Below are 44,624 nucleotides of genomic sequence, written 5' to 3'. Positions count from 1 at the left end.
CTCTTCTTTCAGCTCGTCAATGCGCGATACGAACGGGGTGCCATGATCCTGACGTCAAACCGCGGGTTTGCTGAATGGGGCGATGTCTTCGGCGAACCAATGATGTCATGATGCCTTCTTCCTCGATCGTCTATAGCGTTGAGCGCGAGCGCGCAGAAGGTCGATCTGGTCCTGCGTCAAATCGATTTGCCACGGCTGACCCTTGGCGAGTTGGTGTCCCTTGAGCCATCCGCGGGCGAGATAATCGAAGATGACCTGAGGTGTGATGCCCAGAGCTGCTGCGGCACCTTGAACGGAATAGGTTCCGTCCGGCCACCTGGCGGGATTGGCGTTCGTGCCGTTGATTTTGACGGTTGGAATGCCCCAACGTCTGCGCAAGAGCCAGACATTGTCACCTTTGAAGTCGCAATTCTGTGCAGCAAGGAAGCCTTCCGCGTTCAGTACCGACGCAATTTCCTTGTCCATTTTGCCGGCGGTGTTCAGCTCCGTCACGCGCGCTCGTAGTTTGTCGATATCGATATAGTCACCATAGGTGTGAACGCGCCTTTGGACAGAGTGCTCGCTTGTCGCTCCCGTTTGCCACAGGATCTTGACCCATACCTGGCCCCGCAGGCGCTTTTGGTCGAGAACGACCTCGCAGATGATGAGGCGCAGGATGCTCTTTCGCTCGGCCGCCGTGGTCGATGAGGCACGCCAGATGCGCGGCAGGTCTTCTCCGAGTGCCAGTAGCCCGTCGCGATCTGTCTCACTGAGAACCAGGGGTTCGTCGGACCGCCATCGTTCGTAATCCTGCTCGATGGCCTCGGCTGCACGCAGCTTCTCTTCCCATCCCCGCTCCAGCGATCGGGCCACCAAGCGGTTCTCAGGCTCGACTGCGTCGTATTGGCGTCGTGCCCTTTCCGCCTCATAGCGCGCCCGTTCACGCCGCAATCCCCATTGACGCTCAAGTTGACGTGCTTCCTCTTCGATCTGGCCCAGTGCGGCGATGGCGATCGCGATCCTGTCTGGCGTTAGAGCCTCAAGTAGAATGCCTTCGATGCGTGCGTCGACGGGCAGAGCGCGCACCTCCTGGCATAACGGCCCTCCGTCGTGACCGCGATCGGCCCGGCACGTGTAGACGGGATAGTCCCCTGTGGGGCCGCTATAGCGCAAACTCATCCGCCGGCCGCACCGCCCGCAGACAGCGATGCCCTGCAGTAATGCAGCGCCCTTACGCGGCGCTCCCGTATGGCCGGCTTCGTAGTGGTTGATGTTGTTCTCCAATCGCCGTTGGTTATCCATAAACTCCTCCCAGCCGATGTAACCAGGATGGGCCGCTTGCAAACAGACCTCCCAGTCTTCGATGGGAACCTTGGTTGTGCGTGGCAAATACACGTCCTGACGAATGCGCCCTCCAGTCTGCCGTCGTCGACCGTAAACATAGGCCCCAGCATAGCCGGGATTATGGAGAATGCTGAGCACCCGCGGGTTGGTGGCCTCTTGCCAGACGACTTCGTGCGGCGCCGGACCATGGAGAGGACGCATTGGCAACGGCAAATCCTCCTTGCGTAGATAGCGCATTACCGCCCGCGCGCTTCCCAATTCGCGGAATTTGCTGAAGACGAGGCAGAGCCTCGCCTGCACCTCCTCATCGGGGTTGAGAATGATCTGGCCCGAGAGGGCATGAGACAATCCGGCGGGCAGGCCAAAGCGCAATTCGCCGCGTGCCGCTTTCTGGCGCTCGCCCTGATGAAGGCGTTGCCTGATCTGGTGCAACTCCGCTTCGCTCATGATGCCGGATAAGCCGAGCAAGAGTCGGTCGTGGTAAGCACAAGGATCGTAGAGCCGTTCGCCGTCGGCAATAATAACGCCGAACAATGCGCACAGATCAAGGAGCTGATGCCAATCACGATTGTTGCGGGCGAGCCGAGAGGCATCGAGGCTGATGACTAGCCCCGCGTTGCCCAGTCCGATCTCCGCGATCAACTTCTTGAAGCCTTCTCGCTCGACGCTGCCCGAGCCGGATTTGCCGAGGTCTTCATCAATGACGTGCACGCGTTCATGTGGCCAGCCAAGAGCGACGGCACGATCGATGAGGCGATACTGAAGCTCTGTGCTTTCCTGATGATGCCGCACCTGGTTTACGGAAGACTGGCGGACATAAATATAAGCAAGCTTGCCGCGATGCTCGGCGGTGACTTGGCTGTCGGGGCTACTCGTCGCTCTCAGCATGCCGATCCACCTTTGTCGGCACACGGATTGACCGCATCCGCATCAACAGGGGGACAAGTTTTTGAGCAAGTTGTTTCCGCGTCTCCGTCGGCAGATCGAGCCACGGACGCGGGACTGTCGTGCTCGGGGTCAGAAGCTTTACGAGGGACTGAGACGCTACGCGGTACGGTTTTGATTGCACGTTCATCGCGAATCACCTCCTTAGAACGGGAGGTAACCATGCTGTCCAAATGGCGCATCAATGTGAGCAGAGTTCGAACGCTGATGCGAGGCGCCGATTTCGACTCGCTCCGCGCTTCCAGCGAAACGGTTACAAGATCGGTTATCGACCGGCGAATTGAACGGTGGCGTCCGTCAGGTAATCGAACGACAACGAATGCCGCGCCGCGTCCGGACTGGACCGACACCAGCTCAAGACGCTGACCCGCAAGGCCGTGGCGCGGGTCAATGATAGTCACATGATGCACCACCCCGTCGATAATAGGGGCAGTCTGCGATGCTTGGTGATCCAGTCGTCGCAACCGCGCTGCTCGACAGACTGCTTCACCATGCCGTCGTCGTGCAGATCGAAGGATCAAGCTACCGCCTGCGGCAGCATGCCGAACTGATGCCGGAACATGTCCGCTCCAAAGCCCTCATCGCGCCGCCGGCATTCGCTCCACCACAAAAGCCGCGCGGTCGGCCGCCAAAAAATACCCAATTCTCCCCGGCGTCCACCTCGGCATAAGTGGGGAATTTTACTTCGGCACTTCTGGGGAAAATTCACGCGGCATTGACACCATTGGTGGCGCACACCGATGCAGCTCGCGCTGCTGCTCCTCGGGCTCTGCCTGGCGACCGCATTGTGGTCGGGAGTTCAGGCAATCAATGCCGAGGCGAGGGCGAGCTATGACAGAGCAGCGGCTGTCCTCGGCCAAGACCGATTTGACCAGCTGGTGCCCATCAGTGGGGAGACGGTCGGACAGGATGTTTTCGTTCGCCTGAGCCGCGCCGGCTGGAATGTTTCTCCGGTTTTGGAAGGCGACTGGAGGGTCGGCAATCGCCATATCCATCTTCTTGGCATCGACCCCATAAGCATACCACAAGGCGCGTCCGCTGGCTCGCTAGGCAGCACCTCCGACCTAGCCGCTTTTATCACTCCACCCGGCATGGTTTATGTTTCGCCGGAGACTGCCGACGAGCTGAAGGGGTCTCCAACCCCCAGGCTGGTGATCAGCAGGAACTTGCTACCTGGGACGGCCATTGCTGACATAGGCATCGCTCAAGGGCTCCTCGCGAAGCCATTGCAGATTTCGCGGCTGGTCGTCGCACCGGATCAGCCGATTGGAAGGCAGTCGCTGTCGGTCATCGCAGCGGAGCTCATTCTTAAAAAACCAGATGGTCAGGCCGATATCAGTCGTCTCACGGACAGCTTCCATTTGAACCTCACGGCATTCGGCTTTCTTGCGTTTGCCGTTGGTCTTTTCATCGTCTACTCGACGATAGGATTAGCCTTCGAGCAGCGGCGTCCAACGTTCCGGACGCTTCGATCCCTTGGCGTTCCGGCTAGGACGCTGATCGGTCTCCTCGCTGCCGAGCTATTGGTCTTCGCCACGATTTCGGGTGCTGTAGGCGTCGTTTTGGGATACTTCCTGGCATCATTCCTGCTCCCCGGCGTCGCGGCCACTCTCCGAAGTCTTTATGGAGCGAGCGTCGATGGAAGCCTGGCATTCCGAAGCAGTTGGATGCTGAGCGGGATGGCGATCGCCATATTTGGAACAGCTCTTTCGGCGACACAGAGCCTTTGGCAGATATCGCGTATGCCGCTTCTTGCTCCGGCCCAACCCAGGGCCTGGGCACTTGCGTCGGAACGACTGATCATCGGACAGTCTGCGATTTCGATGGTTCTACTCCTGACCTCGCTCGGCTTGCTGCGATGGGGTTCCGGGCTGGTCGCCGGATTCGGCGTTCTTGCCTGTTTGCTGTTGGGAGCTGCTCTGCTGCTGCCCGGCCTCTTAGCCATTTTCCTTTCGCTGATGTCACATCTATCCAGAAAACCGGTAGCCACGTGGTTCTGGGCCGACACTCGGCAACAGATTCCTGGCCTCGCATTGGCGTTGATGGCCCTGCTGATCGCCCTGTCGGCGAACGTCGGTGTGGGGACGATGGTGGCGAGTTTCCGGACAACCTTCACCGGTTGGCTGGACCAGAGGCTGGCTTCGGAACTCTATCTGACTGCAAGAACGGACCAGGAGGGGGACAAACTTGCGACTTGGCTACGCCCCCGCGTCGAAGCGGTTTTGCCAGTCTGGAATACGGAAGGGAACCTGGATGGCTTACCCGGGCAAGTGTTCGGTGTAGCAGATGACAAGACGTACCGAGACAACTGGCCTTTGCTCGAAGCCCGCCCCGATGCGTGGGACGAGATAGCAAGTGGCAGAGCCGTCTTGGTCAATGAGCAGCTCTATCGGCGTGGACATCACCGACTTGGCGATATCCTCTCACTACCTGGCGGTTGGCTGCTTCCCATCGCAGGCGTCTATTCAGACTACGGCAATCCGACCGGACAGGCTATTGTGGGGATCAACGCGTTGACGCGCCATTACCCCGACGTGCCGCGTCTGAGGTTTGGCGTACGGGTACCTCCGGGAAGGATCGAGCAACTGAGACAGGATCTGATCGGGCAGTTCGGTCTTCCCCCGCAAAACATCATCGATCAAGCCAGTTTGAAGCAGCGATCCATTCAGATATTCGAACAAACTTTCTCTGTCACCGCGGCCTTGAACGTTCTGACGCTGGGAGTTGCTGGCATTGCATTGTTCGCAAGTATGTCGACGCTTGCAAGAATGCGGCTGCCACAGCTCGCACCGGTCTGGGCAATGGGACTGACGAGGAGGCAGCTGGTCGCGCTCGAGTTATGGCGGACTTTGCTGCTTGTGCTCTTGACGCTCATTTTGGCGATCCCTGTCGGTATCGCTCTCGCCTGGGTCTTGCTCGCGGTTGTCAACGTGGAAGCATTCGGATGGCGCTTGCCCTTACGGCTCTTTCCTGGCGACTGGTTGCGCCTGGCCGGGCTTGCGGTCATCGCCGCTCTTGTCTCCGCGGCCGTCCCCTTACGGAGACTGTCGAAGGTTACGCCTTCGACACTGCTGAAGGTGTTTGCAAGTGAACGCTAGCATCCGCTCGATCCTCGTTTTCGGTCTGCTGGTCGCCTCGGCAGTAGGTGGCTATGCACAGGGTTTTGCAGGCCTCGGATCGACAGCACAGGGTTTTGCGGTCCCGAAGCCCGGGCTGCATTTCCAGTTCCCCGCCGACCATGCCCCGCATCCAGACTTCCGGATCGAATGGTGGTATGTAACGGCTAATCTCAAGGGCAATGATGGCCTCGATTACGGGGTTCAATGGACCTTGTTCCGGTCCGCCGCCGCTCCTGGAGAAGAGGCCGGTTGGTCCAGCCCGCAGGTGTGGATGGGCAACGCGGCCATCACCACACCCGATAGGCAATTTTCGGCAGAACGCCTCGCACGCGGCGGGATCGGCCAGGCAGGCGTAACCATCAGTCCGTTCGACGCATGGATCGACGAATGGGTACTCAGGGCGACAAGCGCTCCAGACGGCAGCGACCAGCTTTCCGAGCTAACGATGTCGGCGACGGGAGCTGATTTCGGATATCAGCTAAGCCTTGACGCCAAGGGACCGGTGGTGTCGCAGGGTGACAATGGGTACTCGGTTAAATCTGCGGAGGGCCAAGCCAGCTATTATTACTCCCAGCCGTTCTATTCGATCTCAGGAACCCTCCAACTGCCTGGCAAGACCGTGGAAGTTACCGGGAAGGCTTGGCTCGACCGTGAGTGGTCCAGCCAGCCGCTGGCCGCCAATCAAAAGGGATGGGACTGGTTTTCGCTACATTTCGACGATGGGTCGAAAATGATGGGCTTCCGTCTTCGGGATACTTCCGGAGGTGGCTTCACGTCCGGGACATGGATTTTTCCCGACGGCAGGCCCATGGAAATCGCTACGAATGAACTCAGGATCAACCCTCTCAAGACGGCGTCGGTAAGAGGGAGGGATGTTCCGGTTCAATGGCGATTGCAACTTCCGTCGAAGAACCTGGATATCACGGTGTCTGCCTTGAACAATGAATCCTGGGTCGACAGTCAATTCCCGTATTGGGAAGGACCAATCCGTATTTCCGGAAATCACGCCGGAGTCGGCTACCTCGAGATGACGGGATATTGAAGCGCGATTCGGCTCGAAAAGGGCAATAGTTGTCGTTTTCCATCGCCACATGAACCACGTTCGGACTGTCGCCGCGGAAATGCGGGCTCGGGATGGCTGAAGGTATTTTGCATCGAAGCACTGCCGTTCACGGGAGTTTCTGCAGTGATCGTGGTAGGATCGAAGGCTGAAGCGAGGAAGGGTGCCCTGTGACAGCACTAGACGCGAAACATCCCGTTGCTGCGCCACGATTGGCGTCCAGTGCCCAGAAGCTGCATCCGCAGTCGATCCATCGGAGCGGTGCGGGTCAACGAGCTGTACTTATCGCGCTCGCGGGCGACATAATCGTCGCTGCGATCAAGTTTTTCGCTGGTTTCCTATCGGGAAGCTCGGCGATGATCAGCGAGGGCGTCCACACCCTTATTGACGCGAGCACGGAAGTTATTCTCCTCTATGGCCTGATCGTTTCCCAGCGACGGGGGACACCTGCACACCAACTCGGCTATGGCCGCGAGGTTTTCTTCTGGAATTTCGTGGTCGCTATTCTGATTTTCTCACTGGGCTCGGGCGTCGCCTTCCTGGCAGGCTTACGTCAAATAATCCATCCGGCTCCGATCGAGGGCCATACCCTCAACTTCACCGTGATCGCGTGTTCGGCTGCCGTAGAGATCATCGGCTTGAGGGAAGCCTTTCGCAAATCCAAGCACGGGAGGTCCAAGGAGAGCCTGTACCAATCCCTTGTACGGCGGAGAGACCCAACCTCGATGACGATACTTTTTGGTGGCATCGCCGCGCTCATGGGGCTAGCGGTGACAACCCTCGGCTTGTTGGCGTCGATGGCAACCGGCAATGCTGCGTACGATGGAATGGCCTCCGTGGTTATCGCTGCCATTCTTGCGGTGACGGCTTTCAAACTTGCGACCGAAAGTAAATCGCTTCTGATCGGTGTTCCCGCCGATCCCGAAATCGTCAAAGGAATAATCGGCACGGTCGCAGCAGCCGGATCCGTAAAAGCCGTCAACGGCGTTGTTAGCGTTCACCTTTCGCCGGATCAACTGCTTGTGGCTATAAGTGTCGCATTCAAACCAGATTTGAATACCGAGGAGCTTGAAACGGCAATCGCCCAAATCGAAGCAGGCTTGCGGGTCGGGTTTCCTCAGATCGTTGCCCTGTTCATCAAACCGCAGTCGCCGGAACATTACGCAGAGCTGCATGGGAAAGGCGCGCCCGTGACATGTTTTGCCCGGGTGCAAAATATAGCGACGACGCCTTACACCTCGCTGTGACGCGCGCTCCTTCTTGGTCCAGTAAACTGCGCCGCTTATCCGGTGCCGCTCCGGATCGGCCAACTGGTTTTGATATCAGACAAAGTCGCCACTCCGGATGGGACCGTGATGTGGTGTCCGGAAGGCGAGTTCGATGAGCTCTTGATCTACGAAGCGCCGCCAAGCATGGCCGCTAAGCCCGGCATGTGACCCCGTCGAACGAAGCGCAGTCGACGAAGGCTTGGGTCCGATTGCGGGTGCGCCCTCCTGTGCGAGTGGCGTCAACATAATCTGCCACTGCGTCCCAGACGGGATAGATGATCAACAGGAAGGCCGCGCTCGACGGTAATTGTCGTCCGATGGCGAACGCCGCGGCCACCCACACGGTGGAAAGCTTAGAGGTAGCAGACATGCTCGCTGCCGAAAGAGCAAGGCTCGTCCCCGTTCCCTTCGCCAATTCGCTCGCTCTCTCCCGAAAGGCGCGCCGGACAAGGAAGGTCGATCTTCTGTGCCTTCGATCGATGAGCGACACTTGCTCGGATGCGCGATAAAATCGGCAGCGCCGGGCCACCCGGTTTTCGTTGGCGCCAGCCCTGACGTGATGGCCGATTGACGTCGGGCGAGCCATGCGTTTTGGGGATCGGACGTGATCGATGTGGCATGACAGATACTGATGGCCGATGAAGACGACGCGCCGCGATCGCCCTTACCCGCTCACCCGGTTTCCGCGATCAGGCGTGTCGCGTCGTCGGATGCCGGGACGAGGCGATGCGATAGGCGACCATGCCAAGAAGCATCGCCGCGGTGAACAGGACCGCCTGCCAGCGACCGATCACGACCGATGCGATGGCGGGACCCGGGCAGAGGCCAACCAACCCCCATCCGAGTCCGAAGAGCGCCGCGCCTGAAGCGAGCGAGCCGTCGATATTCCGGCTTGCGGGCACGTTGAACTGCGTCTCGAAGATCGGCCGGCTGTGACGTCGCTTGATCGCATAGGCGATCGATGACGGAACGAGAGCCCCGCCCATCACAAATGCGAGCGACGGATCCCAGGCACCCGTCAAATCCAGAAAGGCCCGCACCCGCGCCGGGTTCACCATGTCAGAGATGACCAGGCCTATGCCAAAAAGGACGCCGCAGACGATGGCGACCAAAACACGTTGGGTCATGACACAGCTCCAATCGCACGGCAAACATAGACGGTCAGTGCATCCTCCTTAAACTCCTAATTGCCTCCTTCGACAGCAAACGGACAGGTTCGATTGACTAGTCCTTGGTGCGTCGCCGCACGAATTGGGCGACCTAAACAAAAGGACCACGATATGAAGCTGAAATTGACCATAATGCTCGCTGCTATTGCCGCCATGCCTTCACTCGCTCTGGCCGGCCCGAGCTGCACCAGCGAACCGAAGTCCAAATGGATGTCGCAAGAAGCGATGAAGGCAAAGATCGACGCTGCCGGCTACAAGGTCAAGACCTTCCAGGTGACCGGAAACTGCTATGAGATTTACGGCAAGAACAAGGATGGAAAACGGGCCGAGGTTTATTTCAATCCCATTTCCGGCGATATCGTCAAATCCGAGATCGATGGTTGATCCGATGACTGAGACCGTCACCACGAGGGAGGGCCACGAGCCCTCCAACCCTCGCCCGGCAAAGGTTAAGGTGTGGGACCCGATCGTCCGTCTCTTTCATTGGACCGTCGTTGCCGCCTGCGTTCTCAATCTCTTCATTCTCGACGAGGGGAAATACTGGCATCGGATGACCGGCTATACCGTTGCCGCCGCTCTTGCCGTTCGCTTCCTCTGGGGCTTCATCGGCACCCGGCATGCCCGCTTTTCCGATTTCTTTCCGACGCCTTCCAAAATCATGTCGCAAATCTTTGACATGATCGACGGCACGGAGGAACGTTCGCTTGGCCACAATCCTCTGGCATCGGTTATGATGCTGTTGCTGATGATACTGCTCGCCGCCACCTGCCTGACGGGTTGGATGATGACGCTTGATGCCTTCTGGGGCGAGAAGTGGCTGGAGCAGTTGCACGGCACAATCGCCAATAGCATCATGGTACTGGCCTTTCTCCATGCTGCCGCGGCGCTGATCGAAAGCTGGCGACACAGGGAGAATCTGGTTTGGGCCATGGTGACGGGACGTAAGCGTGCATGAGGCTTTTGCTGATCGAGGATAGTCCGCGCCTGCGCGAACTCGTATCGGAAACGATACACGAGGAAGGCTGGCGCATAGATGCATTCGAGACCGCTGGTGAGGGACGCGCAGCCCTCGCCGCGGTCGAGTACGACCTTCTCCTTCTTGATCTCGGCCTGCCTGACGAGGATGGCCTCGATGTTCTAAAGACGATCCGGACGGCAAAACATCAGCTGCCCATTCTCGTCCTGACGGCTCGTGGCGCGGTCGATGAGCGAATTGCCGGGCTGGACGCCGGCGCCGACGATTATCTGACCAAGCCGTTCAACAATGGGGAATTGCTCGCGCGCATCCGTGCGCTTCTGCGACGTTCGCCGATGTCAGTCATGCCTGTGCTTGACTTCGCCGGACTGCAATTGGACCTGGCATCCAAGACGGTGCTTTGCGGTGGCACCGATCTGGCTCTCGCGCCAGCCGAGCGGTCTCTGCTCGAACTCCTGCTCCGCGAGGCGGGCAAGGTTGTGCCGAAACGGCGGATCGAACATGCTTTTTCCGAATTCGGTGACGAGAGGACGACCAATGCGGTCGAACTCGCGGTCTCGCGTCTGCGCAAGAAGCTGGATGGCCGGCAGTCCGGCGCGATCATCGAGACAGTGCGCGGTGTCGGATATATGTTGCGCGAGGTCGCTCATTGAAACTCGCAAACAGGTCCCTCGGCGTGATCATCATGGGAAGGATCGTGTTTTTCGCGGTCCTTGCCATGTTGCTTCAGCTCCTCGTGGTATTTTCCGACTATTATTGGAACGACGGCGAGCTTTCGCGCCTGTTCGTCGAGCAGGAGACTGATCGTCTTGCCGACGGGGTATCGGGGACTGCGCCGAACCTCGCCTTTACGCTTCCCGAGAGCCTGGCGGCCCGCTACGCTCGTCAGGACAGCGGCTATGTCGCGCGGGTCCGCACCGATGATGGCCGGATCCTGTTTGCGTCCTGCAGCGACGATTGCGAGCGCCGTTTCCTGCCGCTCGACATGCGCCCGCCGAACTTCTGGCTGCGCACGATCAGGCCCGGCAAGCCGCTGACCCTGGTCGGAGGCAGGGCGTTTGTCGCCGGCAATCAAACGATCCTTGTCGAGGTGGCAACGATTGGGGATCCGCAGGACGTCCTGTCGGATGTTCTCGGAAACGAAGTGCTCGAGCACATGATCGTCCCGATGAGCATCCTGCTGGTCCTCGTCTTAGGGGGAACGCTCCTGTCTGTGCGCAAGGCGTTGCGACCCGTGCGGGCGGCGGCTCTTGCCGCCGATGCGATGGATCCTTTCGATTCCCGTTCACATCTACTCACGGACGGAATGCCGCTCGAGATCGCCCATCTCGCCGAGGCGGTCAATCGCGCCTTTGCCCGGGTTGGCGAGTTGATGAAGTCACAGAAGGTTCTGACTTCAGGCATCGCCCATGAAGTGCGCACACCGCTTGCCGCCATGAAACTTGAACTGAGCCGTATCGACCACCCGCGGGCGCGCAAGGCAGAGGCGGATCTCGACGAGCTTGTCCGGTTTGTCGGGCAGCTCACGGCACTCGCACGCCTCGACAGCTTCGATCGCAGCCTTTTTACGGACGTCGATCTGAGCGAGATTGCCTCCGAGGTGGTCCAGTCGTTGGCACCCTGGGTCTATGGGCATCAGCATTCACTGGCGCTGGAAGGCAGCGCGCGCCGCGTCGTCAAGGCTGTGGACGGCCTGTTGAAGGATGCGATCCGCAACCTCATCGAAAATGCGGTCCGCCACACGCCACCTGGCACCGCCATCGTCGTACGCACGACCGCAAACGGGATAGATGTCGAAGACCTGAGGAAGGTAGGTCGTGATCGCCACGATGGCGATGGCCAGGCACAGGAACGATCGGGCGGAATGGGCATCGGTCTGAAAATTGTCCAGCAAATCGCCGTTCTCCATGGTGCGGTGTTCACACACACACAAACCGGACACGGCCGTATCGCGCAATTGCGGTTCCAGGATAATCCGGGCCCGGCGCTGATACAGCCACAATAGGCAGGGCAGATGAATGCGAGTGCTTCTCGTCGAAGATAATCCCAAGCTTGCGGCGGTGACCGTCGATGCGATGCGGTCCTACGGGTTTACGACAGATCGCGTTGCCACGGCCTACGACGCCGAGGAAGCTGCCGCGAATGTTGACTATGAAGCGATCATTCTTGATCTGGGGCTTCCCGACCGGGACGGCATGTCGTTGATCGAGCCCCTGCGGCGCATGACGCGCTCGACGCCGCTTCTTGTCCTGACCGCTCGCGATTCCCCCGCGTCCATCATGGACGCGCTAGATCGGGGTGCGGACGATTATCTCTGCAAACCCTTCGTGATGGGCGTGCTGGTCTCCCGTCTGCGAGCGCTGATGCGGCGCGGCGCCTTGCGCTATGACGTCATCTTGCGTGAAGGGAACGTCAAGCTGGATCTATCGCTCCACTCGGCACATGTCGATACGGTTGAATTGCAGCTCAGCCGCCGCGAATATGCGGCGCTGGAATTGTTTCTGCGGCGCGCCCACCATGTCCTGTCGAAATCCGATGTCGAGGGCGCCCTTTACGGATTCGGAGAGGAGCTGAGCTCCAACGCCGTCGAAGTGCTCATACATCGTCTGCGCAAGAAGCTGAGAACGGCGGGCGCCCTCGTCGATATTCATAACATGCGCGGCATCGGCTACATGCTTGCCGCCAGGCGGCCGTGATGGTTCGCCGGCTCACCCTTTTCGGGCGGCTCGTCTTTGCAATGTCTGTGGTGGCACTTGTTGCCACATGCGCCAGCGCGGCCTTTCTCTACATTCGCTTCCAGGCGGCCAATGATGAATTTCGCGAGGAGACACTGTCGACGTTCGCCAAGGAGCTGGGTCGGCAAATCGCATCTGATCCGACGTTGAGCGACATTCACGCGATCGCGTTGAAGTCCCGGATTCACGAGCTGCGGGGCGAATTTGCGGTTATCAGGACAGACGGCAGCTTGCTTGAGGGTTCGGGCGAAAAGGGTGAGCCGCTTATTCCAACGTCCGGCGACCAGACCCAGTTTTTCCTCCTGCCGAGCCACGACAAGATCAAGGCTCTGTTTGGCCTTTCTCTGAAGTTGGGCGGCGGCGGTCGGTTCGCCTTCGTCCAAGTGGCTTTTCCGCGTGAGCATGTCATCTTCGATAGCGTTCTAGAGGAGTTCGTCACTGACATTGCGTGGATATGGATCCCTTTCGTACTGGTGTTGCTTCTGACCAACGTGATCGTTCTTAAGCTCGCCCTGAAGCCGCTGACGGTCGCCGCGCAGGAGGCCCGGGCGATTACGCCATCAAGCATTGCCAAGAGGTTGACGGAAACACGGATGCCTGACGACGTTCTTTCGCTCGTCAGGGCCGTCAATGAAGCACTTGAGCGGCTTCAGACCGGTTTTCTGTCTCTGGAACAGTTCTCAGGCCTTGTCGCCCATGAGCTGCGCACGCCGCTTGCAATCGTCAAGACCCGACTGTCGCTCTCCCAAGACCGGATTGCGCGCGAGGTGGAGAGCGATCTTGCAGGGATCGAAAGACTTATCAACCAACTCATCGATCGTGTCAGAATTGGCGCCCTCCACTACGAGCAGGAAGACCTTGTGGATCTCGTGGATGTCGCCCGCCAGGTCGGACGGTTTCTCGCCCCGACGATATTCTCCGCCGGCTGCGACATCGAGGTCGCCGCCATAGCCGAGACGGTGACCGTTTCCGGCGCATTCGATTTCATTTTCAGGGCGCTGCGAAACCTGGTCGAAAACGCACTTCATCACAGTTCGGTCGGTGGAATGATCAGCATCCGCGTCTATCAATCGGGTATTGTCGTCATCGACCAGGGGGCCGGCTTTCCACCGTCGCGATTGAGCCAGCGGCACGACGCAAGGGTGGAAAGCGACCGCGCCGATGGATTGGGGCTCGGATTGTCCATCGTCGCCGAGACTATGGCTGCGCATGGCGGCCGGCTGAAGCTTTCAAACCTGCCGGCCGGCGGTGCTTCGGCGGCGATGGAGTTTCCGTTTCAACAATCCGGCGCAGGCTGAAACTCCCCGCCGGGTGATCCGCGTCATCGACATGGGTGCGATCTACAATCATCATTGACAACGCGCGCCATCGCAAATTGCGGTACGTCAAGGCGGCCGCGAAATCGGTCCAGTATTGTTCATGCTTTCTAACTGGAGTCGCACACATGACGATCCCCGCCAAGTCCGTGATGACAACGAATCTGGTCACGGTGTCGCCTGAGACGACCGTGGCCGAGGCCGCCCGGCGCATGCTAATCCATCACGTCACCGCAGTACCGGTGGTGGATCCCGATAACCGGCCGCTTGGATTGGTCAGCGAGGGCGACGTGATGCGCCACTTCGGCTCGCAGTTTCAAAGTAAGCGAGCGCAATGGCTACGCATGCTGGCTGAAGGCGAAACACTCGCCCCGCAGTTTCTCGCCGAAATTCGCCTAAACCAGCGGCATGTCCGCGACATTATGCACACCGCGATCATCTCCGCTGATGAGGAAGCCTCACTTGCGGAGCTGGCAGATCTGATGCTGAAGCATCAGATCAAGCGCGTCCCTATCCTGCGTGACGGCGTGTTAGTTGGTATTGTAAGCCGCGCGGATGTGGTTCGGGCTGTGGTCGAAAAACTGGACGATTTGCTTGAACCTACGGACTGATCGCAAAGAGCTTAAAGGCCGGGCCACATCTATTCTTTGGCAAAAGATTTGAGACTTTTTGAACGGCTGTCCGGTTAACCCCCGACATGGCGGGAGACAAACAAACTCTGCGTAGAGATACAAACCCGTTCAGCACGCGGCATCGTCGCGAGGTGTCTACAATCGCTTAGTGCTCTTGATAGGTCAAACCTTCGATGACGCCTGTCAGGGTGCTCAGTGAGCGGTTGAGATCGTGCAATCCAACCGTCTGCATCATCGGAACGGAAGCGAGAAATTACGGGTACCTCGCAGAGTTGCGACCGGAGCAGGGTCTTTCTGCGATGTCTTCGGGCCAACCGTTCGGGCTCGACCCTGGCACAGGTTGCGGACCGGAAGCCAATTGGCCCCGGCGATGCGGGGCCAGAAGTCGTCGGCAAACATCGGCCGTTACCGATCGTCAGCATCGCCATCTGGGACTTCGTGGCCGCCGATCATCGGGTCCGGGGAAGTCTCGGCTTCAGCGCCACGCAATGCCATTGCTGCGATCGACGAAGGCACCTTGGCGCCAGAGGTCGAGCCGACGGAGCCGGAGGCCGCAACCGGCGCGGGGGATGCCGGCGGCGCCTGATGCTGGGGCTTTTGCAGGATCAGTGCAGCCGATGCTGCGTTCAAGGAAGAAATCGAAGTCACGCATACTCTCCGCCTTGAAGCCCCCGCATCATGCCTAGGCTCCAATCTACCATGGGAAGTTCATCTTCCCGCCGTTGATGCCCGCTCATCGCCGATGACGGACGAGGCGCCGATACAAGGCGAGACTTACGGGCCGCTTACAGAATAACTAACCGCAGGTCCGGACGTCCCTGGTGAGAGGCCGACCGACCTTGTGCCGATGAAAGAGTCTGAATTTTGCAAGGAGCATCAGCCGCAAGACAAGGCGGGACGATTCGAGCCATGCGCGGTAGGGATAGACCGTGATCCGCTGCCACCAGGCAAGCCGGAAGCGGCAGCGGCCCAACTGAATCGTCGACGGGAAGCCCGCTTCCTGCGAAACAGGCACCGGGTAGACGAACATTCCTCTCAAGCCGTCGAGATATTCGAGATCGAAGGCGATATCGTATGGCAGGCACATGGGCACCAAGGTTCTGCAAAGCCAAGTGGCGGCCCGCCGGTTGATGAGATATGCGCCAGAGCCCTTTTCGCGGGTGAGGGACACAGCAAGCGCTCTTTGTGGCGTCAGCTGCTTTGCGATGAACTTCCGGCCTCGGTTGACCGTCGACAGCCTCAGAATGTCCCATAGGTCGCCTTCGGCTATCGAAGCCGAGATGATGGCGGCAAGATCGCCCGGAAGCAGAAGGTCATCCTCGAGAACAAGGGCGTGATCGTTATTGGAAGCAAGAAGGCGGCGCGCGCAGTCGATATGGCTGAGATAGCAGCCCACCTCTGCCGGGTTGGTGAGCTTTCCATGCCGCCACCTGAACCCTTTTTCGTCATAGAGGGCGTGCGGAAAGATCAGCTCGTCGCCCTCGACCGCGATCACTCGCTCATACATTATGCCGGCCGCATGGAGCTGGCGGTCCATCGTCTGCAGCCGGTCGGGGGCGCGATCAAGGTTGATCAGGTAGACGGGGATAGCGACACCCGGCGTCGCGCAATTTCTGCCTCGGGGCAGGCCAAGGCCGTTGCCCGGATAGGATGCTTCAATATTCATATCAATCTCGACACGCGCTACCCGGCGGCGGCGGCATGAAGAGGCCCGCGCGTCGGAGACGGCGAGATGGAGGATCAGACTTACACGCGCCTTACAGATCTATGACGAAAACGGGAAATCCGAACGGAACCAGCGGCAAGCTTTGAGCATCATCCTAAAAGGGCCGATCTCTTCGGAAAAACGAACAACGCATTTGCCGGTCAAGCGCGACGTGTCGACCGCCGACCCGCCAAGGCCGCGATCACACTGCCGCGGCATGGTCGTAAATGTCCTCTTCCTGCGCATTGTGCATGCGCACCAACGCTTCGATCGACTCGATGACGCGCTGGGCGTCTCGTACCAGGTAGTGATCGGCATCTTCGGGCAGCAGGCCGGCTGCCATGCGGCTGAGGAGCCGTGCCAGATGAAGAATCTCGCGATGCGCGCGGCTCATGGCACTGAGGCCGTGCGCGTCGTTCAGGAATTTTAACAGCCGGGGGTAAACCAGGCGCTCGTCCTTGCGCTCGTGCGTCACGATCCGCTCGGCAACGAGGCCGTCGGCTTCGGCAATCAGTGGTACGGCCACCGAAGGCTCGGCGTCATCAAGAGTATCGGCGATTTCCCGCAGACGCCGGAGCGTTTCGTCGAGCCTTTCATGATCCTCACGCAATTCTGTCACCGCAACACTCGGCATCCGTGGATGACCGAATGTGTAAGCGGGGCTGAGGGCGCGCAACGCGTTCAGGATCACGGCGACGTCAATGGCCTCCTGGGTCAAAGCCCCGGCAACCGGCGTCAGCCAGCCGAGCGCTGCTGCCGCCATTGCCAGTCCCGATAGTCCCATGCCGGCAACAATGCTTTGCAGGGCGATCGCGCGAGCGCGCCGTGCGATGGTGACGGCGTCGGAAACGCGGTCGAGGCGATCGACCAAGATCACGACATCGGCCGCTTCCGAGGATGCGCTTGCGCCGCGCGCGCCCATCGCTATGCCGACATCGGCTTTGGCAAGGGCCGGGGCGTCGTTGATGCCATCCCCGACCATCAGCGTCGGGTGCTGCCGCTGTTCTGCGGCGACGGCGTCGACCTTGTCTGAGGGTACACGTTCGGCAAGCACGGCATCGAGGTCAAGCGCTGCCCCGATGGTTTCGGCAGCGTCGACCCTGTCGCCGGTGACCATAACGATGCGCGCCACGCCAGCAGCGCGCAGCGCCTGCACGGCCCGCGGCGCCTCGCGCCTGAGCTCGTCGCCAAGGAGCAGTGCGCCGATCATGCGCCCGTCGACGGACACAAAGACGCTCAGGGCCGAGCGCCAAGCGGCGCGCCGAAGCGCCCGCATCGCCCAGTCCTGTGGTTTTCCGGCACCATGCACAAGCTGATGCGAGCCAGCGCGGACCCGCCGTCCGGCGACGTTCCCTTCAAGACCGGAGCCCATGGTCTCGCGGACATTCACCGGAAGATCAAGATCAAACCCTTTCGCGATTGCCGCTTCGACGATCGCGCTCGCCACGACGTGATGGGAGGCCTGCTCGAGGGAGGCTGCGAGTTGCAGCACCTGATCGGCGCTTTCGCCGGGCGCCGTTTCGATTGCGACGAGACGCGCGCCGCCGACGGTGAGCGTCCCTGTCTTGTCGAACATGACGGTGTGGGTCCGCGCGAGCGCTTCGAGGGGGCCGCCGCCTTTGATAAGAATGCTCCGGCGAGCGGCCTGGGAGACGCCAGAAATGAAGGCGACCGGCGCTGCGAGGATCAGGGGACACGGGGTCGCCGCAACCAGCACCGCCAGTCCGCGGATGACTTCCCCGGATAAAAGCCAGGCGCCGGCTGCCACAGCAAGCGTGGCTGGCAACAGCAGAATAGCGTACCGATCCGCAAGGCGCGTAAAGGGCGCCTTTGCGGTCTGAGCAGCGGTAACCATCCGAACGATGCCCGCATAGGTACTTTCGCCGGCAGTCGTGGTCGCGGTAAGCTCGAACATTTCCCCGGCGTTGATCGTTCCGCTGCGTGCCGGCTCTCCGTTGCGGCGGTTGACCGGGATCGGTTCCCCCGTAAGTGCCGATTCGTCGACCATGGCGCTCGGCGAAACGATCACGCCGTCGACCGGGATGATCTCGCCGGCCTGCACCAGGATCGCATCGCCGATTGCGACCTCGTCGATCGAGATCTCCTCGACGGCGCCTGCGGCGCGGCGGTGCGCAATTCGTGGCGCTCGATCGACCAGGGATTTCAGGTCACGTTCGGCTCGCGCGACGGCAAAGTCCTCAAGCACGTTGCCGCCCGCATACATGACCGCGACCACCGCAGCGGCAAGACCTTCTGCGAGAACAAGCGCTGCACCCATGGAGACGAAGGCGATGGCGTCGACGCCCATGCGACCAGCACGCAGATCGCGGATCATCGAAACCAAAAGGGTCACGACGACAGGCAAGGTGCCCGCCGTCCAGATGCTGTTGGCAAGCCGAGGCATGCCGGAAAATGCCGCGATCAATCCGCAAGCAAGGCCTGCAAGGGCAATGGCGATCAAGGCTCGCCGCAAGATGCGTTCCACCATCATCTTATCGACGCCCCCTTCTTTTGCGGAGATCGGAAAAGCGGACGCAGATTTCGACAGGGGCCGGCTTGATAGACCGCTTGCCGTCTCCTGCTGAGCGTCACGAAAAAGTGGCTTTGGCGTTTGCATGTCAGTTCCAGCCTTGGCGCGGCGCATGTTTTGTGTCTACATCTCGCGCGACAGCCATGGTGGGGCACTTATCGGCCGGGCGCGTTGACATGTATCAACGGGCGGCACGGCCTTGCTGCCAAGGCGTGAGTTTGGTACCCGTGTGACCACTGAAAGCCTGACCGGTGCATCGCAGCGCCAAACGTCGATTGGAGAGTTCGATGGATCGGTTCGCGCGAAATGCCGTGCCGCCAGGTGTTTATTGCACCAGGATTTTCCCCGTCGGCATCGACGGTGTACTGGCCGGCCCCCAAAAATATATGGCGCTTCGACCTCAGACAATGACCGACAATATGCTTTATCCGCTTGCCCTCGTTGGCTTGCAGCAAGTTCGAACTTTCTTTGAAAGGAAGCCTATGAAAAATCCGGCTGTCGGCGCTTTAGCTGTTGCCCTTGCGATGACGGTGTTTGCGGCACAAAGCAGGGCGGACGATATGGCCCCGCCGTCCTACGCTGCAACAACGCTCACCGGCGATTGGCACGGCTATCGCACCTGGCTGCGGGATGAAGGCATTACTTTCACCATGTCGCAGACCAGCGATGTGCTCGGCAACGTATCAGGCGGTGTGAGAAGGGGAACCGCTTATGACGGCGTCTTCCAATTACAGGGCGACTTCGACATGGACAGGTTGGCAGGCTGGACCGGCGGCGCCGTCCATATTTCCGGCTATGCCATTCAGGGCCAGGGCCTGTCTGGAAAGGACATCGGCAATCTCCTGACCGTGACCTCCGTCGAAGCCGACCCCGGCTTCAGGCTTGGAGAATTTTATCTGTCGCAGAGCCTTTTGAATGGCGCGGTAACGCTAAAGCTCGGGCAAATTCTGGCGGACCAAAATTTTGCGATCAGCAACACGGCCAGCCTTTTCGTCAACTCGACATTCGGATGGCCCGGCATTTTTGCCTCCGATCTTCCCGGAGGAGGACCGGCCTATCCCTTTGCTGTTCCGGGCGCGCAGATCATCGTCAAGCCTGACGATGCCTGGACGTTGCAGGCCGCCGTCTTCAACGGCAGTCCGACCGGGTCGGACCCGAACGGCAATGCCAATGGATTGGGGTTTCCCGTTGGAGATGGCGTGCTTGCAATTGCCGAGGCGGCCTATGCCTATATGCCGGCGAAGGGGAATGCCGGTCTGCCCGGCACATACAAGATCGGTGCCTGGTATAATTCGGAGGAGTTCGACAGCCTCTCCACCGCATCGAACGGCGTTTCCGTGGCCGATCCCTTGTCGAGCGGGAGCCCGCGTCGGCTCTCCGGCAACTTTGCCCTTTATGGCGTTGTCGATCAGACCCTTTGGCAGGAATCGTCGGGCACCGGCAATGGCCTTAGCGGCTTCGTCCGTATGGCAATCGCACCCGAGGAGCAGCGCAACAGCATGAACTGGTATGTTGACACCGGACTTGCCTATAAGGGCCTTTTGCCGGGGCGTGACGACGACACCGCCGGCGTCAGCTTTGCCTATGCCAGCATGAGCTCGGGTCTGGCGGATCTGGTCAACGCTCAGAACGCTTTCACTGGAGCGTCACAGCCGGTTCCGAGTTCGGAAGCGGTGATCGAAACGACATATCAGGCCGCGGTCACCCCATGGCTGTCTGCACAACCCTTTTTTCAATATGTCATCCGGCCTGGCGGCAACGCCGCTGATCCGGACAAGCCTAATACGCGGATAAAGAACGCCGCGATCTTTGGGTTTCGAGCCGCGGCAACCTTCTAGGCGGGGTTGATGAATTGCCGGTCTAATCAACGCATCTTTCACTGAGCCTCGGGCGACCCTCCAGAAAGGGACCGCCGCAGGCACAAGCAGCGCGGATCACCCGTCGCTCCGTCGCTTTCGACCGCACCGCCAACCTTCCGGCCGATGCAGGCGCGTTCCGCTGCAGATGATGGGCCGACAGGATCAGGGATCGCGGGAATTCGATATCCGCTTTGCCGCGCCGTCGACAGCAATGGCGGCAAAGGCAAGGCTTCGGTCCAGCGAGCATCGTATCTTCTTTGCGTTTACAGACAAATCCATTGATTTGGATCAACCGGGGCTGCCGCTTCCAAAGCTATGTTTATTTGGGGGTATCGCCGGCTGTTCCTGAGGCAGTTCACGGCGATCGAGGATGGTCGAGACGGCATTCTCCCGTCTGACCGGGAGCGCATCTCCCTCATGCCAGTTTCGCTCAGTGCAGCCATAGCAAGCCTATCACTTTAAGGAGGACAATTGATATGTCTACTCGGCGCGAATTCATGCAATCCCTGCCTGCGATCGGAACAGCCTTCGCCTTGTCGGGAAGACTCGTCTTTGACGAGACGTCGGCACGGGCGCAGGAGCGGGACATGCTGCCTCCGCTTGACGGACACTTTCATCCGAAAGGCAAGGCACCGTCGAGATTCACGCTGGAGGTGCTGAACAGGGCTCGTATCGAACTTCCGTTCAGCGACACCCAGGATTTCGAGGAACAGCAGAAGGGCCTGATTGCTCCCATGGAGGAAATGACGATCGCAGCCGATGCCGGGCACGTCGCGTGGGACATGAACCGGTTTAAATTTCTCGACCAGGAGGCAGAATTCGACAGTATTCATCCCTCGCTGCACCGCATTTCCAGGCTCAACAACAACTACGGGCTTTATGAAGTAATCCCTGGCATTTATCAGGTGCGCGGCTTTGATCTGTCGAACATAACCTTCGTTCGTGGCCGGACTGGATGGATCGTATTCGATCCGCTGGTGACCGCCGAGACCGCACGCGCTTCGTGGAAGCTTTTCCAAGATCACAAAGGTGAGAACCTGCCGATCTCCGCCGTGATCTACTCCCACACGCACGGCGATCACTGGGGCGGTGTGCGCGGCATACTCGATGAAGACGACGTCCGTTCGGGCAAGGTTCCCGTCATTGCTCCCGTCGACTTCATGAACTTTACAGTTTCCGAAAATGTTTATGCGGGCAACGCAATGAACAGGCGACTGTTCTATCAATATGGGCTGCTGCTGACGGCCGCTCCCCATGGTTACGTCGGACAGGGACTGGGGCAGGCAATATCTGCTGGCGCCACCGGCCTGATCGCACCGACGCGCCTTGTCAGCGAACCCATAGAGGAATTTGACGTGGACGGTGTCCGCATGATTTTTCAGAACACGCCGAATACGGAAGCGCCGCGCGAGATGAATACCTACCTTCCGGATCTGAAGGCGTTGTGGATGGCTGAGAACGTCATCGCTTCCCTTCATAACATCTACACGCTGCGTGGCGCACAGGTCCGCGACCCGCTCGCCTGGTCCAAATATATCGCCGAAGCGCTGTATCGCTTCGGACTGGAGGCTGATGTCATGTTTGCGTCTCATCATTGGCCGCGATGGGGAAATCAGCGCGTTCAGGACGTCCTTCGAGCCCAACGTGATCTTTATGCCAATATGAATAACCAGGTGCTTCATCTTGCCAACCAGGGCGTGACGATCAGCAACATTCACAATGTCTACGAGGTTCCCAAGGGATTACAGGACAAATGGTACTGTCGTGGCTACCATGGATCGCCGCAGCATAATTCCAGAGGCGTTATCCAACGCTACCTCGGCTTCTGGGATTGCAATCCGGCGACGCTCATTCCGCTTTCGCCTGAAGATTCGGCGCCTCTCTACGTCGAGATGATGGGCGGCAGCGAACGGATCCTCGTTCGCGGGCGGGAATTGCATGATGCCGGCAATTATCTGCTGGCGGTGGAAATCGTAAACAAGCTGGTCCAGGCTGAACCCCATAACGCAAGCGCCAAGGACCTTCTGGCCGACATTTTCGAACAGATCGGCTACCAGCAGGAAAACCCGGGCCTTCGAAACAGCTTCCTTGCCGCCGCATACGAATTGCGATCCGGAATCCCGAAGGGCGAAGCCGCCGATTCAAGCAGTCCGGATGTCATCCGCGCGATGTCGACCGAACTGTTTCTCAATTTCCTCGGCATCAGGATGGACAGCCGCAAGGCGGAAGGCATGCGTTTTGCCATCAACTTGCAGACGCCCGACAACCGCGAGACGTTCATCGTCGAATTGGAAAATGCCACGCTGACCAACATCAAAGGCTTCCAGTCAGAAAACGCGGACCTCACGCTCACCATCAATCGATCCGACCTGGAACAGACCATGATGGGCAGGAAGACGCTGGAGCAACAGATCGCGGACGGAACGGCGAAGGTCCGGGGAGACGTAGACGTCCTGAAGCAACTCGCCTCCGCCATGGTCGATTTCGATCCGCGGTTTGAAATCATGCCGGGGACGAAAGCAACGTCGGCAGACCTTGCGTCCGCGGATCCATACGAGGCTCTGCCCGGAAAAGCGATGGTCGAATAGCGCAGGGCGGCTTGGTCGATCCTTCGATGGACGTAAAGAGAGCGACTACAATCAAGTCAACGTGATCGAACGGGGGTCACGCAGTGGCGAATGAAGCCGGCCACCATAAGCAAAGCGACCCCGTACCAAAGCGCGGTCGTCCCAGCGAGCCAAATCTCGTTGCTCCACGTCAGCGCGACGACCGTCGCTCCGAGAAGCGATAAAAACACAGTCGCAATTCCAACAAGGAAAGCCAGGGACATCACGGATCTCAAAAGAGGTTGGACGACGTTAAAACGCCTGATCGGACAAGCCGTTCCGGACAAGATAGGCAGGAAGCCAGCTTTGCTGAACGGACCGTGAACGTGGCAGCAGACCATGGCATGCCAGACCCCTTCCGGGTTGCCAATCCGGCGTGACAACACGCGGTAGCGCCCTTTCGGTCGGGTGCCCGAGCGGGCAGCGGTCCCACGCGCCGACAGATCGCGTTATTGCGGAAAGGCGACCGCGGATCCGCTTTCGAGCGTCCTTATGGCGGCGATCACTCGCTCCGCAAGCTGCGGCGTGCGTGTCGCAAAGAAACCGTCCACTTTGACGTTCCTGTCAGGGCCGTAACGAAGCGGCGATCCGTCCGCCTGCAAGACAACGCCGCCAGCTGCCTCGACGATTGCCTGGCCGGCGGCACGATCCCAGGCCATTGTAGGACCAAGCCGCAGGTAGACGTCAGCTTCCGCGGCGGCCACAAGCGCGAATTTCAGCGAAGAGCCCATTTCCCGCACTTTGCAGGGTTGCAGGATTTTAAGGAGCGCAAGGGTCTGCGGATCGCAGTGCGAGCGGCTGATGAGGGCGTTCAGCTGACGCCCGGCAGGAGGGCGGTAAGGGAGATTGCGGCGCCGACCGGCGGTTCGTTCAAAGGCGCGCCCGGGACCGTGGGAGAAGAAGAGCCGGTCGCAGGCAGGCGCATAGATCAGCCCGACGCTGGCGCGTCCGGACTCGACAAGCGCGACATTGACGGCAAATTCCTCGCGGCCATTCATGAATTCCTTGGTGCCATCGAGCGGATCGATCAGGAAGAACGTGTCGTTCGTGCTCTTGCCCGTTCCCATGGCAGGGGAGTCTTCCTCGCTGATAACGGCGATGTCCGGAAACAATGCCTGGCATCCAGCGCGAAGGATCTCGTTGCTGGCAAGATCGGCTGTGGTCACCGGCGAGCCGTCTTCCTTGGTCATGACGGCGAGCCCGTCGTGCTGCAGCCTGAGCGCGGCCTTTCCGGCCTTACGAATGATCGGGATCAGTGTTTCGACAAGCTGGCTTCTCGCGGACAGATCCATCGTCATTTCCCATCGGTCGAACGGTATCTCACTTTATGATGTCGTTTCGGTTCGATCATTGATGCGGGTCAAAGCGTTCCCTCCGCCGCTGCGGCAGTCTTGCCGGCGCAGCCAGGGTAACTCAGAGGATTGCAGATGATCACGCAAGACCAGTCCGCAACCATTTCCTTCCTGGACGACGTCTTGTCCCGGACTGCGGGACCCGTCGAAACCATCGAGACGCATATATCACGTATTTTTCTCGTGGGGGATCGGGCCTACAAGCTGAAGCGCGCCGTGAAGCTGCCTTATGTGGATTTTTCCTCGGCGGAGATACGGTTGGCGGCATGCCGCAAGGAAGTGGAACTGAACAGGAAGACAGCGCCCGGCATCTATCTCGGCGTCAGGACCATCACCCGGGAGAGACAGGGCGTTCTTGCGCTCGACGGCCAGGGGCAGTTGCTCGATGCCCTTGTGGAGATGCAGCGCTTCGATCAGTCGCAGTTGCTTGATCATATTGCGATGTCAGGCGGGTTGACGCCATCGATGATGACCTCGCTTGCAAAATCGATCGCCCGGTTCCACCGCGGCGCCCCCGTGATCCACGAGGCGGGCGGTGCAGCCAATATTGCTTCGGTGCTGAAAATCAACGCTGCGGGATTTGCGACCAGCCATGTTTTTACAACCGAGGAGGTCGGCGAACTGACGGTTGCTTTCGACCGGTGCCTGCGTCGGCTTTCCGACCTGCTGGACCAACGGGAGCGGGCCGGCAAGGTGCGGCGGTGTCATGGCGACCTGCACCTGCGCAACATCTTTCTGCTTGATGGCGAGCCATGTCTGTTCGACTGCATCGAATTCAACGATCAGATCGCGACGACCGACGTCCTTTACGACCTTGCTTTCTTGCTGATGGATCTCTGGCATCGCGGAACCCTCGAATTCGCCAATCTCGTGATGAACCGGTATCTTGATGAGACGGACGAAGAGGATGGCTTTGCCGCGCTGCCCTTCTTCATCGCGTTGCGCGCGGCCGTGCGAGCACATGTGATCGCCACGCAGGCGGAAGATGCCGGCGATGAGGCAGCGACGCTGTCCGGAGAGGCGCGTTCCTATTTCGGGCTGGCACGGTCACTGCTGGAATCTGTGCCGCCACAGCTCATCGCCATCGGTGGCCTGAGCGGATCGGGAAAGACCACAATAGCCGAAATCCTGGCGCCGCGCATCAGCCTTGCGCCGGGCGCGCGCATCATTGAAAGCGACCGCATCCGCAAAGCGATGCACGGGGTACCGGTGGAGACGAGGCTGCCGCCGGCCGCCTACCGACCGGAGATTTCGGCGAAAGTCTATCAGGAGATGGCCTGGCGAGCTCGCCTTATCCTTGCGCAAGGCGGTTCGGCCGTCGCCGATGCGGTCTTCGACCGGCCCGCCAATCGTCGCATGATCGAAGAGGCGGCCGCGGAAGGCCATCATCGCTTTTCGGCCTATTGGCTGGAGGCAGATCCAGCAGTGCTTTGGCAGCGCGTTGCGGCACGGATCGGCGGCCCTTCCGACGCGACGGTGGATATCCTGGCGCACCAGCTGTCTCACCGCGCAGATGCCGCCGAATGGCGGCAGCTCCACGCCGCTTTACCTCCATTGACGCTTGTCGAGGAGATCCTGCAGCTGACGAAAGCGCAGGCGCCCGGTAAAAATCTAGCAACACCCGATAGCCAAATTTCCGCTGTCTCTCCGCTTTGATCGACCGCAACGGAAACAGCTGGTCCACGGCTTCAGGCCAGGCTTGCGTCGATCATCGAGGGTTATCGATGAATGACTGAGCCGTCCTCGGACGAAACGAAAAGCCAGGGTCGCCGAACATGTTGCAGCATGGGCAGCGCCTTGCCGACGCGCTACGAGATCGGCCCGGCACCCGCATGGCTCGCAGCCTTGCGCTTGCATTTTCGTCGTTCTTCAATCTTTGGCCGGGTCTCTCTTGCGGTTTGTTACCGGCGGACGATCTCAGCCGCCCAGGGCGATGGCGATCGCCACCATGGCCAAGCCCACCGCGACCATCACAAGCCCGCCTCGCCAGGGTGCTCCGGTACGGCGGCCGAAGGCGTAGCCCGTCGCAAACATCAGTCCAATCCCGATCATGTTGGAAGCACGCAAGGCGCTCGCCGCATCGCTGACGAACAAGAAGGGTGCGACAACCGGAAAGGTGAGCAAGAAGACCAGTAAGAACACGGCCAACGAACCGGCAAGGTCCTGTGCTTGGACCCGAACCTGCAGTTTTTCCGCCGGCAGGTTGACGAGATGCAGACGAATTCGCTCGAGGTCGCCGGCCGAAAGCGCCGGCAGTACAAGGGGAGGCAGCGCGCTTGCAATGATTGCCCTTGCTTTGCCGGCATTGGCGGCGGTCTGCACAGCCTGAACGGTCTGCTTTGACAGCCGCCGCCCGGCCATCGAACTGGTGAAGAACATCACCGCGTCAATAATGCCCCACGCCAGATTGCAGCTAAGCGCTCCGATGAGCATGACCCTGATATCGGCGCTGCCGGCCTGGGCGACGCTCAGCGAACCGGTGAACGTCATGACCATGATCAGTCCGAAAAGAATTTCGCCGGCACGGTCGACGGGATCGAGCACCTCCCGAAACGATGATCCGTGCTCGGACGTGGCGATCGTATCGGTCACCGTTTGGTCATGGTCGTCGTTCATGGCAAGGCTCCGGGCGTCAGACCGAACGAAGGTGTGACAGTTTGACCGATCATTGTATTCCCGCGCCGGCGCCTTGAATTGATCCGCGTCAATGCCTTCGTCAAATTTGAGAATTAGCGTTCTCGCATTGGCCCCCGCGCACGGCAATGTCAGCCCGGCGGCCTTGGGTACTCACCTCCAGTCAGACGATGTTATCGAAAGATGGTGACGTCGCGACATGCGGGTGACCGAAATTGAGTGATTTTCGTTCGCGCACAGCCTGTGCGGGTCGCTGCCGGCGGGGCGCTTTCGTGGCGATCGCCAACGGAAGTGGCATCAAGATCGCCTCGACGTCCGAAAGGAGCGACGGGTGTCCGCGCAATTCATGAGCCGGCAAAGGCGGCCAGGGTGTCGGCGTGACCGCATGCCTTGCCGCGATGAGACCCATCGTCGGATCGAGCCGTTCAAGGCAAGGCCGACGCGCTGGTTGCGAGAATTTCAAGCCGGGGTGCGTGAGCCGGCGGGGGGCGTGAACGTGATAAGCTGGAACCGGTTGTACACGCTCAAGAGCTACTTGCGGGCTTCCCTCTGGATCGTCCCATTTCTTGCGCTGATCGTCCAGCAGGCATTCTTTCGCACGGTGCTGGCATCCGAGGCGTGGACACGATGGATCCCGCCCTGGCCCCTTGGGATCGAGGGAACCGTCGCTGCGATGCAGGCGATTATCAGTCTGGCACTCTCGTTTATCGTTTTCACGTTCGGCTCGTTGCTCGTCGCGATCCAAATCGCAAGCGGGCAGCTTACGCCGAGGATTATCGCGACCACACTCCTGCGCGATAATGTGATCCGCTTCACCGTGGGCCTTTTTATTTTTACGCTTCTCTTTGCCATTGGTGCGATCAGTCGCGTCAACACCTCTGCACCGCCCTCCATCGTCTGGATCTCGGGCATTCTTGGCGTGCTCTCGCTGGCGGCCTTTCTTTATTTCATCGACTATTCTGCCCGGCTGCTGCGTCCGATCAGCATTATTCATAGTGTCTCCGAGCAGGGCTTTGCCGTGATCGAAGCCGTCTATCCCGAGCGTTGGCAAGATGCGGACCGGCAGCCACAACCACACGAGGCGCTCGGAGAGCCGGACCGCGTCGTCTCGCATGCGGGGCCGTCGGATATCGTTCTTGCAGTGGACGCGCGGTCCTTGCTGATAACGGCAACCCGGGCTCAGGGAATTGTCGAGCTGGTCGCGCGCGTCGGCGATTTTGTTGCATACGGCCAGCCACTCTTCCGATTATACGGTGGCGCCGCCACGGTTCCGGCCCGGAACCTGTGCGGCAGTGTCGCATTCGGACGGGAGCGGACCATCGAGCAGGATCCGACATTCGCCTTCAGGGTCATTGTCGATATTGCCACCAAGGCTCTATCCAAGGCGATCAACGACCCGACGACAGCGGTGCTGGCAATTGACCAGTTACATCGATTGCTGAGCAGCGTCGGCGGACGCGATCTGCGCAATCGCTATCTCCGCGATGCGAAAGGACAGCTGCGTGTCGTCTATCCAACACCGGATTGGGAAGACTTCGTCCAGCTCGCTTGCAGAGAAATCAGGATCTATGGGACCGAGAACCTTCAGATCGCAAGGAGGCTTCGTGCCATGATCGACAATCTCTTAGAGGTATTACCGGAAAGCCGGAAACCGGCCTTGCGCGTTGAGGGCGATCTGCTGGGCCAAATGATTGACAAGGCCTATCTTTTGCCGGAGGACGCCGCCTTGGCACGCGTTGCGGATACGCAAGGGCTGGGCGGCTCGGCGAAAACATGACGACCGAGCTTAAGACCTCGGACATTGCGGTCCGCGGTCGGCTTTCCTACTGCCATTCAATCATCCTGAAGCTATGGAGGATGATCTTAAGGCCCAGGGCCGCTTGTGTCACCCCGAGCACCACCGCGAGGACTTGAAGCAAGGTTCCGATCCATTTCAGGATAGTGTCTGCAAAAACCATTGCCAGCCAATCAAGCGCCAGGATCAAAAGGACTATGGCAGCGACGGTCAGACCGTCTGCCTGGCGACCACCGGCCGGCGTCGCAAACACAATGACGGCGGCGATCCCATAGGGAGTGACGATTGTCGGAAAAGCCAAGGGGGTAAAAGCAAGCTTCAGGTTTGGTGCCTGATCCGGCGCCAACGGCTGATCGGTTCTGACGGCGGGCTGGTGCAGAATGGTTCGCATCGCCACCAGAAACAGGACGATGCCTCCGGTCATGGCGAGAACCGGCAGTGAAATCTCATAATTCTCAAGCATCGTGCGACCAAGGGAGCCGGCTATTGCCAGCGCAGCGGCGGAAAAGACAATAGCTCTTCGCGCCAGCCGCCGGCGATGATACGGCCCCCAGTTGCTGGTAAGCGACACGAAGGGCACAAGGATCTTGATCGGGCCAAGCATCAAAAAGAGCAAGAAGAAGACTTTTCGTGCGCCGAATGCGACTATCGGCATCGTCGTATCGGTCGTCGATTGCGCGAAGGATTGCGTTGAAATGCAGACAACGATTCCGGCGATGGCGATGACGAAGCTGATTGACGCGCCAGGGTGGTATTTCGCGATTTCGCGGAATGGCGCAGGCGAGCGAAGATCGCCAGCGCGTGACAGGGTAAGCCTTGAAGTAGAAATTTGCCGCCATCTCGTCATTGATCGGTCTCCAGCAGCGTCTTCAGCCGGGGGCTTGGCGAAACATCCCTTGTGTTGGCCGAGCCTATCGGAGGGGAAGTCCGAGCGCATTGACACCGGTCAAAGCCTGCGGCCGCGCCAGTGTGGGGCAAATTATGCGCTTCCGGCGAGATTGCAGCGACAAATCCGAGGATCTTTCGGCTTGCGCCAGCGCTCCATCGTGGTGATATCCACTCCTCCTTACCTTTGATACATCCGATATCCGGCTCTTGAGGATCGGGATCCGGTGAGCCCGCGGCGGTGCTTGACAGCAGCATCCCGGTCTCGCTCCGGGAAAGTCCTTTCGGGTCGACATCCATCAAAGCAGCCCAGTTCACGCGCCCATGATGGCTCAATGTCGCACCGGCCCGCCTGACGTTCGTGGCCGGCCGGCTCCGGCGACAAAGGGCGCGCCTGCTATGGGCGCGCCAGCATCAAGACGATCAGGCCGTCTTGATGGCGATCTTGCGTTCGTTGTTGCGGGCTTGCTCGCTCTTCGGCAGTTTGACCGTCAGCAAACCGTTTGCGAAGGAGGCCTCGATCTTGGAGGCGTCGACGCTCGCCGGGAGCTGGAAGGAACGTTGGACCGCGCCGTAACGGCGTTCGGAAAGATGGTACTCCTTCTCCTTCTCTTCCTTGCTTTCCTGCTTTTCGCCCCTGATGGTCAGCACGCCGTCGGCGATCTTCACGTCGATATTGCTGGTGTCGAGGCCCGGAAGCTCGGCGGTGATTTCATAACCGCCATCCTTCTCGACGAGATCGACGGCCGGTGAAGCGATGGTCGAGAATGGCTTTTCGAATGACATTCCTGCGAAGGGCCGGTGCCAGAGGCTCGGCGAGAAGTCGTCGAAGAGGCGGTCGATTTCGGAGCGCAAATTGTCGAAGAGGGAAAGCCCTCTCTGCGGCGTCGCCGCCTTCTCCGCGCCCTTGATGGGCAGTTTGGTGGCTGTGTCTGCCATTTCCTTTCTCCTTTGCGAAAACTATCGAAAGCTCCGGTGGCGGGCCAATCAGGATAGGCCGGCCGCCCGTTGCCGGACCTCGCGTCCGGCAAGGGCAACATCAAAGCCCAAGGCGGCGGCATCGACATTGATCCCCATCAAAGACCTCTGCCGCTGAGGCCAGTTTCCTCTTTGAGGCATGTCAATGCGCCGACCTCCCGGCCGCCCGATTATGGCGACCGGATTGACGGTCATCGCATTCAGAGTAGCGGCATGCCATAGCACCTTTGGACCACCCTCCTTGCCTGTCCGCACGCGACGTCACAGGGCATGACCGCGAATGCGGCCATCGGCGCACGACACGCAGACAGTGCCAGCTGCCCGCCCGGTCGAGATCCCGATATCGACCTTCAGGCTTCCTTTCGCGGCAGCGCGGTTCCCGGCCCGGGTGGTGCTCAGCCGCCGACAGATACCGCTCTTTCATCTCCTGTTATCGCATCGAGGTTTTTCCGAAATGTTCAAAGACCGTCTCCGGCACAGTAAGCTCTTCGATCGCATCGTCGATGCGGACGATGCCGCCAGATTGATCACCGATGGAATGACCGTCGGCATGAGCGGCTTCACGCGGGCAGGCGAGGCAAAGGCCGTGCCGCTGGCGCTGGCTGAACGAGCCAGGCGCGATCCCTTGAAAATCACGCTGATGACAGGTGCCTCACTCGGCAACAATCTTGACAGGACGCTCGTCGAGTCCCACGTCGTCGCGCGGCGCATGCCTTTTCAATCGGACGCCGTCATGCGCAAGGCGATCAATGCCGGCGAGGTGATGTTCATCGATCAGCATCTTTCAGAGACGGTTGAGCTCTTGCGCAGTGGCCAGCTTCCGCCAGTCGACGTCGCCGTGATCGAGGCGACCGCAATCACCGAGGCCGGCGGCATTGTCCCGACCACCTCCGTCGGCAACTCGGCAAGTTTCGCGATCCTGGCGCCAAAGGTCATCGTCGAGATCAACCTGTCGCAGCCGGAAGCCCTTGAAGGCCTGCACGACATCTATATCCCGACCAAGCGTCCAAGCCGCGAAGCGATCCCCGTTGTGGCGCCCGACAGTCGAATCGGAACGCCCTTCATTCCAATCGCACCGGAAAAGATTGCGGCGATCGTGGTCACGCAAGGCAGCGACAGCCCCTCTACGACGGAGCCCGCGGACGCCAATACGGATGCGATCGCCAGGCACCTTGCCGATTTTCTACTGCACGAGGTGCGACGCGGCCGCCTGACCGAGCGGCTGCTGCCACTGCAAGCCGGCATCGGCACGATCGCCAATGCGGTGCTGCAAGGATTTACCGACACACCGTTCCACGATCTCACCATGTATTCCGAGGTATTGCAGGATTCGACCTTCGATCTCATCGATGCCGGTAAACTCAACTTCGCCTCCGGCTCCTCGATGACGCTTTCGGCCGCCAAACACCGGCGGGTGCTGTCAGTGATCGAGCGCTACAAGCCCCGGCTGGTCCTGCGTCCCCAGGAGGTCAGCAACCATCCCGAAGTCATCCGCCGGCTCGGCATCATCGCCATCAACACGGCGCTGGAAGCCGACATCTACGGCAACGTCAATTCGACCCATGTCGGCGGGACGCATATGATGAACGGCATCGGCGGTTCCGGCGATTTCGCCCGTAACGCCTACATGTCGATCTTCGTCACGAAGTCGCTCGCCAAGGAGGGGGCGATTTCGCGCGTCGTGCCGATGGTCAGTCATGTCGACCATACGGAGCACGACGTCGATATCCTCGTCACCGAAATTGGGCTGGCCGACTTGCGGGGCCTGGCGCCGCGAGAGCGAGCCTTGCTCGTCATCGCCAACTGTGTCCATCCGATCTATCGCGATGCATTGGAGGATTATTTCAAACGGGCGCTCCTGCGCGGCGGACATACGCCGCACCTGATCGAGGAGGCGTTCCATTGGCACGACAACCTGCGCCGAACCGGAAAAATGTTGCCGTAGGGGATTTGATCGATGCGCCGAAGGCGCGCCCGCCGTATTGAGAGGTGACCGCAAACCTACCTCGGCGTCTTCTGGCAATCACGGATCAGAACCAGCCGAACGGGCAGAAGCGCCCATCAGAACGCAACCGTAAGCTTTGCCAAGAGTGACCGATGGAAGGAACGTCCGCAGAAAATCAGATCCGTGAGTGACGTGACGTTGAACCATTTGACCGCAAACGGCTTCCTGGAGCGGCGGCTTGTCGAGGATGAGCCGAGAGGGATGCCTATTGCATCACGATTGCCGGTAAGATCTGGCTGTTAAAGAATAAGCAGAGCGATCCTCCGTCGAAACGGCGTGACGTTGTGCCGATATCGCGCTCGGAACGGCGCTTCGATCGCTAAGGGGATTGTCACTTTCGCATTTCGGGCGCAGGCAATCTTGCCGCAGGCGTGGCGCCCACCCCAGTCCCATCCGCCGGCCATGATTTTGATACCGATCAAGGTGGTCGACGGCGAGCTCACTATGATTTTCCGGTCAAGAGGAGGTCATTATGTTCTTAAACATTCTCGTTCCGACCGATGGTTCACCGCTTGCTCTTTCAGCTGTCGAAAGGGCTGTCGCGTTCGCGCGCGACGCCAACGCCGCCGTTGTGTTCGTCACCGTCATCGAGCCTTTCCATATTTTCTCGGCCGAAAGCGAGCATCTTTCCAACACCCGTGAAGAATACAGGAAAGCGGCCGATGTGCAGGCGACCCGGTTTCTCACCGAGGCGGAGCTAAAGGCGCGCCATCAGGGCGTGATCTATCGGACGGTCAAGGTCGAAAGCGCGAAGGTCCATTCGGCCATCATCGAAACCGCCGTCGACCACGGTTGCGACTTGATCGCCATGGCCTCGCACGGCCGTGGAGGGGTTGGGTCTCTGCTGCTCGGCAGCGTTACGACGAAGATTCTGAGCCATTCGCGGATTCCCGTGCTTGTCTATCGATAACGGCACTGCCAGGGGGAAGGAGCAAGCGTTATGCGCGTATTTGCCTTGCAAGAGACGCGGATGCTCGGGGACGCAATCGCAGGCCAGTTAGGATGCCCGCTTGATCCGCTTGAAGAACGCCGGTTCGAGGATGGAGAGCACAAGACGAGGCCGCTGGTCAGCGTTCGCGGCGAGGATGTCTATATCGTCCAGAGCCTCGGCGGCGACGAGAGCGCATCGCCGAATGACAGGCTCTGCAAACTCCTGTTCTTTGCGGCCACATGCAGGGAAAATGGCGCCTCGCGGGTGTCGGTCATAGTGCCCTACCTGGCTTACGCCCGGAAGGACCGGCAGACCAAACCCCGCGATCCAGTGACGCTGAAATATGTCGCCCAGCTCTTTGAGGCGATGGGAATAGCAAGATTGGCTGCTGTCGAAGTCCACAATGTCGCTGCGTTCCAAAATGCCTTTCGAATGCCGGTTGTCAGTGTGACGGCCTTTGATCTCTTCTCCGCCGAAATCGGCCAGCTTGTCGGGGATGGGCCCGCGGTGATCCTGTCCCCCGACGCGGGCGGGATCAAACGGGCGCAATTGATGAGAGAGGCCTTCGAGCGTTTCCGGGGCAAACCCGTCGGGTTTGCGATGATGGAGAAGCGGCGAAGCCAGGATGTGGTGACAGGCGATCTTTTTGCCGGCGATGTCGAGGAATGTTCCGTCATCATTGTCGACGATCTCATCGCGAGCGGCTCCACGATGGTGAAAGCAGCGCGGACGAGTCTCACAAGAGGCGCAAAGAAAGTGATTGCCCTTGCGGCGCACGGCCATTTCAGTGGCGGCGCCACTGCGCTGTTTGCAGACTCGGCAATCAGCCGGATCCTTGTCACGGACAGCTTGTCGCAAACGCTTGTTCAGCAGAGACTTCATCCCGAGAAACTGATGGTCTGTTCTCTGGCACCGCGTCTGGCCGAGCTGATCCGCAGGCTGTGCGCCCACGAGAGCGTCACCGGATTGACGTCGGTTGAGGATCTCTGAAACCCATACCGGCAAACTCTATATAATTCAGGGCAAGGGGACGCCACTTCGATGGCGTTCGGGGTTCCTTCTCCAGCAGATGGGCCATGCAAAGACGCGCGCGGCGCAGCGCCTTCGATGCCGTGTAGAACCGTGTCAGCCGTTCGCTCGGTTCGCCACCGAGATCGGCTGCCATCGTCTTGCGCAAGAGAGGGGAAATCCAGGGATGACTGGCAGCGCAGCATTCCATGCCAAGCTGCGCGATTTCCTCGTAAGGGTCGACAATCCGCATCATCCGGTTGAATTCAAGGCAATCGATGATTTGCTGCGGGCGGCCCAGCCAGACATGCTCCGGCCTCAGATCGCCATGTCCTTCCCGAAACCATCCTGTCTCGGTCCTTCGGTATATCTCGCCTCTACAGGCGCTCAATTCCTCCCGAGCTGTGACCAGGAGCGGCGACACCAATGCCGCAAGACCGAATTCCTCGCGGCACAGCACCTCCGTATCGATATCAAGCTGATGAGACAGATGTGCTACGACTTGCGAGCCGGCAACGGGTTCGGGAGCAAGGCTGGCATAAAAGCGCGACAGGCGAAGCGCGATGGTCTCGATGTCATGACGCTCAACCGAAGCTGTCAACATGCGATGATCAAGCATGTCGTGATCCGAAAGCCTGAGCATCTCCACGACCCAGTCGATCGCTTCCTTGCCGTTTCCGACGCCAAGCCTGCCGTCCGCTACCCGACATATCGGCAGAACCGCGAGGTAGGTTCTCTCGGCCAGCCGGCGATTGAGCCGCAGCTCCTCGAGGCAAAAGTAATGCCGTAGGGCAACCGATGAGAAATCAAGGAAGGGGTAATGGACAGGCTTCTTCAGTTTATAGGCGCGCTCGGCACCCAGAAACACAAAGGACATATGTGTTTCGCGCAATTCGCATGCACCGCCATAGGACCGGCACAAATCGCTGAGCAGCCGTTTCTTTTCGTCAAGCAGACCCTGATCCCCATTTGTCATGATGAGATCAAATATCGATCATTCACGTCGAGCATTGAGGAATGTCAAAAGCGGCCAGACCAAGTTATGAGCTTCGGTTCGCGGCGCGTCTTGACCTAGGTCAAAGCGCATGAAGGTAACCCTTCTATCGTTCGCTCGTGGGCGCTTCTAGCACACCCGTTTGCGCGAAGGTCTTTCGGCGGTGTGACCGGGTCCATTCAAGGGAGATCGCAGCCGTGTTTAGGGATAGACGGGATGCCGGCCGTAGGCTTGCTTCGACCATGCTACGGTACCGTGAGGACGATATAGTCGTGATCGGCCTGCCCCGTGGCGGCGTCCCGGTAGCGCTTGAGATTGCCAAGGCTTTGCAGGCGCCCCTGTCGATGGTCTTCGTCAGGAAGATCGGGGTTCCCTGGGCGAGGGAGGTCGCAATGGGCGCCGTCGTCGACGGAGCGCACCCTTCGGTTTTCAGGAACGGCGACATCATTCGCGACGCAGGCATATCAGACGCGGTCTTCCAGTCCGCCATGGAGGCGGAACTGGATGAAATCACGCGTCGCAAAGCCCTGTTCAGCACTGTCCTGCCCTCTGTCAATCTTGCGGGAAGAACCGTGATTCTCGTGGACGACGGTGTCGCAACCGGCGCCACGATGAAAGCCGCAGCGAGGGCGATCGAACAATATGGCGTCAATCGCGTCGTGATTGCTGTTCCTGTTGCGCCGGCAGAGGCGGTCGCCGATCTGCAGGCAGAGGTCGAAGAGGTGATCTGCCTGGAGACGATGTCATCCTCCGGTGCAGTGGGCAATGCCTATAGCGATTTCCGGCAGCTGTCCGACGACGATGTCATCGATTGTTTCCGCGAGGCCGCGATTGCGGCGCGTTGATCGGATTGTGGTCTTCCATGGGACGAGCACGTTTATTCGTAGCGGATCACGGAAACCAGAGACGCAGCTTGCGCAATGGCCGCTGAGGGCCGGACCAGACGAGATACAGCCCGTTGCGGGCTTCCCGATAGCGATCATGTCGTGCCTCGGTCATGGGTGATAAGGGTCTTGTGCCGATAGTTTCGCCTTTCCGGCCTCAAAGGCAATCATGCCGATCGCAATGCTTGGCCCGTCTACCTCCTCTCCGCGCGCTGCCGACAGACGCTTTGATGCGGGTCAACGCATTCCCGTTCTTTTGCTCTAGCATTGAACGGCGTGGCAAAAACGGTAGGGAAGATGGCTGGCCGGCGACCGTCGACTGAAGCCAAACGGGGCTTCGCATGGCATCCTTCGACATCGGGTATACGATCGGGCCGTTACAGGAATACCAGATCGAGCGTGCTTTTGTCGTCGCGCGGGCGGCAGTGCCGGCTTTGACGCTCACGTCCTGGCGTCATGTCACCGGTGGGGCATTGCGCCGAAGCTTCGTTGTCGCAACAGATGCGAAGGGCTATGTCCGCGGCCTGTGTCACGCCCGGTTCGTAAATCACCCGATCGTTGAACGGCTCCTTGATGTTGCGATCTTCGTTGTCGTAAGCCCGTTACAGGAACAAGAGATCGAGGCCTTGCTGATCGCCTTTCTGAAAAGGAAAGCGCTTGATGCAAGCTGTCGGTACCTGCGGATATGGCGCGCGCGCCTTCAGGACTGGAGCCTGCTTGACGACGAGGATTATCGTGATCGCTGGGATCATGGAACAGTTTATCCGCTTTGAACGATGTGCTGCCCGAGCCGTGATCCGGTGCGGGGTTGGTCGAGAGAAATCTCGCCGTTTTCAGCGTCCGGAAACCGTGACGATCCTCAATGATACGATAGTGTCTTCGCGGCACGGTCACGCCGCGACCGGCGGTCGGACGACGCTCGACGACGCCTGTTACACATTGTTACAAGTTCGCACGCTTTTTAACACTCGCGGCATCGGCATGTCACTTGCGACCGCTCAATTGTCTCCATCGACAGCACGGAGGGACGATCATGCTGCAGGCCGAAAATGTCTATTACCCAAAGGAACTTACCAACGGCGGGCTTCTCGGCTCCGAGCCGCACTGCCTCCAAGGGCTTTTCAGAAAGCAGCCGGTCGAGCATCTGGCGGCCGGCCAGTCGCTCTTTTTCGAGGGCGATGCGGCCAAGCATGTCTTCGAAGTCGTGGAAGGCGATCTTCGCATCTTCAAGATCATTTCCGACGGTCGCCGCGTCATCACCGGCTTCCTGCATACCGGGGATATCGTCGGCGTCTCGCTCAAGAACCACTATCTCTACAGCGCTGAAGCGATTACCGAGACCAAGGTCCGCCGCTTTTCACGCAAGGCCTTCGAGGCCGAGATCAGCAACTCGCCGGAATTGCGTCCGGAAGTTTTCGCCCATCTCTGCGACGAGATGGCCGCAGCCCAGGACCAGATGGTGCTTCTGTCACGCAAGAATGCCGAGGAGCGCGTCTGTAGCTTCCTGTTGAAGCAGCTTCGCCGTCACTCGGGTTGCCGCCAATCCAACGCCATTGTCGAATTGCCGATGACCAGGCTCGATATGGCCGACTATCTCGGCCTGACGATTGAAACGGTGTCGCGGACGATGACGAAGCTGACCAACAAGGGCATCGTGGCTTCGGTGGGTCGCCATTGCGTGCGCATCGTGAGGTACGCAACGATCGTGCAGCTCTCTGGCAATGACGACGAATATGATGGCGACGAACGTGCTGTAATCGCTTACGCTGGAGGAAAGCGCCACTGAGCCCGAAGTGATGAAAGACCAATGAGCGACAAATCCCGCCTCAGATTGACGACCGAAACGGAGCTTGACGAGGTGACACGCCTGCTCGGCGGCGCCAACGTCATTGTCCATGGGCTCGATGGCGTCATCAGCCGCTGGACCTACGGTTGCGAAACGCTCTACGGATGGTCAGGAAAGGAGGCCGTCGGCGAGGTCGTTCACGCGCTTTTGCAAACGAAATTCCCAAGGCCCCTGGATGAAATCCGCGAGGCGGTTCGACGTGAAGGCGCGTGGGAGGGGGAGGTCATGCACCGTCACAAGGACGGGCACACATTGTTCATCGCGACGCGCTGGGCCCTTGTCAAACAATCCTTCGCCCCCGACCCGATGATCATCCAGACTAACAACGATGTGACCAGCATGAAGAGAATCCAGGACGATCTGGCGGCAAGGGAGGCGCATCTGCGCTCGATCCTCGATACGATCTCCGAAGCGATGATCGTCATCGACGACACAGGCACGATCTCCTCCTTCAGTGCGGCGGCCGAACGACTTTTCGGCCATTCCGCCGCGCAGGTCTGCGGTCGCAACGTCAAGATTCTCATGCCGCAGCCCGACCGTGATGCGCATGACGGTTACCTCTCTCGCTACATGATGACCGGGGAGCGACGCATCATCGGTTACGGCCGTGTGGTGACCGGCCAGAGAAGGGATGGGTCGATCTTTCCGATGGAGCTTTCGGTCGGTGAGGCGATTGCAAACGGCAAACGCATCTTTACGGGTTTCATCCGCGACCTGACGAGCCGTCACAAGATCGAAGAGGAACTGCGACAGTCGCAGAAGATGGAGGCGATCGGACAGTTAACCGGGGGCCTTGCCCACGACTTCAACAATCTTCTGACCGTCATCAGCGGCAATCTTGAAATGATCGAGGACAAGTTGAAGGACGAGAAACTGCGGCCGCTCCTGCGGGAGGCGCAGGAGGCGGCCGATGACGGCGCCAAGCTGACAGGCCAGCTGCTTGCCTTCGGGAGGCGCCAGCCCCTCAATCCAAAACTCGTCGATGTCGGCGAACTCGTCCTTGGCTTTTCCGATCTCCTGCGGCGGACGCTTGGGGAGGCGATCGAGTTCCGTACGATCGTCGCCGGCTCGGCCAACAAGGCGCTCGTCGACGGATCGCAGCTGCAGAATGCCCTCCTCAACCTCGTTCTCAACGCCCGGGACGCCATGGTGCGTGGCGGCAAGCTTTCGATCGAGATCTCGCGCGTCAAGCTCGACATCGACTATGCGCAAATGTATCCGCAGGTGCGGACCGGCGACTATGTGCAGGTTTCGGTCACGGATACCGGCGGTGGCATGTCGGCAGAGGTCAAGCAGCGGGCTTTCGAGCCTTTCTTCACCACCAAGGGGGTCGGTTCCGGCACGGGTCTTGGTCTTTCCATGGTCTATGGCTTCGCCAAGCAGTCGGGCGGCCATGTTCAGCTCTATAGCGAGGCCGGGCAGGGCACGAGCGTCCGCCTTTTCCTTCCGGCAGCTCAAAGGGCGACTGGAAACCAGGCCGCGGAGGCAGGAAATGGAGAGGAACAACAGCCCGGCATCCCCCGGGGCTTCGAAAAGATCCTTGTCGTCGAGGATGATCCGCGTGTGCGCCGGGTCGCCGTTTCGCGCCTTGCCGATGCTGGTTACAATATTGTCGAGGCCGCCAATGGCCACGAGGCGCTGGATCGGCTGAAGGAACATCCCGACGTGGCCATGCTCTTCACCGATATCGTCATGCCCGGCGGCATGACCGGCGACGAGCTTGCCAATACCGTCCGGGCAATCATGCCCGGCATAAAGGTCCTGTTTACATCAGGCTATGCCGAGCCGACCATTGCCGGCCGCGAAATTGCTCACTCGGGAAGCTGGCTCAAGAAGCCCTATACGGCGCGTGAACTCGCCGTGCGCTTGCGCGAACTGCTTGATTAATTGGCTCCCGGCAGATCTCAGAGTGTTTGATGCTTATACACAGCCGTGAACTTGTCCAAGGCCGTGACAGTCTGGCGCGGGAATGCCTCAGAAGCTGGCTTCCTTGGCCTTCCTGCTCGGTCTCGAGCGCGACAAAAGATAGCGAGTATCGATGATTGATCTTGATCAGCATCAAGCTAGACTGCGGTCAATGTCCTCCTTCTAAGGGGATCTGACCATGGATCGATATGTTGCTCAACAAAAATCAAGCGATTTCAGGATATGCTCGAACAGGCACAGAATGATATCGAGCGAGAACGCCTGAGGCGTCTGATCGATCACGAGCAACCGCGGTTGCAAGACGCCGTTCAGCGCGAAGACAAGATCGGAAATGAGGCCAAAGGCTGATCTTGTCTCGCCAGTCGTTTGACCAGGTATCTGCTTGGTGAAAGTACTTTCCGAGCGGCAAACTCTTCAGCTTTGACCGATGATGTCATAGCATGCAGCGCTTGTGGCATTTCGCCGCTCGGAGTGGCTTCTGGCGGCTCATGTTCAGGCGAGCTTGGTCGTGACGCCAATGTTCCCGCGTGTCGCCTTCGAATAGGGGCAAATCTGATGCGCTTCATCGATCAGCGATTGAGCAATGTCGCGCTCGACGCCCGGAATGGTGACATTCAGGCGTGCCGTCAGCGAAAAGCCATCGGCATCCGACAGGTTGAGATCGACTTCGGCGTCGATCGTCACGTCGCCTCCGAGCGTTAGATGCTTCTTCTGCACGATGAGCCCGATGGCGCTCTCGAAGCAGGCCGACCAGCCTGCCGCGAAGAGCTGTTCAGGGTTGGTGCCGATGCGCGCCGTGCCGGGCACTCCCAGTCTGACGTCGAGACGCCCGTCGGAACTACGGGCGACCCCGTGTTCGCGGCCGCCGGTGACGTGGGTCTTCGCCGTGTAGAGGACTTTCGAGTTCATTTTCTGGTCCATGATGCACTCCTGTGTGGTTGGCTTGCGGGTGCCCCAAGGGACGACGTTCGCCTGCTCGATCAGGTGTCGGTTAGGTCGATAGTCGCCGGGGTGCGGGGGAGAGGACGGCCGCGCTGGCCGCCCTCGGAGTTCTTGATCAATACCGTCGTTCAGCCTGGGATCGATGATGGCAACGTCCGGAGCGGTGTCACGAAACCACGCTTCGGCTTGCCTGCAGGTCGTTGCGATGTGAAGGTCGGCCACTCCCGCCCGGTAAAACACGCCCTCGACGTCCAAAGCAATGAAAGGTTCGTCTTCGAGGACAAGCAGCCGATCGCCTTCAGTCTGGTCGAGTTTTCCATGTGACGCTCCCATGTGTGCGTCCCGATTGAACTGATGGCTTTCGTCGCAAGACTGCCTTTTCGGCCATGAACCTGAGGTGGACCGCAGCAATCTCGAAAGCGATATCCAGGCCGCTCCGGTCGGCTTGCAAACCTTGCCTTGGGCCGCTTAAGAGCGCTGAAACTTGATCGGCGTCAAGGAGATGGTGCGGCGGCTATGGGAGGAAAGACAAGGGAAACTGGCGGCAGGAAAGAGAGATGCAGCGCAAGCACAGATTCAATCTTGGGTATTTTTTCGTGGCGATGATGCTGATCGGCTTCTTCCAGCTCTGGCTTGCCTCAAGGGATGTAGTACCGGTCTCCTACACCGAGCTGATGCGGATGGTGGCCGATGGAAAGGTGCAATCGGTTACGCTCACCGAAACGATGATTGAGGGGACCTTCAAGCAACCGCAAAATGGCAAGACGCTGTTCGTGAGCAATCGCGTCGATCCCGCTGAGGCCGCCGCCTTCGAACATGCAGGCGTCGAAGTTACCGGCGGGACAGACAATAGCTGGCTGACCACGATCCTCTCCTGGGTTTTGCCGACATTGCTGTTTCTCGGCCTCTGGTATTTTCTCTTCCGGGGCTTTGCGGGACGCCAGGGAATGGGCGGCCTGATCAATATCGGCAAGTCACGGGCGAAGATCTATCTGGAGTGCAAGACGGGCGTCACCTTCGACGATGTGGCCGGCGCCGAGGAGGCCAAGGAGGAATTGCAGGAAATCGTCGCCTTCCTGAGGGAGGGGGACAAATATGGTCGGCTTGGCGCCCGCATCCCGAAGGGTACCCTCCTCGTCGGGCCGCCGGGAACAGGCAAGACCCTGCTCGCCCGCGCCGTTGCTGGCGAGGCAAACGTTCCCTTTTTCTCTATTTCCGGTTCCGAATTCGTCGAAATGTTCGTCGGCGTCGGGGCAGCCCGCGTCCGCGACCTCTTCCAGCAGGCAAGCCAGGCCGCACCCTGCATCATCTTCATCGACGAGCTCGACGCTCTTGGCCGCGCACGCAGCCCGCTGGTCGGCTATGGCGGCAGCGATGAAAAGGAGCAGACGCTGAACCAGCTGCTTTCCGAGCTCGACGGTTTCGATCCGCGGGTGGGCATCGTCCTGCTGGCGGCGACGAACCGCCCGGAAATCCTCGATGCCGCGCTTTTGCGGGCCGGCCGTTTCGACCGGCAGGTGGTGATCGACCGACCGGACCGGAAGGACCGTGCCGCCATCCTCGCGGTTCACGCGAAGAAGGTGGTGATGGCGCCAGACGTCAAGATTGACGACATTGCCGGCCTTACACCGGGCTTCACCGGCGCCGACCTCGCCAATCTCGTCAACGAGGCGGCGATCTTTGCGACGCGCCGCAACGGCGACACTGTCACCATAAAGGATTTCACGGAAGCGGTCGAACGCATCGTCGCCGGTTCGGAGCGGCGTAGCCGCCTCCTCAACGCGCAGGAGCGCGAACGGGTCGCCTATCACGAGATGGGCCATGCTTTAGCGGCGGCAGCACTTGCCAAGACCGACCCGGTCCAGAAGGTCTCGATCATCCCGCGCTCCATCGGCGCTCTCGGTTATACGCTGCAGCGCCCGACCGAAGATCGTTTCCTGATCACGCTTGGCGAGCTGCAGGAACGCATGGTCGCGCTGCTGGCAGGCCGCGCGGCGGAGGCGGTGATCTTCGGAGAAGTATCGACCGGTGCCGCCGACGACCTTGCCAAGGCAACCGACGTGGCGCGTGATTGCGTCACCCGTTTTGGCATGAGCCCGATTGGACAGGCGGTGCTTGAGCCGCAGCGCATGCAATGGCTGGGGGACGCCCGGCCGGAATTGCGGCAGAAGGATTATTCGGAAGCCACCGCGCGGGAAGTCGATATCGCCGTCCGCGGCATGCTCGATGAGGCCTATGAAAAGGCGAAGGTTCTGCTGAGCGCGCGCATCACCGATCTTCATGCCGGCGCCAAGTTGCTTCTCGAGCGCGAGACGATCACTCCTTCGGATTTCAAGCCTCTGCAGCGCCAGGACGGCGAGGTGACGACGGCGGCACCCGCCAGACAGCCAACGCCGGTGAGTTGAAGATCGCCGGCGATCTATTTCCCATCAGACGCTCCAACACCCGCCGCCGGCTCTTTCTGCTTTCGACGCCAATCGCCCAGGCGGCAGGGCTTAAGCGGCAGAACCCAAGTAGCGGCGCCAAACCACAGCGCCGCGCCGATCGGTCTCGTCGTCTGAGCTGCTTCATGGGCCGGATCGTTTTGACCCGAAAGCAGGCGGTTCAACCGGTCGGAGGACAGACGTCCGACGTCGCCGGAACCTGACTTGCGGGGCGCCCCTGAGAAGGGATCAGTTGGCTCTCATCATCGGGGTTGTCCCTGACTGCCGATCTGAGGATGTGATAGCGAACCTCGACAGCCCGCGCGATTGCGCGGCGACTGACGGCAGGAACCGACGGACGTTCGCGTTCAATGTCAAGCACCTGCTCGGCGAGCGCGTCATCTCTGATGACGTTGCGAAACCATGCCGAAAAATCGCCAGCCAGCAGATGATGCTGCCAGACCGGATCGCTTACCTCATCTGCAAGCGTCAGGAACTCCTCAAGGTTGCGCGCCCTCAGATTGGTTTCGAGGTTGGGGCCACGAAAATAGAAACTGTGTTCCGCGCCGACGTCGCCGGTCGCATACTTGCCCCTGTGGCGATGATGGATCTGTTTCGGGGAGACCCGTCTGAGGATTGACGGCGGCGCACCCGTTGCCGGCGACCAGAGGACAAATTCCTCGCTTGACAGACGTGGAAATTGTTTCGGGCATTCGATGCCGAGCGCTCCGGCATAGGACGCGATGAGCTCCGGCGCCGTGCTGCCCATGGCGATCAG

General features: G+C 59.8%; 34 protein-coding genes and 3 pseudogenes (1 of these 37 running past the window's edge). 25 read left to right on the top strand and 12 right to left on the bottom strand.

Going from position 1 to position 44,624, the window contains the following annotated elements:
- Nucleotides 1-108 (top strand): annotated as a pseudogene (locus EV561_RS29355) (ATP-binding protein); the annotation flags it as partial.
- Here the strand turns inward: EV561_RS29355 and EV561_RS29350 are convergent.
- Complete coding sequence (locus EV561_RS29350) at nt 106-2,211, bottom strand: recombinase family protein (protein WP_132527129.1); 2,106 nt, start codon at nt 2,209-2,211, stop codon at nt 106-108. The pseudogene EV561_RS29355 and the gene EV561_RS29350 sit on opposite strands and share 3 nt — an antisense overlap.
- A 502-nt stretch (nt 2,212-2,713) precedes the next feature.
- On the opposite strand from EV561_RS29350, the pseudogene EV561_RS29345 reads away from it, so the two are divergent.
- From EV561_RS29345 to EV561_RS29330, 4 genes and pseudogenes are all read left to right on the top strand, one after another.
- Nucleotides 2,714-2,938: pseudogene (locus EV561_RS29345) on the top strand (ATP-binding protein); the annotation flags it as partial.
- Between the two features lie 70 nt (nt 2,939-3,008).
- Complete coding sequence (locus tag EV561_RS29340; protein ID WP_132527127.1) at nt 3,009-5,366, top strand: ABC transporter permease; 2,358 nt, start codon at nt 3,009-3,011, stop codon at nt 5,364-5,366.
- The gene (locus EV561_RS29335; protein WP_132527126.1) at nt 5,356-6,429 is read left to right on the top strand and encodes a lipocalin-like domain-containing protein; all 1,074 of its coding nucleotides are present in this window, start codon (nt 5,356-5,358) and stop codon (nt 6,427-6,429) included. Before EV561_RS29340 ends, EV561_RS29335 begins: the two co-directional genes overlap by 11 nt.
- A gap of 188 nt (nt 6,430-6,617) precedes the next feature.
- Nucleotides 6,618-7,694, top strand: a complete 1,077-nt coding sequence (locus EV561_RS29330) for a cation diffusion facilitator family transporter (protein ID WP_132527124.1) — start codon at nt 6,618-6,620, stop codon at nt 7,692-7,694.
- Nucleotides 7,695-8,404: 710 nt separating this feature from the next.
- Here the strand turns inward: EV561_RS29330 and EV561_RS29325 are convergent.
- On the bottom strand, nt 8,405-8,842 hold the full coding sequence (locus EV561_RS29325) for a DUF6691 family protein (RefSeq protein ID WP_132527122.1): 438 nt from the start codon (nt 8,840-8,842) through the stop codon (nt 8,405-8,407).
- A 153-nt stretch (nt 8,843-8,995) separates the two neighbouring features.
- Here EV561_RS29325 and EV561_RS29320 point away from each other — a divergent pair, with 153 nt between their 5' ends.
- The 7 genes from EV561_RS29320 (at nt 8,996) to EV561_RS29290 (ending at nt 14,522) form a co-directional block, all read left to right on the top strand.
- Nucleotides 8,996-9,268: a PepSY domain-containing protein gene (locus tag EV561_RS29320; RefSeq protein WP_132527120.1), complete on the top strand. Its 273-nt coding sequence runs from the start codon at nt 8,996-8,998 to the stop codon at nt 9,266-9,268.
- 4 nt (nt 9,269-9,272) lie between these two features.
- A complete protein-coding gene (locus EV561_RS29315) occupies nt 9,273-9,839 on the top strand; it encodes a cytochrome b/b6 domain-containing protein (RefSeq protein ID WP_132527118.1) in 567 nt (188 codons plus the stop codon).
- Complete coding sequence (locus EV561_RS29310) at nt 9,836-10,513, top strand: response regulator transcription factor (RefSeq protein ID WP_132527116.1); 678 nt, start codon at nt 9,836-9,838, stop codon at nt 10,511-10,513. The genes EV561_RS29315 and EV561_RS29310 overlap by 4 nt, the downstream gene beginning before the upstream one ends.
- A gap of 32 nt (nt 10,514-10,545) precedes the next feature.
- Nucleotides 10,546-11,865 (top strand): ATP-binding protein, encoded by a 1,320-nt coding sequence (locus EV561_RS29305; RefSeq protein WP_132527151.1) that lies wholly within the window; start codon nt 10,546-10,548, stop codon nt 11,863-11,865.
- A 13-nt stretch (nt 11,866-11,878) separates the two neighbouring features.
- Nucleotides 11,879-12,556 (top strand): response regulator transcription factor, encoded by a 678-nt coding sequence (locus EV561_RS29300; protein WP_132527114.1) that lies wholly within the window; start codon nt 11,879-11,881, stop codon nt 12,554-12,556.
- Nucleotides 12,556-13,893: an ATP-binding protein gene (locus EV561_RS29295; protein WP_132527112.1), complete on the top strand. Its 1,338-nt coding sequence runs from the start codon at nt 12,556-12,558 to the stop codon at nt 13,891-13,893. Before EV561_RS29300 ends, EV561_RS29295 begins: the two co-directional genes overlap by 1 nt.
- A gap of 146 nt (nt 13,894-14,039) precedes the next feature.
- Complete coding sequence (locus tag EV561_RS29290) at nt 14,040-14,522, top strand: CBS domain-containing protein (RefSeq protein WP_132527110.1); 483 nt, start codon at nt 14,040-14,042, stop codon at nt 14,520-14,522.
- A gap of 426 nt (nt 14,523-14,948) precedes the next feature.
- Here EV561_RS29290 and EV561_RS29285 read toward each other — a convergent pair whose 3' ends face one another.
- From EV561_RS29285 to EV561_RS29275, 3 genes are all read right to left on the bottom strand, one after another.
- On the bottom strand, nt 14,949-15,191 hold the full coding sequence (locus EV561_RS29285) for a hypothetical protein (RefSeq protein ID WP_132527108.1): 243 nt from the start codon (nt 15,189-15,191) through the stop codon (nt 14,949-14,951).
- 148 nt (nt 15,192-15,339) lie between these two features.
- A complete protein-coding gene (locus EV561_RS29280; RefSeq protein WP_132527106.1) occupies nt 15,340-16,209 on the bottom strand; it encodes a glycosyltransferase family 25 protein in 870 nt (289 codons plus the stop codon).
- 241 nt (nt 16,210-16,450) lie between these two features.
- Nucleotides 16,451-18,736, bottom strand: coding sequence for a heavy metal translocating P-type ATPase (locus EV561_RS29275; RefSeq protein WP_132527149.1), 2,286 nt, complete (start codon nt 18,734-18,736; stop codon nt 16,451-16,453).
- Between the two features lie 524 nt (nt 18,737-19,260).
- On the opposite strand from EV561_RS29275, the gene EV561_RS29270 reads away from it, so the two are divergent.
- Nucleotides 19,261-20,616: a carbohydrate porin gene (locus EV561_RS29270; protein ID WP_132527104.1), complete on the top strand. Its 1,356-nt coding sequence runs from the start codon at nt 19,261-19,263 to the stop codon at nt 20,614-20,616.
- Nucleotides 20,617-21,113: 497 nt separating this feature from the next.
- Nucleotides 21,114-23,225, top strand: a complete 2,112-nt coding sequence (locus EV561_RS29265; RefSeq protein ID WP_132527102.1) for an alkyl sulfatase dimerization domain-containing protein — start codon at nt 21,114-21,116, stop codon at nt 23,223-23,225.
- 467 nt (nt 23,226-23,692) lie between these two features.
- Here EV561_RS29265 and cysQ read toward each other — a convergent pair whose 3' ends face one another.
- Nucleotides 23,693-24,535 (bottom strand): 3'(2'),5'-bisphosphate nucleotidase CysQ, encoded by an 843-nt coding sequence (gene cysQ, locus EV561_RS29260; protein ID WP_132527100.1) that lies wholly within the window; start codon nt 24,533-24,535, stop codon nt 23,693-23,695.
- A 135-nt stretch (nt 24,536-24,670) separates the two neighbouring features.
- Between cysQ and EV561_RS29255 the strand changes: the two genes are divergently transcribed.
- Entirely contained in the window at nt 24,671-26,251 is a 1,581-nt protein-coding gene (locus tag EV561_RS29255) for a bifunctional aminoglycoside phosphotransferase/ATP-binding protein (protein ID WP_132527098.1), read from the top strand.
- A gap of 261 nt (nt 26,252-26,512) precedes the next feature.
- Here the strand turns inward: EV561_RS29255 and EV561_RS29250 are convergent, their stop codons facing one another.
- Nucleotides 26,513-27,211, bottom strand: a complete 699-nt coding sequence (locus EV561_RS29250) for a VIT1/CCC1 transporter family protein (protein WP_245513045.1) — start codon at nt 27,209-27,211, stop codon at nt 26,513-26,515.
- A 403-nt stretch (nt 27,212-27,614) separates the two neighbouring features.
- On the opposite strand from EV561_RS29250, the gene EV561_RS29245 reads away from it, so the two are divergent.
- The gene (locus EV561_RS29245; RefSeq protein ID WP_245513043.1) at nt 27,615-29,006 is read left to right on the top strand and encodes a DUF2254 domain-containing protein; all 1,392 of its coding nucleotides are present in this window, start codon (nt 27,615-27,617) and stop codon (nt 29,004-29,006) included.
- A 46-nt stretch (nt 29,007-29,052) separates the two neighbouring features.
- On the opposite strand, the gene EV561_RS29240 is transcribed toward EV561_RS29245, so the two are convergent.
- Together EV561_RS29240 and EV561_RS29235 are read right to left on the bottom strand one after the other, a co-directional pair.
- A complete protein-coding gene (locus tag EV561_RS29240) occupies nt 29,053-29,871 on the bottom strand; it encodes a MarC family protein (protein WP_132527096.1) in 819 nt (272 codons plus the stop codon).
- Nucleotides 29,872-30,332: 461 nt separating this feature from the next.
- The gene (locus EV561_RS29235; protein WP_132527094.1) at nt 30,333-30,848 is read right to left on the bottom strand and encodes an Hsp20/alpha crystallin family protein; all 516 of its coding nucleotides are present in this window, start codon (nt 30,846-30,848) and stop codon (nt 30,333-30,335) included.
- 493 nt (nt 30,849-31,341) lie between these two features.
- Here EV561_RS29235 and EV561_RS29230 point away from each other — a divergent pair, with 493 nt between their 5' ends.
- The 4 genes and pseudogenes from EV561_RS29230 (at nt 31,342) to EV561_RS29220 (ending at nt 34,813) form a co-directional block, all read left to right on the top strand.
- Nucleotides 31,342-32,832 carry an acetyl-CoA hydrolase/transferase family protein gene (locus tag EV561_RS29230; protein WP_132527092.1) on the top strand — a complete coding sequence of 497 codons (1,491 nt, stop codon included), beginning with the start codon at nt 31,342-31,344 and terminating at the stop codon, nt 32,830-32,832.
- Between the two features lie 114 nt (nt 32,833-32,946).
- A pseudogene (locus EV561_RS38595) lies at nt 32,947-33,143 on the top strand (hypothetical protein); the annotation flags it as partial.
- 221 nt (nt 33,144-33,364) lie between these two features.
- On the top strand, nt 33,365-33,802 hold the full coding sequence (locus EV561_RS29225; RefSeq protein WP_132527090.1) for a universal stress protein: 438 nt from the start codon (nt 33,365-33,367) through the stop codon (nt 33,800-33,802).
- Nucleotides 33,803-33,832: 30 nt separating this feature from the next.
- On the top strand, nt 33,833-34,813 hold the full coding sequence (locus EV561_RS29220) for a ribose-phosphate pyrophosphokinase (RefSeq protein ID WP_132527088.1): 981 nt from the start codon (nt 33,833-33,835) through the stop codon (nt 34,811-34,813).
- On the opposite strand, the gene EV561_RS29215 is transcribed toward EV561_RS29220, so the two are convergent.
- Entirely contained in the window at nt 34,782-35,807 is a 1,026-nt protein-coding gene (locus EV561_RS29215) for a hypothetical protein (RefSeq protein ID WP_132527086.1), read from the bottom strand. The two genes, EV561_RS29220 and EV561_RS29215, sit on opposite strands and share 32 nt — an antisense overlap.
- A 215-nt stretch (nt 35,808-36,022) precedes the next feature.
- Between EV561_RS29215 and EV561_RS29210 the strand changes: the two genes are divergently transcribed.
- From EV561_RS29210 to EV561_RS29195, 4 genes are all read left to right on the top strand, one after another.
- On the top strand, nt 36,023-36,670 hold the full coding sequence (locus EV561_RS29210; RefSeq protein WP_132527084.1) for a phosphoribosyltransferase family protein: 648 nt from the start codon (nt 36,023-36,025) through the stop codon (nt 36,668-36,670).
- A 380-nt stretch (nt 36,671-37,050) separates the two neighbouring features.
- The gene (locus tag EV561_RS29205; RefSeq protein ID WP_132527082.1) at nt 37,051-37,482 is read left to right on the top strand and encodes a hypothetical protein; all 432 of its coding nucleotides are present in this window, start codon (nt 37,051-37,053) and stop codon (nt 37,480-37,482) included.
- Between the two features lie 260 nt (nt 37,483-37,742).
- The gene (locus tag EV561_RS29200) at nt 37,743-38,495 is read left to right on the top strand and encodes a cyclic nucleotide-binding domain-containing protein (RefSeq protein WP_132527080.1); all 753 of its coding nucleotides are present in this window, start codon (nt 37,743-37,745) and stop codon (nt 38,493-38,495) included.
- Between the two features lie 21 nt (nt 38,496-38,516).
- Complete coding sequence (locus tag EV561_RS29195) at nt 38,517-40,442, top strand: PAS domain-containing sensor histidine kinase (protein ID WP_132527078.1); 1,926 nt, start codon at nt 38,517-38,519, stop codon at nt 40,440-40,442.
- Between the two features lie 531 nt (nt 40,443-40,973).
- Here the strand turns inward: EV561_RS29195 and EV561_RS29190 are convergent.
- On the bottom strand, nt 40,974-41,390 hold the full coding sequence (locus tag EV561_RS29190; protein ID WP_132527143.1) for an organic hydroperoxide resistance protein: 417 nt from the start codon (nt 41,388-41,390) through the stop codon (nt 40,974-40,976).
- Between the two features lie 590 nt (nt 41,391-41,980).
- On the opposite strand from EV561_RS29190, the gene ftsH reads away from it, so the two are divergent.
- On the top strand, nt 41,981-43,828 hold the full coding sequence (gene ftsH / locus EV561_RS29185) for an ATP-dependent zinc metalloprotease FtsH (RefSeq protein ID WP_132527076.1): 1,848 nt from the start codon (nt 41,981-41,983) through the stop codon (nt 43,826-43,828).
- Nucleotides 43,829-44,027: 199 nt separating this feature from the next.
- Here the strand turns inward: ftsH and EV561_RS29180 are convergent, their stop codons facing one another.
- Nucleotides 44,028-44,624, bottom strand: the 3' portion of a protein-coding gene (locus tag EV561_RS29180; protein ID WP_132527074.1) for an HAD-IIB family hydrolase. 1,206 nt of this gene lie beyond the right edge of the window; the window shows 597 of its 1,803 coding nt (coding positions 1,207-1,803); its start codon lies off the right edge, out of view; it ends in the stop codon at nt 44,028-44,030.

Origin of the sequence: Rhizobium sp. BK376 (assembly GCF_004341625.1) — a bacterium.
Classification (GTDB): domain Bacteria; phylum Pseudomonadota; class Alphaproteobacteria; order Rhizobiales; family Rhizobiaceae; genus Rhizobium.
Note: the sequence above shows the minus strand (reverse complement) of the source record. Positions and strands in the feature narration are given on the sequence as shown.

What these genes read in the sequence shown, in the direction of transcription:
- EV561_RS29350 (WP_132527129.1), bottom strand. Translation starts at nt 2,211, where the DNA reads ATGCTGAGAGCGACGAGTAGCCCCGACAGCCAAGTCACCGCCGAGCAT.
- EV561_RS29340 (WP_132527127.1), top strand. Translation starts at nt 3,009, where the DNA reads ATGCAGCTCGCGCTGCTGCTCCTCGGGCTCTGCCTGGCGACCGCATTG.
- EV561_RS29325 (WP_132527122.1), bottom strand. Translation starts at nt 8,842, where the DNA reads ATGACCCAACGTGTTTTGGTCGCCATCGTCTGCGGCGTCCTTTTTGGC.
- EV561_RS29320 (WP_132527120.1), top strand. Translation starts at nt 8,996, where the DNA reads ATGAAGCTGAAATTGACCATAATGCTCGCTGCTATTGCCGCCATGCCT.
- EV561_RS29315 (WP_132527118.1), top strand. Translation starts at nt 9,273, where the DNA reads ATGACTGAGACCGTCACCACGAGGGAGGGCCACGAGCCCTCCAACCCT.
- EV561_RS29310 (WP_132527116.1), top strand. Translation starts at nt 9,836, where the DNA reads ATGAGGCTTTTGCTGATCGAGGATAGTCCGCGCCTGCGCGAACTCGTA.
- EV561_RS29305 (WP_132527151.1), top strand. Translation starts at nt 10,546, where the DNA reads ATGGGAAGGATCGTGTTTTTCGCGGTCCTTGCCATGTTGCTTCAGCTC.
- EV561_RS29300 (WP_132527114.1), top strand. Translation starts at nt 11,879, where the DNA reads ATGCGAGTGCTTCTCGTCGAAGATAATCCCAAGCTTGCGGCGGTGACC.
- EV561_RS29295 (WP_132527112.1), top strand. Translation starts at nt 12,556, where the DNA reads ATGGTTCGCCGGCTCACCCTTTTCGGGCGGCTCGTCTTTGCAATGTCT.
- EV561_RS29290 (WP_132527110.1), top strand. Translation starts at nt 14,040, where the DNA reads ATGACGATCCCCGCCAAGTCCGTGATGACAACGAATCTGGTCACGGTG.
- EV561_RS29280 (WP_132527106.1), bottom strand. Translation starts at nt 16,209, where the DNA reads ATGAATATTGAAGCATCCTATCCGGGCAACGGCCTTGGCCTGCCCCGA.
- EV561_RS29275 (WP_132527149.1), bottom strand. Translation starts at nt 18,736, where the DNA reads ATGGTGGAACGCATCTTGCGGCGAGCCTTGATCGCCATTGCCCTTGCA.
- EV561_RS29270 (WP_132527104.1), top strand. Translation starts at nt 19,261, where the DNA reads ATGAAAAATCCGGCTGTCGGCGCTTTAGCTGTTGCCCTTGCGATGACG.
- EV561_RS29265 (WP_132527102.1), top strand. Translation starts at nt 21,114, where the DNA reads ATGTCTACTCGGCGCGAATTCATGCAATCCCTGCCTGCGATCGGAACA.
- cysQ (WP_132527100.1), bottom strand. Translation starts at nt 24,535, where the DNA reads ATGGATCTGTCCGCGAGAAGCCAGCTTGTCGAAACACTGATCCCGATC.
- EV561_RS29255 (WP_132527098.1), top strand. Translation starts at nt 24,671, where the DNA reads ATGATCACGCAAGACCAGTCCGCAACCATTTCCTTCCTGGACGACGTC.
- EV561_RS29250 (WP_245513045.1), bottom strand. Translation starts at nt 27,211, where the DNA reads ATGAACGACGACCATGACCAAACGGTGACCGATACGATCGCCACGTCC.
- EV561_RS29245 (WP_245513043.1), top strand. Translation starts at nt 27,615, where the DNA reads ATGCCTTGCCGCGATGAGACCCATCGTCGGATCGAGCCGTTCAAGGCA.
- EV561_RS29240 (WP_132527096.1), bottom strand. Translation starts at nt 29,871, where the DNA reads ATGACGAGATGGCGGCAAATTTCTACTTCAAGGCTTACCCTGTCACGC.
- EV561_RS29235 (WP_132527094.1), bottom strand. Translation starts at nt 30,848, where the DNA reads ATGGCAGACACAGCCACCAAACTGCCCATCAAGGGCGCGGAGAAGGCG.
- EV561_RS29230 (WP_132527092.1), top strand. Translation starts at nt 31,342, where the DNA reads ATGTTCAAAGACCGTCTCCGGCACAGTAAGCTCTTCGATCGCATCGTC.
- EV561_RS29225 (WP_132527090.1), top strand. Translation starts at nt 33,365, where the DNA reads ATGTTCTTAAACATTCTCGTTCCGACCGATGGTTCACCGCTTGCTCTT.
- EV561_RS29220 (WP_132527088.1), top strand. Translation starts at nt 33,833, where the DNA reads ATGCGCGTATTTGCCTTGCAAGAGACGCGGATGCTCGGGGACGCAATC.
- EV561_RS29215 (WP_132527086.1), bottom strand. Translation starts at nt 35,807, where the DNA reads ATGACAAATGGGGATCAGGGTCTGCTTGACGAAAAGAAACGGCTGCTC.
- EV561_RS29205 (WP_132527082.1), top strand. Translation starts at nt 37,051, where the DNA reads ATGGCATCCTTCGACATCGGGTATACGATCGGGCCGTTACAGGAATAC.
- EV561_RS29200 (WP_132527080.1), top strand. Translation starts at nt 37,743, where the DNA reads ATGCTGCAGGCCGAAAATGTCTATTACCCAAAGGAACTTACCAACGGC.
- EV561_RS29195 (WP_132527078.1), top strand. Translation starts at nt 38,517, where the DNA reads ATGAGCGACAAATCCCGCCTCAGATTGACGACCGAAACGGAGCTTGAC.
- EV561_RS29190 (WP_132527143.1), bottom strand. Translation starts at nt 41,390, where the DNA reads ATGAACTCGAAAGTCCTCTACACGGCGAAGACCCACGTCACCGGCGGC.
- ftsH (WP_132527076.1), top strand. Translation starts at nt 41,981, where the DNA reads ATGCAGCGCAAGCACAGATTCAATCTTGGGTATTTTTTCGTGGCGATG.